At 70.5% G+C, this 55,638-nt stretch carries 58 protein-coding genes (2 of these 58 running past the window's edge); 34 read left to right on the top strand and 24 right to left on the bottom strand.

All coding sequences use genetic code 11. The annotated features are described in order from the left end of the window. A protein-coding gene (locus D0T12_RS04305) for an alpha/beta hydrolase (RefSeq protein ID WP_199487269.1) crosses the window boundary here: on the bottom strand, positions 1 to 1,436 show its 5' portion. It extends 157 nt beyond the left edge of the window; the window shows 1,436 of its 1,593 coding nt (coding positions 1-1,436); the start codon lies at positions 1,434 to 1,436; the stop codon falls past the left edge of the window. A 106-nt stretch (positions 1,437 to 1,542) separates the two neighbouring features. Beyond that, complete coding sequence (locus D0T12_RS04300) at positions 1,543 to 2,919, bottom strand: FAD-binding oxidoreductase (protein WP_147339369.1); 1,377 nt, start codon at positions 2,917 to 2,919, stop codon at positions 1,543 to 1,545. Between the two features lie 352 nt (positions 2,920 to 3,271). Between D0T12_RS04300 and D0T12_RS04295 the strand changes: the two genes are divergently transcribed. Both D0T12_RS04295 and D0T12_RS04290 read left to right on the top strand, forming a co-directional pair. Beyond that, a complete protein-coding gene (locus tag D0T12_RS04295; RefSeq protein WP_233525836.1) occupies positions 3,272 to 3,616 on the top strand; it encodes a PadR family transcriptional regulator in 345 nt (114 codons plus the stop codon). Beyond that, positions 3,613 to 4,476: a hypothetical protein gene (locus D0T12_RS04290; protein WP_117397897.1), complete on the top strand. Its 864-nt coding sequence runs from the start codon at positions 3,613 to 3,615 to the stop codon at positions 4,474 to 4,476. The genes D0T12_RS04295 and D0T12_RS04290 overlap by 4 nt, the downstream gene beginning before the upstream one ends. 22 nt (positions 4,477 to 4,498) lie before the next feature. On the opposite strand, the gene D0T12_RS04285 is transcribed toward D0T12_RS04290, so the two are convergent. Then, entirely contained in the window at positions 4,499 to 5,140 is a 642-nt protein-coding gene (locus D0T12_RS04285; RefSeq protein ID WP_117397896.1) for a winged helix-turn-helix transcriptional regulator, read from the bottom strand. 131 nt (positions 5,141 to 5,271) lie between these two features. Here D0T12_RS04285 and D0T12_RS04280 point away from each other — a divergent pair, with 131 nt between their 5' ends. The 16 genes from D0T12_RS04280 to hypE all read left to right on the top strand — a co-directional run bounded on the left by D0T12_RS04280 (position 5,272) and on the right by hypE (position 20,009). Continuing rightward, positions 5,272 to 6,075 (top strand): SDR family NAD(P)-dependent oxidoreductase, encoded by an 804-nt coding sequence (locus D0T12_RS04280; protein WP_117397895.1) that lies wholly within the window; start codon positions 5,272 to 5,274, stop codon positions 6,073 to 6,075. 44 nt (positions 6,076 to 6,119) lie between these two features. Next, on the top strand, positions 6,120 to 6,470 hold the full coding sequence (locus tag D0T12_RS04275; RefSeq protein WP_117397894.1) for a VOC family protein: 351 nt from the start codon (positions 6,120 to 6,122) through the stop codon (positions 6,468 to 6,470). Then, positions 6,463 to 7,719, top strand: coding sequence for an MFS transporter (locus D0T12_RS04270; protein WP_117397893.1), 1,257 nt, complete (start codon positions 6,463 to 6,465; stop codon positions 7,717 to 7,719). The genes D0T12_RS04275 and D0T12_RS04270 overlap by 8 nt, the downstream gene beginning before the upstream one ends. An 85-nt stretch (positions 7,720 to 7,804) precedes the next feature. Continuing rightward, positions 7,805 to 10,702, top strand: coding sequence for a hypothetical protein (locus tag D0T12_RS04265; protein WP_117397892.1), 2,898 nt, complete (start codon positions 7,805 to 7,807; stop codon positions 10,700 to 10,702). A gap of 81 nt (positions 10,703 to 10,783) precedes the next feature. After that, entirely contained in the window at positions 10,784 to 12,136 is a 1,353-nt protein-coding gene (locus D0T12_RS04260; RefSeq protein WP_117397891.1) for a hypothetical protein, read from the top strand. After that, complete coding sequence (locus D0T12_RS04255) at positions 12,133 to 12,690, top strand: hydrogenase maturation protease (RefSeq protein WP_117397890.1); 558 nt, start codon at positions 12,133 to 12,135, stop codon at positions 12,688 to 12,690. Before D0T12_RS04260 ends, D0T12_RS04255 begins: the two co-directional genes overlap by 4 nt. After that, the gene (locus D0T12_RS04250; RefSeq protein WP_117397889.1) at positions 12,683 to 13,087 is read left to right on the top strand and encodes a hydrogenase maturation nickel metallochaperone HypA/HybF; all 405 of its coding nucleotides are present in this window, start codon (positions 12,683 to 12,685) and stop codon (positions 13,085 to 13,087) included. Before D0T12_RS04255 ends, D0T12_RS04250 begins: the two co-directional genes overlap by 8 nt. A gap of 3 nt (positions 13,088 to 13,090) precedes the next feature. Continuing rightward, positions 13,091 to 14,128 carry an NADH-quinone oxidoreductase subunit B family protein gene (locus tag D0T12_RS04245; RefSeq protein WP_117397888.1) on the top strand — a complete coding sequence of 346 codons (1,038 nt, stop codon included), beginning with the start codon at positions 13,091 to 13,093 and terminating at the stop codon, positions 14,126 to 14,128. Between the two features lie 27 nt (positions 14,129 to 14,155). Continuing rightward, positions 14,156 to 15,949 (top strand): nickel-dependent hydrogenase large subunit, encoded by a 1,794-nt coding sequence (locus D0T12_RS04240; protein ID WP_117397887.1) that lies wholly within the window; start codon positions 14,156 to 14,158, stop codon positions 15,947 to 15,949. After that, positions 15,942 to 16,529 (top strand): NifU family protein, encoded by a 588-nt coding sequence (locus D0T12_RS04235; RefSeq protein ID WP_117397886.1) that lies wholly within the window; start codon positions 15,942 to 15,944, stop codon positions 16,527 to 16,529. The genes D0T12_RS04240 and D0T12_RS04235 overlap by 8 nt, the downstream gene beginning before the upstream one ends. Then, positions 16,526 to 17,125 carry a DUF5947 family protein gene (locus D0T12_RS04230; protein ID WP_117397885.1) on the top strand — a complete coding sequence of 200 codons (600 nt, stop codon included), beginning with the start codon at positions 16,526 to 16,528 and terminating at the stop codon, positions 17,123 to 17,125. The genes D0T12_RS04235 and D0T12_RS04230 overlap by 4 nt, the downstream gene beginning before the upstream one ends. Positions 17,126 to 17,127: 2 nt before the next feature. Further along, complete coding sequence (locus D0T12_RS04225) at positions 17,128 to 17,337, top strand: hypothetical protein (RefSeq protein ID WP_117397884.1); 210 nt, start codon at positions 17,128 to 17,130, stop codon at positions 17,335 to 17,337. Between the two features lie 36 nt (positions 17,338 to 17,373). Then, positions 17,374 to 17,484 (top strand): DUF6893 family small protein, encoded by a 111-nt coding sequence (locus D0T12_RS37320; protein WP_407642032.1) that lies wholly within the window; start codon positions 17,374 to 17,376, stop codon positions 17,482 to 17,484. A 21-nt stretch (positions 17,485 to 17,505) separates the two neighbouring features. Then, on the top strand, positions 17,506 to 17,778 hold the full coding sequence (locus D0T12_RS04220; protein WP_117397883.1) for a HypC/HybG/HupF family hydrogenase formation chaperone: 273 nt from the start codon (positions 17,506 to 17,508) through the stop codon (positions 17,776 to 17,778). Between the two features lie 33 nt (positions 17,779 to 17,811). Then, complete coding sequence (hypD, locus tag D0T12_RS04215; protein ID WP_117397882.1) at positions 17,812 to 18,939, top strand: hydrogenase formation protein HypD; 1,128 nt, start codon at positions 17,812 to 17,814, stop codon at positions 18,937 to 18,939. Beyond that, positions 18,936 to 20,009 carry a hydrogenase expression/formation protein HypE gene (gene hypE / locus D0T12_RS04210; RefSeq protein WP_117397881.1) on the top strand — a complete coding sequence of 358 codons (1,074 nt, stop codon included), beginning with the start codon at positions 18,936 to 18,938 and terminating at the stop codon, positions 20,007 to 20,009. The genes hypD and hypE overlap by 4 nt, the downstream gene beginning before the upstream one ends. Here hypE and hypF read toward each other — a convergent pair. From hypF to D0T12_RS04155, 11 genes are all read right to left on the bottom strand, one after another. Further along, positions 19,992 to 22,271: a carbamoyltransferase HypF gene (gene hypF, locus D0T12_RS04205; protein ID WP_117397880.1), complete on the bottom strand. Its 2,280-nt coding sequence runs from the start codon at positions 22,269 to 22,271 to the stop codon at positions 19,992 to 19,994. The genes hypE and hypF overlap by 18 nt on opposite strands. A gap of 6 nt (positions 22,272 to 22,277) precedes the next feature. Continuing rightward, complete coding sequence (locus D0T12_RS04200) at positions 22,278 to 22,925, bottom strand: D-sedoheptulose-7-phosphate isomerase (RefSeq protein ID WP_117397879.1); 648 nt, start codon at positions 22,923 to 22,925, stop codon at positions 22,278 to 22,280. Continuing rightward, on the bottom strand, positions 22,922 to 23,680 hold the full coding sequence (locus tag D0T12_RS04195; RefSeq protein WP_158581403.1) for an SIS domain-containing protein: 759 nt from the start codon (positions 23,678 to 23,680) through the stop codon (positions 22,922 to 22,924). The genes D0T12_RS04200 and D0T12_RS04195 overlap by 4 nt, the downstream gene beginning before the upstream one ends. A gap of 10 nt (positions 23,681 to 23,690) precedes the next feature. Beyond that, positions 23,691 to 24,065 carry a helix-turn-helix transcriptional regulator gene (locus D0T12_RS04190; RefSeq protein WP_117397878.1) on the bottom strand — a complete coding sequence of 125 codons (375 nt, stop codon included), beginning with the start codon at positions 24,063 to 24,065 and terminating at the stop codon, positions 23,691 to 23,693. Positions 24,066 to 24,331: 266 nt separating this feature from the next. Continuing rightward, positions 24,332 to 25,165 (bottom strand): universal stress protein, encoded by an 834-nt coding sequence (locus D0T12_RS04185; RefSeq protein ID WP_117397877.1) that lies wholly within the window; start codon positions 25,163 to 25,165, stop codon positions 24,332 to 24,334. A gap of 96 nt (positions 25,166 to 25,261) precedes the next feature. Further along, positions 25,262 to 25,858: a DUF4389 domain-containing protein gene (locus D0T12_RS04180; RefSeq protein WP_325050734.1), complete on the bottom strand. Its 597-nt coding sequence runs from the start codon at positions 25,856 to 25,858 to the stop codon at positions 25,262 to 25,264. An 85-nt stretch (positions 25,859 to 25,943) separates the two neighbouring features. Next, complete coding sequence (locus D0T12_RS04175) at positions 25,944 to 26,246, bottom strand: nitroreductase family protein (protein WP_117397876.1); 303 nt, start codon at positions 26,244 to 26,246, stop codon at positions 25,944 to 25,946. Positions 26,247 to 26,405: 159 nt separating this feature from the next. Next, a complete protein-coding gene (locus D0T12_RS04170) occupies positions 26,406 to 27,128 on the bottom strand; it encodes a class I SAM-dependent methyltransferase (RefSeq protein WP_158581402.1) in 723 nt (240 codons plus the stop codon). A gap of 4 nt (positions 27,129 to 27,132) precedes the next feature. After that, positions 27,133 to 28,119 carry an ABC transporter substrate-binding protein gene (locus tag D0T12_RS04165; protein WP_117397874.1) on the bottom strand — a complete coding sequence of 329 codons (987 nt, stop codon included), beginning with the start codon at positions 28,117 to 28,119 and terminating at the stop codon, positions 27,133 to 27,135. Beyond that, on the bottom strand, positions 28,116 to 28,928 hold the full coding sequence (locus D0T12_RS04160; protein WP_117397873.1) for an ABC transporter ATP-binding protein: 813 nt from the start codon (positions 28,926 to 28,928) through the stop codon (positions 28,116 to 28,118). Before D0T12_RS04160 ends, D0T12_RS04165 begins: the two co-directional genes overlap by 4 nt. Before the next feature lies 1 nt (position 28,929). Beyond that, a complete protein-coding gene (locus D0T12_RS04155) occupies positions 28,930 to 30,036 on the bottom strand; it encodes a FecCD family ABC transporter permease (protein WP_117397872.1) in 1,107 nt (368 codons plus the stop codon). Between the two features lie 126 nt (positions 30,037 to 30,162). Between D0T12_RS04155 and D0T12_RS35780 the strand changes: the two genes are divergently transcribed. Further along, the gene (locus tag D0T12_RS35780; RefSeq protein WP_199487268.1) at positions 30,163 to 30,912 is read left to right on the top strand and encodes a DUF2087 domain-containing protein; all 750 of its coding nucleotides are present in this window, start codon (positions 30,163 to 30,165) and stop codon (positions 30,910 to 30,912) included. Between the two features lie 15 nt (positions 30,913 to 30,927). Here the strand turns inward: D0T12_RS35780 and D0T12_RS04145 are convergent, their stop codons facing one another. Further along, positions 30,928 to 31,353, bottom strand: coding sequence for a winged helix-turn-helix transcriptional regulator (locus tag D0T12_RS04145; protein WP_117397871.1), 426 nt, complete (start codon positions 31,351 to 31,353; stop codon positions 30,928 to 30,930). Positions 31,354 to 31,429: 76 nt separating this feature from the next. Here D0T12_RS04145 and D0T12_RS04140 point away from each other — a divergent pair, with 76 nt between their 5' ends. Then, on the top strand, positions 31,430 to 32,290 hold the full coding sequence (locus tag D0T12_RS04140; protein ID WP_117397870.1) for an SDR family NAD(P)-dependent oxidoreductase: 861 nt from the start codon (positions 31,430 to 31,432) through the stop codon (positions 32,288 to 32,290). On the opposite strand, the gene D0T12_RS04135 is transcribed toward D0T12_RS04140, so the two are convergent. Next, positions 32,274 to 34,193 carry an FtsX-like permease family protein gene (locus tag D0T12_RS04135; protein WP_117397869.1) on the bottom strand — a complete coding sequence of 640 codons (1,920 nt, stop codon included), beginning with the start codon at positions 34,191 to 34,193 and terminating at the stop codon, positions 32,274 to 32,276. The two genes, D0T12_RS04140 and D0T12_RS04135, sit on opposite strands and share 17 nt — an antisense overlap. A 3-nt stretch (positions 34,194 to 34,196) precedes the next feature. Beyond that, on the bottom strand, positions 34,197 to 34,967 hold the full coding sequence (locus D0T12_RS04130; protein ID WP_117398046.1) for an ABC transporter ATP-binding protein: 771 nt from the start codon (positions 34,965 to 34,967) through the stop codon (positions 34,197 to 34,199). Between the two features lie 287 nt (positions 34,968 to 35,254). On the opposite strand from D0T12_RS04130, the gene D0T12_RS04125 reads away from it, so the two are divergent. The 9 genes from D0T12_RS04125 to D0T12_RS04090 all read left to right on the top strand — a co-directional run bounded on the left by D0T12_RS04125 (position 35,255) and on the right by D0T12_RS04090 (position 44,313). After that, positions 35,255 to 36,577, top strand: coding sequence for a sensor histidine kinase (locus D0T12_RS04125; protein ID WP_233525834.1), 1,323 nt, complete (start codon positions 35,255 to 35,257; stop codon positions 36,575 to 36,577). Continuing rightward, the gene (locus tag D0T12_RS04120; RefSeq protein WP_117397868.1) at positions 36,553 to 37,248 is read left to right on the top strand and encodes a response regulator; all 696 of its coding nucleotides are present in this window, start codon (positions 36,553 to 36,555) and stop codon (positions 37,246 to 37,248) included. The genes D0T12_RS04125 and D0T12_RS04120 overlap by 25 nt, the downstream gene beginning before the upstream one ends. Positions 37,249 to 37,416: 168 nt before the next feature. Then, a complete protein-coding gene (locus tag D0T12_RS04115; RefSeq protein WP_158581401.1) occupies positions 37,417 to 37,761 on the top strand; it encodes a YciI family protein in 345 nt (114 codons plus the stop codon). 178 nt (positions 37,762 to 37,939) lie between these two features. Beyond that, complete coding sequence (locus D0T12_RS04110) at positions 37,940 to 38,335, top strand: MmcQ/YjbR family DNA-binding protein (protein ID WP_117397866.1); 396 nt, start codon at positions 37,940 to 37,942, stop codon at positions 38,333 to 38,335. 82 nt (positions 38,336 to 38,417) lie between these two features. After that, a complete protein-coding gene (locus tag D0T12_RS04105; protein ID WP_117397865.1) occupies positions 38,418 to 38,762 on the top strand; it encodes a TfoX/Sxy family protein in 345 nt (114 codons plus the stop codon). 187 nt (positions 38,763 to 38,949) lie between these two features. Next, complete coding sequence (locus D0T12_RS35235) at positions 38,950 to 39,111, top strand: hypothetical protein (protein ID WP_158581400.1); 162 nt, start codon at positions 38,950 to 38,952, stop codon at positions 39,109 to 39,111. A gap of 274 nt (positions 39,112 to 39,385) precedes the next feature. After that, a complete protein-coding gene (locus D0T12_RS04100) occupies positions 39,386 to 40,327 on the top strand; it encodes a GlxA family transcriptional regulator (protein ID WP_199487267.1) in 942 nt (313 codons plus the stop codon). Positions 40,328 to 40,345: 18 nt separating this feature from the next. Further along, positions 40,346 to 43,048: a helix-turn-helix transcriptional regulator gene (locus D0T12_RS04095; RefSeq protein WP_117397864.1), complete on the top strand. Its 2,703-nt coding sequence runs from the start codon at positions 40,346 to 40,348 to the stop codon at positions 43,046 to 43,048. Between the two features lie 89 nt (positions 43,049 to 43,137). Then, a complete protein-coding gene (locus tag D0T12_RS04090; protein ID WP_117397863.1) occupies positions 43,138 to 44,313 on the top strand; it encodes an amidohydrolase family protein in 1,176 nt (391 codons plus the stop codon). Between the two features lie 181 nt (positions 44,314 to 44,494). Here D0T12_RS04090 and D0T12_RS04085 read toward each other — a convergent pair whose 3' ends face one another. Together D0T12_RS04085 and D0T12_RS04080 are read right to left on the bottom strand one after the other, a co-directional pair. Beyond that, positions 44,495 to 45,445 (bottom strand): LLM class flavin-dependent oxidoreductase, encoded by a 951-nt coding sequence (locus D0T12_RS04085; RefSeq protein ID WP_117397862.1) that lies wholly within the window; start codon positions 45,443 to 45,445, stop codon positions 44,495 to 44,497. Positions 45,446 to 45,691: 246 nt separating this feature from the next. Continuing rightward, complete coding sequence (locus D0T12_RS04080) at positions 45,692 to 46,606, bottom strand: LysR family transcriptional regulator (RefSeq protein ID WP_117397861.1); 915 nt, start codon at positions 46,604 to 46,606, stop codon at positions 45,692 to 45,694. Positions 46,607 to 46,690: 84 nt separating this feature from the next. On the opposite strand from D0T12_RS04080, the gene sfnG reads away from it, so the two are divergent. From sfnG to D0T12_RS04055, 5 genes are all read left to right on the top strand, one after another. Continuing rightward, positions 46,691 to 47,812 carry a dimethylsulfone monooxygenase SfnG gene (gene sfnG / locus D0T12_RS04075; RefSeq protein WP_117397860.1) on the top strand — a complete coding sequence of 374 codons (1,122 nt, stop codon included), beginning with the start codon at positions 46,691 to 46,693 and terminating at the stop codon, positions 47,810 to 47,812. A 110-nt stretch (positions 47,813 to 47,922) separates the two neighbouring features. Next, positions 47,923 to 49,143 (top strand): acyl-CoA dehydrogenase family protein, encoded by a 1,221-nt coding sequence (locus D0T12_RS04070; protein WP_117397859.1) that lies wholly within the window; start codon positions 47,923 to 47,925, stop codon positions 49,141 to 49,143. A gap of 69 nt (positions 49,144 to 49,212) precedes the next feature. Further along, positions 49,213 to 49,719, top strand: coding sequence for a flavin reductase family protein (locus D0T12_RS04065; protein WP_117398043.1), 507 nt, complete (start codon positions 49,213 to 49,215; stop codon positions 49,717 to 49,719). A gap of 7 nt (positions 49,720 to 49,726) precedes the next feature. Further along, a complete protein-coding gene (locus D0T12_RS04060) occupies positions 49,727 to 50,920 on the top strand; it encodes an SfnB family sulfur acquisition oxidoreductase (RefSeq protein WP_117397858.1) in 1,194 nt (397 codons plus the stop codon). 23 nt (positions 50,921 to 50,943) lie between these two features. Then, positions 50,944 to 52,101 carry an LLM class flavin-dependent oxidoreductase gene (locus tag D0T12_RS04055; RefSeq protein ID WP_117397857.1) on the top strand — a complete coding sequence of 386 codons (1,158 nt, stop codon included), beginning with the start codon at positions 50,944 to 50,946 and terminating at the stop codon, positions 52,099 to 52,101. Between the two features lie 46 nt (positions 52,102 to 52,147). Here the strand turns inward: D0T12_RS04055 and D0T12_RS04050 are convergent, their stop codons facing one another. The 5 genes in view from D0T12_RS04050 to D0T12_RS04030 are tightly spaced (at most 9 nt apart) and all read right to left on the bottom strand, a layout consistent with a single transcriptional unit that may run on beyond the window. Further along, a complete protein-coding gene (locus D0T12_RS04050) occupies positions 52,148 to 52,621 on the bottom strand; it encodes a flavin reductase family protein (protein ID WP_117397856.1) in 474 nt (157 codons plus the stop codon). A 9-nt stretch (positions 52,622 to 52,630) separates the two neighbouring features. After that, positions 52,631 to 53,839, bottom strand: a complete 1,209-nt coding sequence (locus D0T12_RS04045; RefSeq protein ID WP_117397855.1) for an LLM class flavin-dependent oxidoreductase — start codon at positions 53,837 to 53,839, stop codon at positions 52,631 to 52,633. Positions 53,840 to 53,846: 7 nt separating this feature from the next. Next, on the bottom strand, positions 53,847 to 54,836 hold the full coding sequence (locus D0T12_RS04040; RefSeq protein WP_117397854.1) for an ABC transporter substrate-binding protein: 990 nt from the start codon (positions 54,834 to 54,836) through the stop codon (positions 53,847 to 53,849). Continuing rightward, positions 54,833 to 55,612: an ABC transporter ATP-binding protein gene (locus D0T12_RS04035; RefSeq protein ID WP_117397853.1), complete on the bottom strand. Its 780-nt coding sequence runs from the start codon at positions 55,610 to 55,612 to the stop codon at positions 54,833 to 54,835. Before D0T12_RS04035 ends, D0T12_RS04040 begins: the two co-directional genes overlap by 4 nt. Then, positions 55,585 to 55,638, bottom strand: partial view of an ABC transporter permease gene (locus D0T12_RS04030; protein ID WP_117397852.1) — the 3' portion only. Its footprint extends 783 nt past the window's final position; 54 of the gene's 837 nt are visible here — the last part of the coding sequence; its start codon lies off the right edge, out of view; the stop codon is at positions 55,585 to 55,587. Before D0T12_RS04030 ends, D0T12_RS04035 begins: the two co-directional genes overlap by 28 nt.

The raw sequence follows: 55,638 nt of genomic DNA, 5'->3' as shown, positions 1-55,638 counted from the left end.
AGGCGCGAGCCCTTGAGTGCGCGGTGCAGCGCGACGGCGCCCGGATAGGGGACGTTGTTGTCCCGCCTGGCCTGCAAGACGAGAACCGGGACCTTGTTGTCGATCGCGACGCCCGGCTCGCGCGGCGGGGTCTTCCAGAACGGGCACGGGAAAATGGCGTTGGCCACCGGCGCGAACACCGGTTGCGTGTGCCGGGCGCGCTGGATGTTCCGCCAATACTGCTCGGGATCGGACGGCCAGCCCCCGGCGGGCCAGCCGCCGTCCCCGCACAGGTACGCGTTTCCGCTGTTGAAGAGGTTGTCCAGTGCCGGGTTCGGCTCGCTGAACAGGTCGAGCCAATTCTTCAGTTCTGGATTGGCCTCGACCTGCCGCCCCTCGGACGCGTCAACGAAATCGCGCACTGACTTCGCGAGAAGCTCGTTGTCCTCCTCGTTGCCGACGAACTGGCGCAGCAGGAGGCCGAGGACGCTCGCGTCCACGGAATGGCCGCTGAGCCGGATCGGGCCCCGGTCCACGCGGGCGGTCAGCCGCTCCACGCTCTCCCTGACCTGGCGGGGTGTGATGCCGAGGCGGTACTCGGCGGCGCGCCGGGACGTCCAGGCGGCCCATTCGTCCAGGCCGCGCTCCTGCGCCGGGCCCGCGGCCTGGAAGTTCTCGTACTGCGTCTTGGCCGGGTCGGTGACGCTGTCGATCACGACGCGGTCGACGCGGTCCGGGAACATCTGCGTGTAGACCGCGCCGAGGTCCCCGCCATAGGAGATGCCGTAGTAGGACAGCTTGCGTTCACCGAGGACGGCGCGGATCAGGTCCATGTCGCGGGCGAGGTTCCGGCTGGACGCGTACGGCAGCAGCGCCGCGTTGTTCTCGTGCTTGAAGCACCGCCGCGCGGTCTCCTGCGCGCCCCGGACGGACGCCTCGAACGCTTCGCGTCGCGAGTGGGTCGGCCGTGGCCGCGGGGACGTGCCGCAGTAGATCGGGGTGCTGCGCCCGACGAAGCGCGGATCGAAGCCGATCAGGTCGTAGCGGTCGGCCACGTCCTTCATCGCGGGCCGCAGCGCGGCCGTGTACTCCAGGCCGGGCCCGCCGGGCCCACCCGGGTTGGACAGCAGGATGCCGCGCCGGTGCGCCCGGTCCTTCGCCTTGATCCGCGAGACGGCGATCTTGATCGTGGTGCCGTTCGGGGCGGCGTGGTCGAGCGGGACGGTCAACTCCGCACACTGCGCGCCCGCCTCCCTCAGGTCGGCGGCGTCCTCAGGGCAGGTGTCCCAGGCGACGGGCTGGTCGACGAAGCGCGTGAGGGCACCGGACGCCGGGGCCCGGGACGGTCCGGGAGCCGGGGCCGCCGCGGCGGTGGTCGTCCAGGCGACGACCCCGGCGAGGCCGAGCGCGCCGACCGCCATGACGGCGCGCGGGACCGCGAAACGATGAATGATCATGCATGCGATCTCATCGCGCGGCACCCGGGCGCGTCATTACGGCAGGCTCGTCACAGGACGGTAGTGACAGCCCTACCCCGTGCCCGTCCAGGGGAATTCGACGGGATCAGGCGCCGATCGCCTGGGGGAAGTCGAAGAAGCGGTCGGGGTCGTAGTGCTTCTTGATGGCTACCAGTCGGGCGTAGTTCTCGGCGTAGTAGGCGCTCCGCCAGTCCGTCATGGCCGGGTCGACGAAGTTCTGGTAGGTCTCCCCGTTGGAGCTGGGGTCCAGCACCCGGAACATGTCGTCCTCCCAGGCCTGCGCGGCGGTCCGGTCGGCCTTCTTGGGCGTGCCGGTCTCCAGCCTGGTCGCCGCGACGAGTGCGTACTGGGTGTCGCGGTGGACGTACGCGGTCTCGGTGCGGGAGACCGTGTTGACCTTCCCGCCGAACGCCAGCGCGCTGAGCACGCGGGTGTGCCCCGCCCGTCGGTCGGCGTCGAACGCCTCCAGCACCGTGTCGACGGTGGAGGCGGACTGTGGGGCGTCGTACATGCGCGCTCGGGCCAGGAAGAACGCGTCCCGGGGAAGGACGCCTTTGCCGGAGCCCGACCGGTGGCACTGCGGCACGGTGTGGTCGGCGCAGCCGTACCACTCCATCATCGCGTCCCGGTAGGGCATCTGCTTCTCGCGCCGTGTCGCCGGTGGCGCGCCGACGGCGGCCACCAGCTCGTTCAGCTGGGCGGCGGCCCCGGCCGCGTCGCCCGACCAGACGCCGGAGAGGCTCACCATCGGCGCCGAGCCGGGGGCGGCGTCCACGAGCAGGACGTCCAGTTGCGAGCCCAGGTTTCGGGGGGCCGCGGCGATCCAGTGCTGCCACGCCGACAGCGCCCGCGCGGCATGCTCCCAGGTCCAGGTCAGGTCGAAGTTGACCAGGGTCGATACCACGACGGGACGCACCTGGAAGCGGGTCACGATTCCGAAGTTCCCGCCTCCTCCACCGCGCAGCGCCCACAGCAGCTCGGCGTTGTGGTCCGGCTTCGCCACGACGATCTCCCCGTCGGCGAGGACGACCTCGGCGGCCAGGATATGGTCGCAGCCCATGCCCTCCTTGCGGGTGAGGAACCCGTGGCCGCCGCCCTGAAGGAATCCCGCCACACCGACGGTCGGGGAAAGCCCGCCGGGGAAGCCGAGACCGTGCGGCGCCAGCCCATGGGTGACGTCGACGAGATGGTCGCCCGCTCCCAGGACGGCGTTCCGCCCCTGGAGCCGCACCCCCTTGATCCGGGAGACGTCCACGATCAGGCCGCGGGAGGTCGAGTATCCGGCGGTGCTGTGCCCGCCGCTGCGCGCGGTCGCGACGATGCCGTGGTCGCGTGCGAATCGCAGGCACGCGCTCACGTCCCGGGCGGACGTGCAGTAGGCGACCGCCTGCGGGGATATGACGTCATACTGCGCGTAGTGCGCCTGCTTCGCCCTCGCGTAGGCGGGATCTCCGGGCAGCACGACGGGCCCGTCGACGGCACGGCGCAGACGATTCCATGGAACGCTCCAGCTATCGGCTAAGGCAACGGCCCCGGCACCGTCGAGGGCGGCCAACGCCCCCGTTCCGGCACCGGCGAGCAGAAAAGCGCGACGACTGACTCGCAACGGTCCCCCTCCTAAAGTGAGTCGGATTTTCGATCATAGGAGGACGGAGATCGTTTCTGCTCGCCGCGCCGGAAAGTACCGCGAATGGCCTGGTGAAGCGCGGCGCCGATTTCTCTTCCAGGTTCGATGAAGCCGTACATGGACAGGTCCTTGCCATGCCCACGGACCACGCTTCCAATACTTCGGCCGACGATGTATCGTCCCGCGTATGGTCAAGCGAACCAGTGTGATGAGCGAGCCCACGTACTTCGTGCTGGCCGCGCTCCTGGACGGGCCGGTGCACGGCTACGGGATCATCAAGAGGGCGGAGGCGCAGTCGGACGGACGGGTCCGCCTGGCCGTCGGCACCCTCTACGGCGCACTCGACCGGCTGGCCCGCGACGGACTGGTCGTCGTGGACGGTGAAGAGACCGTCCAGGGGCGTCCGCGTCGCTACTACCGGCTGACCGAGGACGGGCGCTCGGCCGTCACACGGGAGGCCCGGCGGTTGCAGCAGGCCGCCCAGGTCGTCATGGGCCGTACCTCCCCTCTGACGGGAGACGCCCGAGCATGAGCGGAGCATTCACCGAACGCTGGTACCGGCTGTTCCTGCGGGCGTTCCCACCGGATCACCGCGCCGAGTACGGCGCCGAGATCCTCGGCACGTTGCTGAACGACACCCCACGCCGCCATCCCTGGCCACGGGAGACAGCCGGACTCCTCACCGCGGGCTTGACCGCGAGGGCCCGCGCGACCGCCGGGCCGTGGTGGGCGGACGGCGTACAACTCGGCCTGTCCATGCTGGCGCTCGCCAATCTGGCGTACGGCATCGCCGACCACGCCTCTCCCGGCTGGCTGGCCATCTCGGCACTGCTCGCCGTGGCGTTGCTGCGCGGCTGGACACTGGCGGTCCTGCCGCTCGCCCTGGCCGTGGCGTTCTCCACCGGCCGGGCCATGCTCGTGGGCCCGGAGGCGACGGCCTGGTCGTCGCAGTTCCTGGGACCGGCGTACCACAACTGGGTTTCGCTGGCCCCCTACGGCGTACTGGCGATCGGGGCCATCGCGCTCGCGGCGGGCCGTCCCCGGGATCTGCGTGTGCGGCCACTGTGGTGGCTGGTGATTCCCGCGGCCGCCCTGGCGCTCGTCCACCTGTTCGGGATCCGCGAGTACGGCGAGACATGGCAACTGGTCAGGGCGGGCACCGAGAGCATCCTCCTGCTCGCCGGAGTACTGGCCACCGCGGTCGCGCGCACCCCACGCTGGGCACTGGCCGCGGCCATCTACGTTCTGCCAGGCGCGATCACCCCGCTCACCGACCCGCCGTCGAGCACACAGATCTTCGGCTACTGGTTGATCCTCACCGGGCTCCTGCTCGCCATGGCTGCGACGGCATGGCGTCCCCAGCCCGTCCCCACGGCACGCCATCCGCAATAGCCGAAGCACGACACGACAGGCATCACCGTCCGGAACCCGCGTACAGCAGGCGGCGGATGGCCGACAGGTCTCCCACGACGGTGATGCTGCCGTCGTCACACTTCTTTTCGAGCGCGGACGGGTCGGCCAGCAGGGTGCTGAGAGTCTTGGGCTCCGCGCGGAGTGAGGCGTCCGCCGTCGTCGTCTCCCCGGCCTGCACCTGAAGCCGCCCGTCCGCCAGTCGCACCGTCCAGACCCGTCCTCCGAGTTCCAGCCTGCACACCGTGGGCGGTGCGGTGGGGTCGGGCCGGGCGGCGTCCTCCAGGTAGATCAGCACGGAGCTGGCGCTGAGCGCGGCCGGTTCGGGCGGCTGGGGCGCGTCGATCCCCCAGGTGCCCAGGGCCCGCACGATCGGTTCCAGCTTCCGGCCCCATTCGGTCAGCTCGTAGACCTTCGGGCCTTCCGCGTCCGCCGGTCCATGGCGGATCACTCCCCGGTTCTCCAGTTCCCGGAGCCGGTCGGCGAGCACGTTCGAGCTGACGTTGGGCAGGGCCTGCCGCAACTCCGAGAACCGTTGGGGCGTCAGGAGCAGCTCGCGGACGATCAGCAGCGCCCAACGCTCCCCGACGACGTCGAGGGCCCGCGCGATCCCGCATGAGTCCCAGTAGCTGCGACTGGTCGGCATGGTTCACACTCCTCCTCCCGTACGATCCTAAACTATCATCGAGTCTAGTTGTTTTTAACAACCAACTCTGGTTACTCTTTGTCGACCGCGGTCGCGCCGATCGGGCCGGCCGCGAGCGGACGGGAGGAAGCATGTTGCTGCTCAAGGACAAGAACGCCGTGATCTATGGGGGTGGAGGCGCCATCGGCGGCGCCGTCGCCAGGGTCTTCGCCCGGGAAGGCGCGCGGGTCTTCGTCGCCGGACGGACGCGGGCGAAGCTCGACGCCGTGGCGCGTGACATCGACCTGGAAGGCGGGACCGTCGAGACCGCGCGGGTCGACGTCCTCGATCAGGAGGCGGTCGAGAAGCACGCCGCCGCGGTCGCCGCGTCGGCCGGCGGCATCGACATCGCTCTCAACGCGGTCAGCGTCATGCACGACCAGGGGACATCGCTGGCGGACCTGACACTGGACGAGTTCATGCGACCGATCGACGGCTTCCTGCGGGCGCTGTTCAACACCAGCAAGGCCGTGGCACCGCACATGGGACGCGAGCGTCCCGGCGTCATATTGACCCTGTCAGAGCCGGGCTCCAAGTTGGCCGTCGGCGGCATTTTGGGGCATGCGGTGAGCGCGGCCGGTAAGGAGGCGTTCTCCCGGATCCTGGCCGCGGAGTTGGCCCCCGCCGGTATCCGGGTGATCGGCATACGCCCGCATGCCGTCGCCGATGCGCCCGCGGCGGGTTCCTACACCAAGGACCTTTTCCGGCCGACCGCGGAAGCGGCCGGGCAGTCGGTGCAGGAATTCCTGGAAGGCGGGCTCGCGCAGGGAACGCTGCTGAAGCGGCTGCCCTCGCTTTCCGAGATCGCGGAGACCGCGGCATTCCTGGCTTCGGATCGGGCGGGCGTCGTGACCGGGACGACCGTCAATCTCTCCGGCGGCGCACTTGTCGACTGAGTTCCGAGCCTGCGGACGCTGACAATCAACCGAGGAGATTCGATATGACGACTCTGAAGCCCGCGAGCATGTTGCTCGGCACGACCCGTCCGGCGGAGCTGAGGGCCTGGTACATCAAGGCGCTGGCACCCGAGTTCACCGGTGAGGGCCCGATCGACCTGGGCGGCTTCCTGCTGGTCATCGACGGGCGCGAGGACGTCTCGGCGAAGAACGACCAACCCGGTCGCACGATCATCAACTTCGACGTCGACGACTTCGACGCCGAACAGGCCCGGCTGACCACGGCCGGCGTGGAATGGATCTCGGTCGAGGAGCGGGAGAAGGGCAAGTTCGGCACGTTCGCCGATCCCGACGGAAATTACCTGCAGATCATCGAATGGAGGAAAGATGGCTGAGTCCAGACGCCACCGGCAGACGGCGCCGAGTCCGGCCAGGTCCAATCTGGCTCTGGCCACGCTGTTCTTGGGAATGTTCGTGCTGGGCAGCGGCGAACTGCTCGTGGTCGGCGTGCTGGACCGGATCGCCGCCGACTTCCACGTCACCATCGCCGCGACCGGCACCCTGGTGACCGTGTACGCGCTGGGCCTCGCCATCGGTGGCCCGATTCTGACCGCGCTGACCATCAGGATGGAGAAGAAGACCGTCCTCGGCGGCGCGGTCGCCTTGTTCGTCGTGTGCAACCTGGTCGCGGCGCTGACCCATTCCTACGCCCTGTTCCTCGTGCTGCGCTTCCTCATCGGCGCGTTGCAGGGCCTGTTCATCGCCGGTGCGTTCATGGCGGCCGTGGTGGTCGTCCCGGCGGAGCGCATCGGCAAGGCGATCGGGATCGTCATCTCCGGTGTCGCGATGGCGGGGGCGCTCGGGGTGCCGCTGGGGACGCTGGTCGGCCAGACCCTCGGCTGGCGCGGATCGTTCATGGCGATCGTGGCGGGCGCCGTGGTGGTGCTGGTCGGGACGGTGGCGCTGATCCCGACCGTGCCGCCCGCCGGTGCCGGCGCCGCCCACCAGGCCAGGTACGCGTTCGCCCCTCGGGTGCTCGCCGTGCTGTTCCTCAACTTCATCGTGTTCTCGGCGATCTTCGCGACGTTGACCTACCTCGTGCCGTTCCTGCGGGACGTCACCGGCGTCACGGGCGCGATGCTGAGCGTGTTCCTGCTGGCCTACGGCGCGGCCACGGCCGTGGGCTCGTTCGGCGGCGGCAGGTTCGCCGACCGGAACGCCGGACGCGCCCTGATCGTCGGCTCCGTCGGCATCGCGGTCAGTCTGCTGGTGCTCTACCTCGTCGGATCGATCGCGTGGCTCGTCGCGATCGTGCTGCTCGCCTTCGGCCTCTGCTTCTACAGCATCGTGCCCTCCCTTCAGGTCCGGGTGATCGCCCTGGCGGGGCCCGGGGGCCAGCTCGCGCAGTCGTTGCCGGTCTCCGCGGCCAACATCGGTATCGCCTTCGGGGCGTTCGCCGGTGGTGTCGCGATCGACAAGTACGGCGCGACCGCCCCGGTGATCACCGGGCTGGTCATCGCCGTGGTCACGATCCCGGTCGCCTGGGCGACCGGCTTCCTGAAGCCGCCGGTGGACGCCGCGCCCGCCGGTGAGGCGACCCCGGCGCAACCGGCGTCCGCGACCTCGCCGCAGGCAACACCATGATCAAGTGCGGCTCCCCACATCGCGGAACCGATCACGCGGGCGGATCGTCGCAGGGTTTCATGGTCGTTCAAGGACGAAGGACGCGATGACTCACTTTCCTCGACTGCCCGCACCGGCCGATCTCGTCGCCGCCGGACCCACCGGCGCCAAGAAGATGTTGACCAGGGCCGCGGAGCCGTTGCCCGCCGCCGAGTTGGCACTGTTCTTCGAGCAGGCCTGCCGGGAACTGGTGCGGGCGGGCGAGAGCGAGCTCGCGTACTGGGCGTTCGGGCAGGCGCGGAAGGTCGAGAAGAACCATCCCGCGCTGCTCGACCTCGACCGGGTGCAGGACGTCTTCCTCGAACTGGTGCCCGCGGGCGGCGTCGGACCGGCCGCGTTGCGCGACTACGCCAAGCTGCTCGCCGCGGAGCTGCCGGGCGAGGAGGCCCACGCCCGGTTCCGCGCGGTGATCTGCGCGGGATTCGACGCCGGGCTCGTCCCGTACGCCCGGATCTTTCCGGACCTGCGGACGCTGGCCCGTGGCGCGAAGATCAAGAAGCGGGACGAGGAGGCGTTCCTCGCCGAGCGGCTGCTGCGCGCCGGGCTCGTGCCCATCGCGTCCCACCAGGTCTGGGCGGCCGCCCGGGAGCCGCTCGCGGCGGTGGCCGGACGGGACGACGACCTGATGAAGCTGCTGATCGCCGCAGAGCCCGACCGTGCCAGGCACGAGGAGGAGAGCGGCGAGGAGGTCGCCGAGAAGATCCGGCAGATGTGGCTGGAGTGCCTGGCCGAGAGCGGAGCGGGCGCGCACCTGCCGGCGGCGTGGTTCGGCACCACGGGGCGAGGGTGCGCGGCCGCCGTTCTGCTGCGACTCGTCGACCAGGCCGGGGATCGCCTGTTCCCGGGGGCCGAGGTGGTGGTCGGCGAGGAGACGGATCCGGCGGTTCCGCCTCCCGACCACCGGCACATCATTCCCCAGAGTGAGTTCAACTCTGACGCGCCCCGCTGGTGGGCGTCGGACTTCGACATCGGGCGGCTGGCCGCGGACGTGGCGTCCGGACCGGAAGGACGCGAGCGTTTCGCCAGTTTGCTGGACGCGTTCGTCCGCGACCTCGGGTACTTCGGCAACGTCGACTACGCGGCCACGGTGAAAGCGCTGTGGGACCTGCCGGAGATTCGGGAGGTGTTGCTCGAAACCGTTGATGCCTGGGCGGCTGACGCGGGCCGCCGTGACCTTCCCTTCCTGCACAACGCCTTGCGCCAGTTGGTGCGGATCACCGGGCCCGGCGGTCTTCTTGAGCTGGAGCCGAACGTCCTTGAATCCGCTGAGCCTGCCGATCCCGTGGACGCGCTGCTGGCGGCCCTGCGCGGAGGGATTCCCGCCGAACTGGGCGTGCCCGGAAATGGTGTGCCGCACAAGTCTCCGAAAGCCGGCCGGACGATCATCCAGCACCTCGGGTATCTCACCATCACGGAACGTTCCTGGCACGCCTACGCGTCCGTCAGCGGCGACGACAGCTTGATGGTGAAGCTTCCCCAGCTCCCCGACGGGCTGCTGCCCTGGTATGACGGCACGACCGGCCTCCTGTCACGGATCAAGGACGGCCGCTGGCAGACGTTCCGCGTCGAGGGGCAGACGGGCGAGACCGTCGCGCTGACCTTGGACCCCGAGGCCGCCACCGCACGACCCCAGGCACCGGGAGCCGCCGAGGTGACGTTCCCGGGCGCCGCCGGGCCGAACGAGGTCCGGTTGAACCGGGGCGAGATCACCGTCATCGCGCCCGACGGGACCCGCACGGCCCGGTTGCCCTACTCGCCGGTGATGAGCGGGAAGGGTGGACTCGTGCCGCCGCCCGGGTGGTGGGCGCGGCGAGACCCGGCGGACCCGGACGGCTCGGCCGCGCTGCGGCTTCTCGACCGGGAGGGCGCGGCGCGGCTGCTGGAGGCGACGCTGACCGGACCGGGCGCGGCGACCGACGCGCTGGCGGCCGTGCTGCCCGAGGTGACCGGTCCGGCTCTCCGGGACGGTGTCCTCGAAGCGGCCCGTATGGCGGTCGAGTGCCTCCTCCTCGGCATCGAGTTGCGTGCCCGGATCGGCCGTCCACAGCCTTCGGGGCTTCCTGGGCTGGTCTCGGCGGCTCCCGATCTTCCCTTCGCGCCCACCATGGCGAAGACGAGGTGGCTCGTGCGCCAGCGGCTTCTGGCCCGCGCGTTGGAATCGGCGGCGACCGATGAGCCCACGACCGAACGGCCCTACCTCGTCCGGACGGTCTCCCTGCCACCCGGTGGGCATGTGGGCGCCGGGATGGAAACCCTGGCGGGCTACGCGCTCCCGGCCGTCCTGCCGTGGACGTCTGACGCGCAGCGCGAAGAGATCCTCGATGTTCTGCGCCTGTGGGCCAACGCTCCGATGGGTGATGGCACGGCCGCCTTCCGAGTACTGCGTTTCACCCCGGCTGGTGGCGACGGGCAGTCCGACGCCGAACGCCAGATGGTCGACAGGGAACTGGAACAGCAGGCTCCCGGACAGCTCTGGCGCACCCCGAACGGGGCCCTGCGGATCTCGGGTTACCAGCGGCACGATCGGACCGCGACGGCCGTGGAGTACGCGCCCGGCGGAACCTTCCACCCGATCGAACTGCCCGGCTGGCAGACGACCAAGGCCTCCGTTCCCTGCTGGGGCACCGCCGACCGCGTCGTCCGGCTCCTGCGGTTGCTGGCCGAGCGCGGCCCGGCACCGATCGACGCCGCCGCCACCGTGCGCGACCTGGCGGAACGTACGGGTCTGGGGTCGGCGGACGCCGTCGCGGTCTGCAAGTTCCCCGCTGATGTCCTGGGCGACGATGTCCCCACGACCGGCGCCGCGATTTCTTACCCGATGCGGGACGCGCTGCGGGAACGCCTGCTGCCCGGCGACCCCGCCGACCTCTGGACCACCGGCCTCGCCGTGGAAGCGGCGGCCGACTGGTGGCGCGACCACGGGGAGGCTCCCCCACTGTCGTGACGCCCGCGCGGTGTGGGTGCCGAAATCACCTACTGGACGTCCTCACTTACCGGGCCCGACCTTCGTTGCTATACCGGAGAAGTGCTTTCCCTGGAGTATGCCCGCGAAGTCGCCGACGCGATTCTTTATGAGGGGTATCTCCTTTATCCCTATCGCCGTTCGTCGGGCAAGAACCGCGTGCGCTGGCAGTTCGGGGTGGTCGTCCCGCCGGCGTGGGCGGAGGCGCAGGGACTGACCGACACGGGGGTGGCCGGGTCGATCGAGGCCCCGTGGCAGCAGACCGAATGCCTGCTTCGGGCAATTCCGGACGAGACAGTCCACTGCCAGGTCCGGTTTCTCCAGCTTCAGCGTAAAACCGTGGAAGAACGGCTGGCCGATGGCTCCTACCGCCCGGTCGACACGTTGTCTTCGGGCACACGGCTGGAGTTCGCCTTCGACGAGGCCCTGCCGCAACAGTTCGACCTGCGGTTCTCGTTGCGGGACGTCCTGGACGATGCCCGCGAGTTCGACGTCCAGGCCCCGGGCGGCCTGGACACCGGGCAGGTGACGGACGACGAGGGCCGCCCCCTCGGCCGTGTCCGGCGCCGGCGACACCCGGTGACGGCCACGGTGACGGTGTCGGCGTCCCGGGTCGGCGGCGACGACGAGCCGCGCGACGTCTACCGGCTGCGCGTCCGCGTGTCGAACACGGGCGCGATGACACCCCCGGAGGCGGCCCGCGACGAGGCGCTGGCGGAATCGCTGATCGCCTGCCATGTGCTGCTGAGCGTGGACGCGGGCTCGTTCGCGTCCGCCCTGGATCCGCCGGAATGGGCCGGGGCGGCTGTCGAGGAGTGCGCCAACGTCCACACGTTCCCCGTGCTGGCGGGCCCGCCAGGGGACGATCACGTGGTCCTCTCCTCCCCGATCCTGCTGTACGACCACCCCCGGGTCGCGCCGGAGAGCCCCGGTGACCTGCACGACGCGACGGAGATCGACGAGATCCTCTCCTTGCGCACGCTGACGCTGACCGACGCGGAGAAGCGCGAGGCCCGCGCCACCGATCCGCGGGCCGCCGAGATCCTGGACCGGACGGAGTCGATGCCGCCGGAGGTCTTCGCGCGCCTGCACGGCGCCGTCCGGTCGCTGCGGCCCGCGGCGGGCGCCGACCCGGAGCCGCCGGGGAACGGCGTCGTCGTGGTCGCGGGCGTGCCCGTCCGGCGGGGAAGCCGGGTGCGGCTGCGCCCGCGCAAGCAGGGCGTCGATCCGCAGGACAGGTTCCTCGACGGCAGAACCGCGCAGGTCGAGGCGGTGCTCAGCGACGTGGACGACGCCACGCACCTCGCGGTCACGGTGGAGGACGACCCCGCCGCCGACCTCAACCGGTGGTACGGACGCTTCCGCTACTTCTCCCCTGCCGAGGTGGAGCCCCTGCCCGCGGAGGCGGAGCGATGAGCGGGGCGGACCGGCGGGTCCTGGTGGCGGGCATCGGGAACGTGTTCCTCGGCGACGACGGATTCGGCGTGGAGGTCGTCCGGCGGATGGACGGCTCCGTGCTCCCCGCGAACGTCGAGGTCGCCGACTACGGCGTCCGCGGCGTCCACCTGGCGTACGAGGTCCTGGACGGCCGGCACGACGTCCTGATCATGGTGGACGCCGTGCCCGTCGAAGGCCCGCCCGGCACCCTCGCCGTCATCGAGGTGGACGCGGCGACGGTCGACGGCACGGAGACCGGCGCGGACCCCGAGGATCCGCTCGGCCCACCGGCGGTCGACGGGCACGGAATGCACCCCGTGGCCGTACTGCGGCTGCTCCGCCGGCTCGGCGGCGACCTGCCCCGCGTGTTCGTGGTGGGCTGCCGTCCCGCCGTCGTCGACGAGCGCATGGAGCTTTCGGAGCCCGTGCGCGCCGCCGTGGACGAGGCCGTCCGCATGGTGACCGAACTGGCGTGCGACGAGGCCGCACACGACAAGACCGCGAGCACGGATTCGGAGCGGACGCATGCATGAACTGGGAATGTGCGAGGCCATCGTCGAAGCCGCCGTGCGGCGGGCGGGAGACCGGAAGGTACGCGCCATGCGGGTCCGCGTCGGCGGGCACCCGGTCGACCCCGAGGTGATCGAGCAGGGCGTGCGGATGGCCGCGCTCGGCACCGTGGCCGAGGGCGCGGGCGTCGACCTCGTGCTGGAGCCGCTTCGGGTCCACTGCCGCCGCTGCCGCGCGGAGACACCGGTGAACAGCGCCGTGGCCCTGGCCGCGTGCCCGGCGTGCGGCGCCGTGGACGTGACGAGCGCGGGCCACGAAAACGTCGTCCTGGAGTCGATCACCGTGGACGCTCCCGCCGGAGAGGCCGCCGACGGCGTCGCCGACCGGAACGTCCAGCACACCCCGGACAGGAGGAGGTAGGGCATGACGAGCGCGGAGGGAATCGACGAAATCCACATCCTGTGGATATCCGAGGGGATGAGCTGCGACGGCGACACCGTGTCGATCACGGCCTCCAGCCAGCCGGCCATCGAGGACGTGGTGAACGGCCTGATCCCCGGCCTGCCGAAGGTGCACCTGTACAACAAGGTGCTCTCGCCGACGCTGGGCGGCGAAGAGTTCCTGGCCCCGTTCCGGGCGGCGGTGAAGGGCGAACTGGAGCCGTTCATCTTCGTCCTGGAGGGCTCGGTGCCCAACGAGAAGATCAACGGGGACGGCTACTGGTCGTCGTTCGGCAACGACCAGGACACCGGCGAACCGCTGACGCTGAACTGGTGGATCGACCGGCTGGCGCCGAAGGCGTGGGCGGTCGTCACCGCGGGCACCTGCGCCGCCTACGGCGGGATCCACGCGATGGCGGGCAACCCGACCGGGTGCATGGGCCTCGCCGACTACCTCGGCTGGGACTTCAGGTCCGCGGGCGGGCTGCCGATCGTCAACGTGCCCGGATGCCCCGTCCAGCCCGAGAACTTCATGGAGACGCTGACCTGGGTGCTGTACCACGCCGCGGGTGACGCTCCCCCGCCGCCGCTGGACGACAAGCTCCGCCCCCAATGGATGTTCGGCAAGACCGTCCACGAGGGCTGCGACCGCGCCGCCTACTACGAGCAGGCCGACTTCTCCAAGGACTACAACTCGCCGAAGTGCCAGGTGAAGATCGGCTGCTGGGGGCCGGTGGTGAACTGCAACGTCCCCAAGCGCGGCTGGATGGGCGGCATCGGCGGCTGCCCGAACGTGGGCGGCATCTGCATCGGCTGCACCATGCCGGGCTTCCCGGACAAGTTCATGCCGTTCATGGACGCGCCGCCCGGCGGCAGCCTCTCGACCACGCTCATCAAGCCGTACGGAACCTTCATCCGCCGGATGCGCGGCATCACCAACGTCACGGCGAACAAGGAGCCGAAGTGGCATCACAACCGTGAGCTTCTGACCAGCGGCTACGACCCGCGCTGGCGGCCATAGCACGGATCGCAGGAGAGGACCGCACGGATGACAACGACCGAAAGGGCGCCCGCCGGGAGCGAACCGGGGCAACTCGTCGAGATGTCGTGGGACCCCATCACGCGCATCATCGGCAACCTGGGCATCTACACGAAGATCGACTTCGCGAACCGGCGGGTGGCCGAGTGCCACAGCACATCGTCGCTGTTCCGCGGCTACTCGGTGTTCATGAAGGGCAAGGACCCGCGGGACGCCGGGTTCATCACCAGCCGCATCTGCGGGATCTGCGGCGACAACCACACCACGTGCTCGGTGTACGCGCAGAACATGGCGTACGGCATCAAGAACCCACCGCTGGCCGAGTGGATCCTCAACCTCGGCGAGGCCGCCGAGTACATGTTCGACCACACGATCTTCCAGGACAACCTCGTCTTCGTCGACTTCTGCGAGGCGATGGTCAAGGACACCAACCCGTCCGTGCTGCGGCGGGCCAGGGACACCGAGGCGCCGAACGCGGCGGTGCACGGCTTCCGGACCATCGCGGAGATCATGGAGGCGTTCAACCCGTTCGAGGGCGCGGTCTACAAGGAGGCGCTCCAGGTCAGCCGCACCACACGGGAGATGTTCTGCCTGATGGAGGGCAGGCACGTGCACCCGTCGACGGTGTATCCGGGCGGTGTCGGCACGATGCCGACCCCGACGGTCTTCACCGACTACCTCTCCCGGCTGATGGACGTCATCGACTTCGTCAAGAAGGCCGTCGCGATGAACGACGACGTCTTCGACTTCTTCTACGAGGCGCTGCCCGGGTACGAGGAGGTCGGGCGCCGCCGCGTCATGCTCGGCTGCTGGGGAGCGTTCCAGGACCCGGCCGTCGTCGACTACAGGTACGAGACGATGAACCAGTGGGGCAAGGCGATGTTCGTCACCCCCGGGGTCGTCGTGGACGGCGAACTCCTCACCACCGACCTCGTCGACATCAATCTCGGCATCCGCATTCTGCTGGGCAGTTCCTTCTATGACGACTGGGTGAATGAAGAACCCTTCGTCACGCATGACCCGCTCGGGAATCCGGTGGACATGCGCCACCCGTGGAACCAGACCACGCTGCCGGTTCCGCAGAAGCGCGACTTCGACGACAAGTACAGCTGGGTGATGAGCCCGCGCTGGCTGCGTCCCGGGACCGACGAGCATCTAGCCCTGGACACGGGCGGCGGGCCGTTCGCGCGGCTCTACACAACCGCGCTGGCAAACCTGGTCGACACCCCGTACGTGAAATCGACCGGCTCCAGCGTGCAGATCTCACTGCCGAAGGGCCGGGACCTGCCGGAGACGACGCTGGAATGGCGTATCCCGCAGTGGTCCAACGCCCTCGAACGGAACCGGGCGCGCTCCTACTTCGTCGCCTACGCGGCGGCGATGGCGTTGCACTTCGTCGAGCAGGCGCTCGGCCTCGTCCGCGCGGGCGACACCAAGGTGTTCGAGGACTTCGAGGTGCCCGACGAGGCGATCGGGTGCGGGTTCCACGAGGCGGTCCGGGGCGTCCTGTCGCACCACCTCGTGATCCGGGACGGGAAGATCGCCAACTACCACCCGTATCCGCCGACGCCGTGGAACGGGAGCCCGCGCGACAGCTTCGGCACGCCCGGCCCGTACGAGGACGCCGTCCAGGACATGCCGATCTTCGAGGAGAACGGGCCGGACGACTTCCGGGGCGTCGACATCATGCGCGCCGTCCGCAGCTTCGACCCGTGCCTGCCCTGCGGCGTGCACATGTACCTCGGCGGAGGGCGGACGCTCCAGAAGCTGCATTCGCCGATGTTCGGATCGACGCATGGCTGATTCCGCCTCGGGTCCCGGCGCGCGCCGCCTCGACGGGGCGGCGATCGCCGGGCGGCTGGACCGCCTCGACGAGACACTCGGCACGCTGGAACAGACGCCCGGCGCGACCGCGAAGACGGCGCTGGACGCGGTGACCCTCCTCACCGAGGTGTACGGGGAGGCGCTGGCGCGGGTGATGGACCGCGTGTCGGGTGACGACCGCATCGTCGAGACGTTCCTTGACGACGAGCTCGTCGGTCATCTCCTCGTCCTGCACGGCGTCCACCCCGAACCCGTCGAACGGCGCGTCGCCCGCGCCCTGGACGCGCTCCGGCCGCGGCTCGGCCGCAAGGGCGCGGACGCGGAACTCGTCGAGGTCCGGGAGCGGACGGCCGAGGTCCGGTTGAGGGGCGGGGCGGGAGGCGGGTGCGGGTGCGGCGCCGAACCCGTCGAGGACGTGGTGCGGGAGGCCGTGCTGGCCGTGGCCCCCGAACTGGACGGCGTCCGCGTCACCGTCCCGGACGCTCCCGCGGCGGCGAAGGCGTTCGTGCCCGTCGAGGCGCTGCTGCGCCCTCCGGTGCCCGTGGACGGCGGCCCATGACGACCGGAGCGTTCAGCCGCGTGATCATGAGATCGTCCGCCCGGACGCGGGAGGACGGCGACAGGTGCGGCCTGTGCGACCTGCCCGTCGCGGACGGCCATGCCCACGTCCTCGACGAGCGCACCGGCGAACCCGAGTGCGCCTGCCGCGCCTGCGCCCTGCTCTTCGAGAAGGACGGGGCGGGATTCGGCCACTACCGGCTCGTGCCGGCCCGCAGGATCCGGCTGACCGGCGTCGCGTCCGCTGATCTGGGCGTTCCCGTGCGGCTCGCGTTCTTCACGCTCGGGCCGGACGGCGTCGTCACCGCCCGGTACCCCGGTCCGATGGGCGCCGCCACCTGGACGGTGGACCCGTCCGCCTGGAAGACCGTCACCGCCCGGAACCCGGATCTGGCCTCGATGCGACCCGCGGTCGAGGCCCTGCTCATCAGCTCGGTCGGCGAGACGGACGAGCAGTGGATCGTCCCGATCGACGACTGCTACCGGCTCGTCGCCGTCATCAAGGAAGCGTGGTCGGGACTGTCCGGAGGAGACCGCGTGTGGAAGGACGTGGAGGCGTTCTTCACCCGGCTGCGCGAGTCACGAGAGGAAAGGTAGCCATGGCGGAAATCCGTACCGGTAAGCCCGACGTCGCGCCCGACACACCTTCGCACACCAAGGGCGTGCGGCAGGGCAACGAGAAAAGCGCCTACGCCAACGAGGTCGGGCACCACGAGGACGGCACCGCCGACTCGCGGCGGTCGACCGGCATCCGGCCCAAGAAGCGGGACCCGATCCTGCCGGTCATGCCGAACCTGCCACCCGGCTGACCCGGGCCGATCCCGCGTCCTGAGAGGAGAGACGACATGCGGAAAATGCGAATCGTGGTGGCCTGTGTGGTCACCGCCGGACTGGTGACCCTGATCTACAGGGAGATCCCGGCGATGCGCCGCTACCTCAAGATCGAGCGAATGTGAGCGGGAAGGGCGGCACGGCGGATGTGTCTCGGCATTCCCGGTGAGATCGTCGAACTCTCGGCCGACCGTGACGACCTCGCCATGGTCGAGGTCGCCGGGGTCCGGCGGGCGGTCAACACCGGCCTGCTCGGGCCGGGCGAGGTGCGTCCCGGCGACTGGGTGCTCGTCCATGTCGGCTTCGCCATGTCGAAGATCGACGAGGCGGAGGCCGCGGCGACGCTCGAACTGCTGCGGGGGCTCGGCAGCGCCTACACCGACGAACTGGAGGCGCTGGCGAGCTCCGACATCACCTGAGTCCCGAAATCGACCGAGAGGCGGCTGACCGGCATGCGGTTCGTCGACGAATACCGCGACGCGGACCAGGCCAGGGCACTGGCCGCGCAGATCACCGCGCTGTGCGAGCCCGGCCGGCGGTACCAGTTCATGGAGGTCTGCGGCGGTCACACGCACACCATCTACAAGCACGGCCTGGAGGACCACCTGCCGGAGGCCGTCACGCTCGTGCACGGGCCCGGCTGCCCGGTGTGCGTGATCCCCATGGGCCGGGTGGACGACGCGATCGCCATCGCCCGCCACCCGGACGTCATCATGACCTCGTTCGGGGACATGATGCGCGTGCCCGGCGGCGCCGGTTCGTTCTTCGACGCCAAGGCCGAGGGCGCGGACATCCGCATGGTGTACTCGCCCCTGGACGCGCTGAAGATCGCCCGGCGGAATCCGGACCGCAGGGTCGTGTTCATGGCGATCGGGTTCGAGACGACGGCGCCGTCCACGGCGATGACCGTCCTGCGGGCGGCCGCCGAGGGGATCGAGAACTTCTCCGTCTTCTGCAACCACGTGACGATCCTGCCCGCCATCAAGGCGATCCTGGACTCGCCGGATCTGCGGCTCGACGGCTTCCTCGGCCCCGGGCACGTCTCGACCGTCATCGGCTGCCGCCCGTACGAGTTCATCCCCGGTCGTTACGGCAAGCCGCTGGTCTGCGCGGGGTTCGAGCCGCTGGACATCCTGCAGTCGGTGCACATGCTGCTGCGGCAGCTCGCCGACGGCCGCGCCGAGGTGGAGAACCAGTACACCCGCGTCGTCCCGTGGGACGGGAACCAACGGGCGCTGGAGGCCATCGGGGAGGTCATGGAACTGCGCCCGTACTTCGAGTGGCGCGGGCTGGGCTTCATCTCGCAGTCGGCGTTGCGGGTGCGGGACGCCTATGCCGTCCACGACGCCGAGCGCGTGTTCGACGTTCCGGGCGTAAGGGTCGCCGACCCGAAGGCATGCCAGTGCGGCGAGGTTTTGAAGGGCGTCATCAAACCCTGGGAATGCAAGGTCTTCGGGACCGCCTGCACGCCGGAGACCCCGATCGGCACCTGCATGGTCTCCTCCGAGGGGGCGTGCGCGGCCTACTACAACTACGGACGCTTCACCCGTGACCGCGTCAAGGAGGCGACGCGCGCATGACCACCGAACAGAGCGTCCTGGAACGCATCGAGCGGGCACGGCTCCGCAAGGCCAGGGTCAAGGAGGAACGCGTCACCCTCGCGCACGGCGCGGGAGGAAAGGCCACCCAGACCCTCGTCGAGGACGTCTTCGTGGACGCGTTCCGCAACCCGCACCTGGAGGCCATGACCGACGGTGCCACCCTCACCCTGAACGGCACGCGGACGGTCTTCACGACGGACACGTTCGTGGTGTCGCCGCTGTTCTTCCCGGGTGGGGACATCGGGGACCTGGCGGTGAACGGCACGGTCAACGATCTGGCCGTCTGCGGCGCCCGGCCGATGTACCTGTCGGCCGGGTTCGTCCTGGAGGAGGGCTTCCCGGTCGCCGACCTGCGGCGGATCGCCGCCTCGATGTCCGCCGCCGCGGCGGCGGCCGGAGTCGCCGTGGTCACCGGTGACACCAAGGTCGTCGAGCGCGGTAAGGCGGACGGCTGCTACGTCAACACCGCCGGGATCGGCGTCCTGGAGCGGGACGTGACGCTGGGCGCCGCCGCCGTCCGGGCCGGTGACGCCGTGCTGGTCTCCGGGCCGATCGGAGAGCACGGTGTCACGATCATGCTCGCGCGTGGCGAACTCGACATCGAGGCCGACCTCGCCTCAGACACGGCGCCGCTCCACGAACCCGTCGCGGCGCTCCTGGACGCCGTCCCCGGCGGAGTGCGGGTGCTGCGGGACGCGACGCGCGGCGGGGTGGCGACGGTCCTCAACGAGATCGCCCAGGCGGTCCGGCTCGGCGTCGTGCTGGACGAGGCGGCGATCCCGGTGGCACCCGTGGTCAACGGGGCCTGCGAGTTGCTCGGCATCGACCCGCTGTACGTGGCCTGCGAGGGACGGTTCGTCGCCGTGGTGGACGGCGAGCACGCGGACGCGGCGCTCGCCGCGCTGCGCGGGCACCCGTTGGGACAGGGTGCCGCGATCGTCGGGCATGTCGCGGACGAGCCGGCGGGGACCGTCCTGCTGAAGACGTCCTTCGGCGGCACGCGCATCGTGGACATGCTGGTGGGCGATCCGCTACCGCGAATCTGCTGACCGGTCACGGGCGGCCGCGACGACCGCCTGGCCGAGGGAGATCCCGCCGTCGTTGCACGGCACCCGAGAATGGACGAGGACCTGGAAGCCCTCCCCTTCCAAGCCGTCGACGACCCGCCGCAACAGGGTCAGGTTCTGGAACACGCCGCCGGACAGGGCGACCGTGCCGAGGCCGGTGCGTTCCCGGAGAACTCGTGCGGCCGTGACGACGGCCCGCGACAGCCCGTTGTGGAACCGGGCGGCGATCCGGTCGACGGGGACATCGGCGAGCAGATCGTCGACGACGCCGCGCACGAGATCGCCGCTCCGAAGGATCAGCGGGTCGTCGTCCGTCACCGTCATCGGATACGCGCCGTGTTCGTCGGGCGCGACTCGCTGTTCCAGTTCGATGGCGGCCTGCCCCTCGTAGCGGGCCACCTCCCGGACGCCGAGAATCGCCGAGACCGCGTCGAAGAGACGTCCGGCGCTGGACGTGAGCGGAGCGTTGACGCCTTTCCGGGCCAGGGCGACGACCGTGTGCCAACGCGTCCGATGCCGCCGCGCCAAATCCAGTTCGGGCAGGTCGTCTCCGTAGGCGGCGAGGAGATGCGCCGCCGCCATCCGCCACGGTTCACGGACGGCCATTTCGCCACCCGGCATCGGCACCGGCTCCAGATGGCCCGCCCGCCGGAAGTCCGCCAGGTCGGCGATGAGCAATTCGCCGCCCCACAAGGTGGCGTCGGTTCCGAAACCGAGCCCGTCGAAGGCGACGCCGATGACCGGACCGCTCGCTCCGTTGTCGGCGAGGCAGGACGCGATGTGGGCATGGTGATGCTGAACGGCTACGGCGTCCACATCTGTCAGTTCGAGCGCGTACTTCGTCGACAGGTACTCCGGATGCAGGTCGTGGGCGACGAGTCTGGGCGTCACGTCGAAGAGGCGACGGAAGTGGGCGATGCCCTCGGTGAACGACCGCAGCGTCTCGTAGTTCTTCAGATCGCCGATGTGATGGGACACGAACGCCCTGTTCCCCTTGGCCACGCAGAAGGTGTTCTTCAGCTCGGCCCCGCACGCCAGGACCGGGCGAGGGAACGGCTGGGCGGTGGTCACGGGAGCGGGAACGTACCCGCGTGAACGCCGGACGAGCAGTTCCCTTCCACGAAAAACGCGCACCACCGAGTCGTCGGTACGCACTTGTATGGGCCGATCGTGCGTCAGGAAACCGTCCGCGATCCGCGAGAGCCGCTTCAGCGCGTCGTCGTCACGGCAGACGATCGGCTCGTCCGACACATTGCCGCTCGTCAGGACGAACGGGCGGCCGAGATGGCGGGCGAGCAGGTGATGCAGGGGCGTGTAGGGCAGCATCACCCCGAGCTCCCGGCTCCCCGGCGCCACCGTGTCCGCGACCTGGGCACCCGAAAGGCGCGGCGCCAGCAGGATCGGACGGTGCGTTCCCGCCAGCACCCGTTCGCCGACCGGTTCCAGCCGGACCAGTTTTCGCGCCCACTCCAGATCGGGGGCCATCAGGGCGAACGGCTTGTCCTCCCGGTGCTTGCGGTCGCGCAACGCGCGGACGGCCCGCTCGTCATCGGCCAGGACGGCGAGATGGTAACCGCCGAGCCCTTTGACAGCGAGAATGCGGCCGTCCAGGAGCCATTCGGCCGCCGTCCGCAGGGGCTCTCCCTCAGCCGGAACGCCGTCCGGCCCGGTGAGCCGCAGCGACGGCCCGCATTCGGGGCAGCACACCGGTTGCGCGTGGAACCTGCGGTCATCGGCATCGGCGTACTCCCGCGCGCACGCCTCGCACATGTCGAACGCGGCCATGGTCGTGTTGTGCCGGTCGTACGGGACGTCGGCGACGATGCTGAACCGCGGCCCGCAACCGGTGCAGTTCGTGAACGGGTAGCCCGAGCGGCGCCCCGCCGGGGCGAGGGTCTCGGCGAGGCATTCCTCGCAGGTCGCCGTGTCCGGGGAGATCAGCGCGGACCGCGCAGCGGCGGGCGGGCTCGGCACGATCCGGAAGCCGCGTTCGGCCGTCGGCTCCGCCGGTTCCGCCCGCACCCGCTCCACCACGGCCAGCGCCGGCGCCCGCCGTTCGAGATCGGCGAGAAAGCCGTCCAGCTTCGCGCGGTCGCCTTCGATCTCCGCGAAAACGCCCTCAGCGTCATTTCCGACGTGGCCCGAGACGCCGTACTCCTTGGCCAATCCGGAGACGAAGGGGCGAAACCCGACACCCTGAACGATTCCCTCGATACGAAGGCGAAGCCGCGTGACCGTGGCCATCGCGTTTCACGACTGCCCGTGCAGCGCCTGCTGGGTGAGTTCCCAGAGGACGTGGTAGAGCGTCGTCTGCGCCTCCTGGATCCGGTGCACGGACGACGACGGCACGACGAAGAGATGGTCGATCGTTCCAGCCTGGGCCATTCTTCCGCCGTCGTAACCCGCGAAGCCGACCGTCAGCATGCCCCTGCTGCGCGCCTCCGCGAAGGCGCGCAGCAGATTCTCCGAGCCGCCACTGGTCGACAGACCCACGGCGATGTCTCCGGTTCCCGCGAGCGCGGCGAGTTGGCGCGCGAAGACCACGTCGAAGCTCACGTCATTGGACAGGGCGGTCACCGTGGCCACGTCATGCGGAAGGGAGAACGCGGGCAACGGCCGGGCGGGTGAAGGCGGATTGACGTGGAGTTCCTCGATCTCCCGCGCGTCCGTGGCGCTGCCGCCATTGCCGAAACTGAACAGCCGACCGCCGTCCCGGAAGCGCTCGGCCATCTGTCGCGCGCATTCGGTGAGCCGTGCGCCGTGCAGGTCGGCGAGGGACTCCCGCAGCGCGACGATTTCGGCGGCCTTCTCCTCCGTGGAGGCCCGCACGTCCGCGAGCACGCCGGAGGGCGCGCCCTGTTCCGGCGACAGGAACGGATACAACGATTCCGGGTTCATCCTGTCGGCTCCTCCACAACGGCGATGGCCTCCTTGGCATGGACCAGAACCGTGTCCCCCGGCCCGGCGTCGACCAACGCCAGGCTGATCTCCTCCGGGCCGTTCTCCGTATCGACGATCGCGAGGCCGTCATCCAGGACCTCACGCACCCGAACCCGAACCGCCGTGTCGGAACAGGTGATGCAAACGTCCTCATGACACGGCGCCGCGAATTCCTCACCGATGAACACATGAACCAGTTCCCACAGGATGTGGTAGGCGGTGACGTGCAGTTCTTTCACCACGCACGGATCGTCGGACCGGGCGATCAGGGCATGGTCGACGGCCTTGTCCCCGGCGATGTCGCCGCCGTCCCCGCCGAGCAGGGCGACCGTCAGCACCCCGAGTTCACGAGCGACCCGCAAAGCCTCCAGGACGTTCGCGCACCGGCCGTCCCGCGAGAACCCCAGGGCGATGTCCCGGGGTGAGGCGAGCGACCGCAACCGGTCGGCGAAGCCGCCCTCCGTCAGCGAAAGCGCGGGCAGGGCCCGCTTGCCGACAATGGCCGGGTGCAGGAACTCCACCGCGACATGCTGGGCGTCCGAGGCCGCGCCGCCGTCACCGAACGTGATGATCTTGCCGCCGCGGCGGAAGCGCTCCGCCACGTCCCGGCAGGCGGCGGCGATGAGGTCCGCGTCCTCGCCGAGGGCTCGACCTGGGTCGACGCGCCGCCGGAAGGCGGTCCGTACGGCGTCCGCCGCCGTTTCCTGTGCCATGGTCAACTCCTCAGGGCCGAGCGAACGCGACGGCCGATTCCCGCGTGCCCCTCGCCTGGGAGGTCTTCTTCCACAAGGACAGGAAAGCGTCGAGTACGCCGCCGAATTCGGCGAGTTCTTCCATCCGCTTCTTCAGGTAGGCCGAACCCGCGGGAGTGAGTTCGTACAGCCGCCGGGCCGGTCCCGCGTCCGACGGAACCCACCTGGACGTCAGGAGCAGCTCGCGTTCGAGGCCGCGCAGGACGCGGTAGGCGTGGCCGGGCTCGACGTCCGCCAGGCCCATTCCCGCCAGCCGTTCGATCAGGTCGTAGCCGTGCCCCGGCCGTTCATGGATCAGGACCAGGAGGAAAGGCCGGAGCCGGCCGCGGATCTCACCGCCGCACACGACCGCTCCTCTCCCCTGCCCGAACCGTCCGCACCGGTCCCTCGATATATGTCGCTCGGCGGCACCGCTAACCGGCCGATCTCGAACCGGCACCAAGACTTCAAGATCTTTTGAAGAACGTCAGCAGATGCGTGGGAGCTGTTCGCGGACGTCGCCGCGCGCCGAAGGCGCACAGGGCGGCTCAGTCCAAGAGCGAGACCACCCGGATTTCCATCGAGAAGTGGCCGGCAACGGTCGAGGATGCCCTCCTCGACTTTGCAGGGGGATCACTCGTTGGTGGGGACGATCGCGACGGGGCATTTGGCGTGGTGCAGGACCGCGTGGTTGACCCGTCCCAGCGCCATGCCGAACGGACCGCGCCTGCGCCGGGCGCCGACGACCACCAGCCCGGCGTTCTCCGACGCGTCCACCAGCGCCCGGGACGGCGTGCGGTCGGACACCAACTGGTCGACCGGGACGTCCGGGTACCGCTCCCGCAGCCCGGCCACGGCCTCCGACAACTCCATGTCCTCGACCACCCGCCGGCGGGGGGAGCCGAACTCGCCGCCCACCGCGTGCAGCGCCAAGATCCTGGCGCCCCTGGACGCGGCCTCGGCGAAGGCCCACTCGACGAACGGCCTCTCCTCGCTCCGCCCCTCGATCCCGACCACGACCTCCGCGGGCGCGTCGGACGGATAAGGGGCCGAACGAGAAACCACCATCACAGGGCAGAACGCATGCGACGCCGTGTACAGGCCGACGGAACCGAACAGGAGTCCTTCGAAGCCGCCCAGCCCGCGTGATCCGACGGCCACGAGCATTCCGTGTTTGCTTTCGTCCACCAGCGCACCGCCCGGATCCTTGGTCACCAGCCGGGTCTCGATGTCGAGGTCGGGGTGCTGTTTCAGCGCGTACTGCCGGGCCTCGGCCAGCATGTCCTCACGCTCGGCGACCAACCGGCTCAGCGCGTCGTCCGGGATCGTCCCGTCCCGCACCAGTGCCCGGGACCCGTGCACCAGGTGCAGCGGAAGGCCGTGCCGGACGGCGTAGTCGGCGGCCCAGTCCAAAGCCCGCCAGGCGTGTGCAGATCCGTCGATTCCTACGATGATTGGAGCCGCCATGGGACGTTCCTCCTGAAACCCGTCTCGAACTCTCTACCTCGACGCTAGGCCGCGGCTCGGTGCCCGTGGCCGGGCCGAAGGTCCCGAGGCGGCGTCCTAACGTCCCGGCGCGCTCTCCTCAGGTCCCCGCCCGGTCACCGCGGCGGCGGGCTCGGCGGCGCCCATGTCCAGCCGGAACGGCGGATAGCGGTCGGTGAGCAGGAGCGCGTAGCCGGCCACTCGCAGCACCCACCGGTGTATCCCCATGAGAAGGTCGAAAACGCCGCGCAGGTAGCGCGTCGTGAACAGCAGCGCGACGGCGGCGACGAGCACCAGCACACCGACCAGACCGGGCGCGTTGTAGGCCCTGTCGCCTCCGAGACCGCCGACGAACAGCGCGATCACCATGTAGTGCGGGATCGCGAGGAGCCACCATTTCAGCAGCGCCAGCCGCCTCGACAATTCCTCGGGATAGTCGACGCTCAGGCGGGCCGGGTAGTCGGGGACGTCCTTGAGCGTGAACGGCGGATACCGGTCGGTGCCGAGCGCGCCGTAGCCGTAGAACGCCACCCGCCACGCCCAGCGCGGCACCCCGACGTTGAACTCGAAGATCGACCTCGGATAGCGCCCGGTGAACAGGATCGCGAAGAAGGCGACCACGGTGAGCACCGCGACCGCGATCCCCAGGAAGAACTGCACCACGTAGTGCGGAATCAGCAGCAGCTACTTCACCAGCCACAGCCATCGTGACAGCGGCTCGTCCAGCCGTCCGTCCACCCGGACGGGCATCTCTCGACGTTCATCTCGTCCTCCCAGGAAGTTCGTTCTTCGCCGCTGAGGACGTCCGCGACCGGCCGCCGTCGACTGGGCGGGGGGTGTGCCGTGTGGCCGAGGCGGTCATCTCCCGCCCGGCCGGGTCGGCCATCGACAGCAGCCGGGCCCGGTCGGCCCACAATTCCAGCCCGTCGGGACGGTCGACGAACCGCCACGGCTGGGTGTTGTGGACGGACGGCGCCAGAACCGCCGCGCGCACGACGAACCGCACCGCCAGATCCGGTCCTTCGCGTTCGGGTGGCCGGGCCTGGACGTCCCGACCTTCCACCACGGATCGTGTAGCGCCGATCATGAGGACCTCCAGCCGCGAGTGCCCGACACCTTCAGGCTGCCGAGCCCCGGGCCCGGCGGCATCGGGCCGGAAGTCCCTCCCGCCGGTACCTTCGACCGGAATCAGGTGCGACGAAGTCCCCTGACCCGCCGGGGGTCAGGGAGCGCCGGGGTTCTGGGCGGTGATCAGGTGTTGCAGGGTGCGGTGGTGGTCCGTCGCGACGCCGTGGACGCCGTCGAGTTCGAAGAGTTCGGTCAGGGGCGTGCTCTCGACGTCCGTGAAGCCGGCGGCGAGAATCCTCTCCCGCCAGGCGGCGATGTCGTCCGCTTCGGCGAGCGCCAGCGCGCGGCGGGCCTCGGCGTCGTAGGCGTGGGCCCGGGGGTCGGTGTCGGAGTGTCGCATTCCGCCGGCGTGCCAGGGGGCGTCCACGACGGCCAGTCGGCCGCCCGGACGGAGCAGGCGGCGCCAGTCGCGCAGCGCGGTGTCGACGTCGGGCAGCGTCCAGAGGAGGTAGCGGCTGACGAGCGCGTCGAACGGGCCGCCTCGCACCTCGGGCCTGACCGCGTCGCCCTGGACGAACGTGATGTCGAGCCCGCGGCGCCGCGCGTTGTCGCGGGCGTAGTCCAGCATGGCGGGTGCGATGTCGATGCCCCTCACCCGGCGGCCGAGGGCCGCGATGGTCAACGCGGCGTGGCCCGTGCCGGTGCCCACGTCGAGCACGGTCTCGGCGTCGTCGGGCAGGGCGTCCCGCCAGACGCGGGTCCAGGCGGCGTCGTAGTCGGGGTGCGCGAGCCGTTGCTCCTGGAACCGCTGGTAGGCGGGGGCGTGCTGGTTCCAGTACCAGGTGATGCGGTCCTGGACGGGTGAGTCCTGAGGCACGGCGTCACTTGCCCTTGAAGTAGGTCGCCAGGCGCTCCAGGCCGTCCAGGACCAGGGGCGAGGGCGGTTCGGTGAAGTTGAACAGCTGCACGTGGATCGCGTCGTTCCGGACCGCGCGCAGATCCTTGGCGCCGGGGATGTCCAGCAGCGCCTGCTTGATCTCCTGCCGGGTGCCGTCGGTGTGCAGCAGGATGACGGTGTCGGGGTCGCGTGCCAGCAGTTCCTCCATGGAGACCTCGAAGACGCGCTTGTCGGTAGCGGCGAACACGTTCTGGGCGCCGAGCGTCTTGAGCTGCGGTGTGGCCATGCTCTGACCGCCGTAGGCCCCGACGGTGCCCTCACCCCGGTAGGGCCACAGCACGGCGACCTTGCGGCCCTTCTGGTCGGGGAGACCGGCCTGGACGGTCTGGATCCGCTTCTGGAGGTCCTTGACGGCCTGCTCGGCCTTGGCCCGCCGGTCGAAGACCCTGCCGTACAGCCGCATCTGCTGGTAGATCGTCTCGTAGCCGGGGTTCTTGATCCCGTCGGGGCAGAAGCTGGGCTCGTTGAGCACCGGAATGCCGACGGCCGACAGGGACTCGCGCGAGACGCCGTCGGGCAGGCCGAGCACCAGGTCCGGTTCCTTCGAGATGATCGACTCGGTGGAGATCTTCAGGTGCCCGTCGGAGCCGAGCCGGTCGGTGAGGGAGGGAACCTTCTCGACCGCGGCGAGGGTCTCCTTGGAGTAGTACTCCGGCGGGAACTTCCCGGCCCGCGAAGACAACCGGTCCAGCACGCCGAGGGCGGACAGGTACTGCAACGGAGCACTGTTGACGATCATCACGCTGGACGGCGCCTTGTCCAGGGTGACGTCCACCCCGCAGTTCTTGACGGTGAGGGGATAGTTCGCCGACGCCTTCCCGTTGTCGCCGTCCCCGGAGCCGGACGAGCCGCAGGCGGTGAGCGTGACGGCCAGCAGACCGGCCGTGAGCCGGGCGAGGCATCTCTTCATCGAGCGGACTTCTCCTTAGCGTGGCCGGGTTCAGCCGGTGGTACGGACTCGTCGTCGAGCGGATGGAAGAGGAACTGGATGCCGCGAGAAGTGTCGAGACGTTCGACGCCGACGCCGTAGACGCCCTGAAGAAGCTCGGCGGTCAGCACATCGGCGCACGGCCCGTGCGCGACGACGTCGCCGTCCTGAAGGACCAGCACGTCATCGCAGTAACGAGCGGCCAGGTTGAGATCGTGGAGCACGATGACGGTCGTGATGCCGAGCCCGCGGATCATGGCGAGCAGCTCGTGCTGGAACCGGATGTCGAGGTGGTTGGTCGGCTCGTCGAGCACGAGATGCGTGGGCTCCTGCGCCAGCGCCCGAGCGATCATCACGCGCTGCTTCTCGCCACCGGACAAACCGACGAACACCCGGTCCGCGAGATGCCGGGCGCCGACCCTGCGCAGCACGGACGCGGCGATCCGGTGATCCTCGGCGCCGTTGCGGGAGAACGTCGTCTGGTGCGGCGCCCGGCCGAGCAGGACCATGTCGGCCACCGTCATCGGGAGATCGCCCAGCGACTCCTGGAGCACGACGGCGACCTGCTGCGCCAGCGCGCGATGCGTGAAGGAGCCGAGCGGCCTTCCGTCCAGGAAGACCTGGCCGCTGCGCGGGGTCACGATCCCGGTGAGCATCCGCACCACCGTGGTCTTGCCGCTGCCGTTGGGCCCGAGCAGCCCGAGTATCCGGCCGGACTCGGCGCGCACATCGACGTCCCGCACCACGGTCGTCGCGCCGTAGGCATAGGTGAGTCCGCGTCCTTCGATCATGTCACTCGCTTCCGGCGTGCAGGCGGCGGACCAGGATGAGCAGGAACGGCGCGCCGACCATCGCGGTGATGATGCCGATCGGCAGCTCCTGCGGACTCAGGAGCATGCGGGCGGCCAGGTCGGCCCACAGCAGGAAGATGGCGCCGATCAGCGCGGCGACGGGAACGGCCCGGCGGTGTGTGGCCCCCACGATGCGCCGGGCCAGATGCGGGATCACCAGCCCGACGAAACCGATGCTGCCGGACGACGCCACCAGCACCCCGACCGCCAGGGAGACGAGCACCAGCAGCACCAGCCGGAACCGCGCCGGCGAGACGCCCAGGGTGTGCGCGGTCTCGTCACCGATCGCCAGCGCGTCCAGCCGCCGTCCCCACAACGTGAGCAGCGTGACCACCAGCGCGACGGCGACCAGGACCACGACCAGCGGCGCCGACCAGTGCGCCAGCGCCAACGTCCCCAGCAGCCAGAACAGCACCGACCGGGAACCTTCGGCCGAGTCGGACGCGAAGATCAAGAAGCTGGTGAGGGCGTAGAGCGCGTACCCGACCGCCACCCCCGTCATCAGCAACCGCGTCGAGGTGATCCGTCCCGCCGTCCGCGCGATCACGAAGACCAGCAGCGACGCGCCCAGCGCCCCGAGAAAGGCGGCGATCTGCAACGCGTGCTCGCCCCACCCCGCCCCGAACCCGAACAGGATCGCGGCCGCGGCCCCCGTCGACCCACCGGAGTTGACCCCCAGCAGGTACGGATCGGCGAGCATGTTGCGCACCATCGCCTGCAACGCCATCCCGGTCACGGCGAGCCCGGCCCCCACCGCCGCGCCCAGCAGCACCCGCGGCAACCGCACCCGCCACACGATCGCGTCATGCGACGACTTCCAGGTCTTCTCGGCCGGGCTGCCGATCAGGTGGTGCCCCACGATGTCCAGGACGGTCAGCGGCGACACCGAGACCGCCCCCATCCCGACCGCCGCGACGACCGTCCCGCAGAACACCGCGACCAACCCGAGCAGGAGCAACACGTACCGCCGCCGCCGGGAGGACGCCCCCAGATCGTCGTCGTCGGTCTCCGGCCCCACGCCCGACCGCACCACCGACAACGCCTTCATGCATCCCCTCAGCTATTGCAACTGATAAGCAACAACTAAGGGTACGCAGTAATTCTCGTCAAGGTCCCCCACCCTGTGACGAACAGCTCACCCAGCCCGCAACCCCTACAAGTCAACGCCCCAGCGGTGGACTCGCTCGCGGCCTGTCGCCCGATGCTCGACGCGCGGCGGGCCGGTCTCGTCCGCGACTTCGGCCCGGACATCATCCGGGTGGACGTCAACGGTCGAATCACCAACGTCATCGATTGGGAAGCGGCCAAGACCGTCTCGTCGAGGGAGACGGGTGGCGAGAGCAGAGATGAACAGGGATACGGATTCATGGTGTTAGAGACAACGGCGTTCCATCAGAGCCGCGCGGCCGCCCAGCTCACCGCGCTCACCTCGCCGGCTCGGCTGAGCCTGCTCACCGCCGTCGCCACCCATGAGCGGAACGGAGGAGACCGCTCTCTGACGGCCATCGCGACCGCCCTCGGGCTCACCGTGAAGGCCCTGCTGAAGGAGGCCGTCCGGTTGCAGGAGGCAGGCCTGCTGACCATGCGGGGACAGGTCCTTTCCACGAACCTCACCGCCCTCCGTGGAACGGCGGACGTGCTGGTCCAAGACCTTCCGATGACACGGCTCCTTCGGAGCGAGCCGGAGCTGGAGCGGTTCTTCAAGCAAGGACGGCTGGTCGACCTTCCGGACAAGCCGGACGTCCTCGAACGGATTGGACGTCTCCTCGTCCAACTCCTGCCCACCGACCGTGTTCTGACCGAGGCCGAGGTCGATCGGCGGTTGGCGGAGGTCCATGACGATCACGCCGCCCTCCGCAGGCTCCTGGTGGGTCTGCGCCTGGTGACACGGGACGCCGGCAGTGACTACCGCCGCAGCGCCTGACCACGGTCGGTGCGGTCAACCCGGGTTCGCCCGGTCATGGGTGTCGTGGTCTGCTCGGGCGGCGGCGATTTCGGGGCCGTGTCGGACGGCCCAGTCGGCGAGGGTGGAGAGCGGTTCGAGGAGGGTGCGGCCCAGGGGGGTCAGGTCGTATTCGACCGTTGGCGGGACGGTCGGATGGACGGTTCGGCTGGCCAGGCCGTCCCGTTCGAGGCCGCGCAACGTGCGGGTCAGCATGCGCTGGCTGATTCCCTCGATCGATCGGTGCAGTTCGTTGAAGCGGTAGGAGCGCCTGCCCAGCAAGACCAGGATCAGCACGCTCCAGCGGTCGCCGGCGCGGCGCAGAACGTCCCCCACCGGGCAGGCCAGTTGTTCGTCCAGCGGCACCGGGATCGGAAGCGGCGCGCTGATCACCGAGGGCACATCGGTGTGCGTATCAGACATCGAACTGCCTTCTTTCGGGCGGACGGGTGGTTACCGATGATTGTCGTCGAGCCACCGATGATCGAGGAGCGAGCGCATGTCCGGCCGTACGAGCAAGACAGTGGTGATCAGTGGTGGAACCGACGGAATGGGCCGGGCGACGGCGCTCGCGCGCCTCGCTCGGGGCGACACCGTGATCGTCATTGGAAGCAGCGGGGAGAAGGGCCGGGCGCTGGTCGAGGAGGCGGCCCGGGCGGGTGCCGGTGAGCGGTTCCGGTTTCTGCACGCGGATTTGAGCACCGTGGGCGAGGTCCGTCGCGTCGCGAAGGAAATCGTGGCGGGTCATCCGGTGGTGGACGCGCTCATCCTTTGCGCGAACCGGCCGAGTCCGAAACGGCGGGAGACTTCCGATGGGCTGGAGTTCACCTTCGCGCTGTATTACCTGAGCCGGTACTTGTTGGGCGAACTGCTGCGTCCGGTGATGGACGCGGCCCCCGCGCCGCTGATCGTGAACGTGTCCGGGGTCGGTAACACGGTGGGTTCGGTGCGGTGGGACGATCTGCAACTGCGACGCAAGTACAGCATGATCAAGGCGCAGCTCCAGGCCAACCGGGCCAACGACCTGCTCGGCGTCTCCTTCGCCGACCGGGCGGCGGGAAAGGCCCGCTATGTGCTTTACCACCCCGGTTTCACCCGCAGCGGAGATCTGTCCCCGCTGAACCCGGTGATGCGCGGAACGATCAGGCTGCTGGCGCGGGTCAAGGCGCGGCCGGTGGAGACCGCGATCCGGCCCATCGTCGAATGGATCGACGAACCGCCGTCCGCCCCGCTCACCGCCGTCGACCGCGGGAAGCCGGTTGACCTGTCGCTGCCGACGCTGGACAAGCATGACGCCGAACGCCTCGCCAAGCTCACCGAGGAGCTTCTGCGCTCGCCGGGGGTCACTCGCGGGCGGTGACGAGGGCCGTGGCGGACGGCTTGGTCATGGCCAGGGTGGTCAGGGCGCCGGCGCCTGCGGTGACGGCGAGGGAGGCCACGATCAGCAGGGCGAGGAGGGTCCAGGGGACGGCGAGAATGCCTCCCTGCTGGAACCCCGCCAGCGCCGCCGCGGCGACCAGCGAGCCGAGGAACAGGCCGATGACGGTGACCGCGGTGGACTCGATGGTGGCCATCCGGACGACCTGGCCACGGCTCAGCCCGGTGGCGCGGGCGACCGCGAACTCCGTACGGCGCTCGGCGGCGGCGATCACCACCGCGTTGATCACCGCGATCGCGGCGTACAGGCCGGACATGCCCATCAGGACGGCCATGATCCCCATCGTGCCGCGCTGTTCGTCCTCCACCCGGGCGTCGGCCCATTGGGCGGTGGTGCGGACGTCGCCGATTCCGGCGGCGCGGATCCGGTCGGCGACCGCCCGCGCTGAGGTGCCGGGCGCGACCTGCACCATGGTCTCGGTCGGCGCCTCCGCGAGGATCGCGGCGGGGACGAGGTCACGCGGCACCAGGAAGTTCGCGCTGCGGTTCTCCAGAACTTCCGGGAGGCGCGCCACGGTACGCAGCTTGACTTTCTCGTCGCCGATCCGGGCCGTGACCGAGCCGCGAAGGATGCCCTCGCCGGCCAGCCCCGGGCCGATCACGATGGTGCGTCCGCGCAGGTCGTCCAGGGTGCCGGACGTCGGAGTGAGGCGGTGGGCGCGACGGTAGGCGGTGCCGTCGACCGCGATGATCCCCGAATGGTGCGTCTGCCGGTAGGTCCGCTGTTCCTCGCGGTACCGGGCGGTCACCGCCATCTCGACCTGGCTCTGCGGGGAGGCGAGCGCGACCCCGGGGATATGCGGGATTCGGGCCGCGGCGGCGCCGTCCGAGGTGACCACCAGTTCGGCGACGGTGATCCGCTCCAGATCGGCGCCGGTGGCGCGGGCCAGCGAGTTCAACGTGCCGGTGAGGCCGACGAGCAGGCCGACCAGCACGATGACGGGCGCGGCGGTGGAGGCGCTGCGCCGGACCGCGTCACGCAGGTTGGCCTGCGCCAGCTCGCCGAGCACGCCGGTTCGCAGGACCGTGCCGAGGAGCCTGCCGACCAGCGGGACGGCCAGCGGGCTCAGCGCGCTGAGGGCGACCGAGCCGACGATGGAGATGCCCATCCCGACCATCAGGGTGAGCAGCAGATCCGTTCCGTTTCCGGCCGCGATGAGGAGGAGGGTCAGCGCGAGCGAGGACAGGCCCGTCAGCCAGCGTCCGGCGGTCATCACGCGGGCCGCGCGGGGCGTGTTGCGCAAGGCGTCCAGCGGGCGCACCCTGGCCGACCGGTAGGACGCCGCCAGCACCCCGCACACCGCGACCGTGATCCCCACGCCCGGCGACAGCACCAGCACCGAGTTGGACCAGCCCGGGGAGAAACCGTCCGGGAGCAGCCCGATCCCGATCAGCAGCCGCGCCTGGACCCACGCGGCCGGAACACCCAGCACCATGCCGAGGACGCTGCCGATCAGCCCCAGCAGGAACGCCTCGCCCAGCAGCAATCCGATCAGTTGGGGACGGCTCCCGCCGAGCATCCGCAACAGGGCCAGTTCGCGGCGGCGCTGCTCCACGGCGAAGGCGAACGTCGAGCCCACGATGAACATGGCCAGGAACATCGCCAGCGGTGTGGCCATGCCCAGCAGCGTCGCGGCCCCGGCGTATCCCTCCCTGATCTGCTCGGCGTCCCGGGCGGAGGTACCCGGCGGGATCTCCGGCTCTCCCGTCGACACCAGGACGAGCACCGCCGACTGGACGAGTGCCACGCCGAGTGTGACCGTCAGCAGCGCCCCGGCGAACAGTTGCCACCGGTCGCGGACGGTGCTGGCGGAGATGCGCAACACGGGTCAGCCCTCCAATCGGGTGAGCCGTTCGGCCACACCGGCGGCGGTGGGACGTATCAGACGGTCGACGATCCGTCCGTCGGACAGGAACACCACCGCATCGGCGTTCGCCGCCGCGACCGGGTCGTGGGTGACCATCACGACGGTCTGCCCCGACTCGTCCACCATGCGGCGCAGCAGCCGAAGGACCATGCGGGCCGAGTGGGTGTCCAGGGCCCCGGTGGGTTCGTCGGCGAACAGCACGGAGGGACGCGTCACCATCCCGCGGGCGATCGCCACTCGCTGCTGCTGCCCGCCCGACAGCTCCCGAGGCCGGTGCCGCGCCCGGTCGGCCAGTCCGACGGCGGCCAGTGCCGCTCGCACGTCCGCGCGTGACGGCCGGGCGCCCGCCAGCTTCAGCGGAAGCGCGACGTTCTGTTCGGCAGTCAGCGAGCCGATGAGGTTGAAGTTCTGGAAGATGAAGCCCATGGTGCGGCGCCGCAGGCTGGTCAGTGTGGCGTCGGTGGCGCGGGTGATGTCCTGCCCGGCCAGTACGACGCGGCCGGAACTCGCCCGGTCCAGGCCCGCGGCGCAGTGCAGCAGGGTGGACTTACCGGACCCCGAGGGGCCCATCACAGCGGTCCAGGTACCGGCGGGGAATGTCACGGTGACGTCCGCCAGAGCTTGGACGCGGGCCTCACCCGTCCCGTAGTGCCTGCTCACCTGGTGCAGTTGCACCGACGTGACCGGGGCGCCCGCGGACGCCTGCGGCCCGGCGGCGGCGGGACGGCTCATCACACGTCCCCGGGCTTCAGGCTGCACGCCCGGACGATCATGCCGCCGGAGCCTGCCGGCGCCATGTTCGGTCGCTCGTCCCGGACGTGGGCGACGGGTCGCATCGCCGCGCGACACCGGCCCGGCGTGCGGCCCCCGGGCCGGCCGTCGCCGCGTGCGGAAGGTCGTCGTCTCATACTCCGCATCCCATCGCCGTGGCACCCCCGGCCGCATTCCGGCAGCCCACCAATTCGGTGGTATGCCCAGCACTACCTCGTCCCGTAAAAGGGGTCGGGTAGCGTGCGACCGTGCCCAACGACCCGCCCCTCACGCTGCCGGCCGCGATGAGGCGACGCGGGTTCCTGCTGACCGCCTGGCCGTGGCGCGTCTTCGGCTATCTGCTGTCGACCCCGCCGGTCACGCTCGTGGCGGCCGTGCCCCTGGCACTGCTGGGCCTGCCACTGCTCCTGGCCGTCTTTTCCGACATATCCCCTGGTGAGCGGGCCGTCATGGCCGTTCTCGGCGTCCTCCTGATCGCCGGGCTCGGACCGCTGGCGGCCGTCCCCCTGGCCACGCTCGAACGGCGGCGGCTGCGCCTGGTGGATCCCCGTCCGACCCGGTCGGGCCATCGACGGCCGCCGGAAGCCGGCGCCATCTCCTGGTTGCGCACCCGCTACTCCGAACCGGTCACCTGCCGCGAACTCGGCTACTTCCTGCTGCTGGTCACCGCCGTCCCCGTCCTCTACGGGGCGCTGGCGACCGCGCTGCTCTTCCAGTTCGCCGCCCTCGCCGCCCCGCTGGTGCTGAGGAACGACGACGTCCCGGTCGTGCTGGGCCCCGCGACGATCGACTCCCCCGCGGCGGCGCTGCCATACGTGATCGTCGCGCTGGCGCTGCTGCCCGCCGTCCCGTACCTGCTGGCACTGGTCGCCGGCGGGCAGGCCGCCCTCGCTCGGGCGCTGCTCCAGCGCGGCCCCGGCGAACGGTTCCAAGCCGAACTGGTCGAGGTCGCGCACTCGCGGGCCCGGCTGGTCGACGCGTTCGACGCCGAACGCCGCCGCATCGAACGCGACCTCCACGACGGCGCCCAGCAACGGCTGCTCTCGCTCACCATGAAGCTCGGCCTCGCCCGCATGGACCTCCCACCCGGACCGGCGGCCGACAGCGTCGCCGACGCCCACCAGGAGGCCAAACAGCTCATGACCGAGCTGCGGGAACTGGTGCACGGTATCCATCCCCGCGTGCTCACCGACCGGGGCCTGGTGGCCGCGCTCGGCGAGCTGGCCGACCGGTCGCCGCTGGCGGTCACCGTCCAGGCCGACGTCCCCGGACGGCAACCCCGCCACGTCGAGAGCACCGCCTACTTCGCCGCCGCCGAAGCCCTCACCAACGCCGCCAAGCACAGCGGCGCCGACAAGGCCGACATGACAACCCGCTGGGACGACGGCGTCCTCATCCTGGAGATCACCGACAACGGCGTCGGCGGCGCCGACCCCGACCGCGGCACCGGGCTCACCGGCCTCGCCGACCGGGTGGCGGTGATCGACGGCAGACTGCTGGTGTCGAGCCCCGCCGGTGGCCCGACGACCATACGTGTGGAGCTTCCGTGCAGCCTGAACGAACCCGCGTAGTCCTCGCCGAGGACGGCGTCCTCCTGCGGGAAGGACTGGCCGGTCTCCTGGCCAGGTTCGGCTTCGACGTCGTCGCCACCGTCGACGACGCCCCGTCCCTGCTCACCGCAGTCGCCGAGCACCACCCCGACCTGGTGATCACCGACATCCGGATGCCGCCGGACTTCTCCGACGAGGGCCTGCGCGCGGCCGTGGACCTGCGCCGCGCCGACCCGGACCTGGCGGTGGTCGCGCTCAGCCAGTACGTCGAACTCAGCTACGCCGCCGACCTCCTGGACTCCAGCACCGGACGCCGCGTCGGCTACCTCCTCAAGGACCGGGTCGCCGACGTCGCCGACTTCGTCGCCGCGCTGCGCCAGGTCCTCGACGGCGGCACGGTGGTGGACCCGCAGGTCATCCGCCAACTCATCACCCGCCGCCGAGACCCCCTCGTAACGCTCACCCCACGCGAGCACGAGGTTCTCGCACTCATCGCCGAGGGCCACTCCAACACCGCCATAGCCCGCCGCCTGGTCGTCACGGACGCCACCGTGGGCAAGCACGTCCGCGGCATCTTCTCCAAACTCGACCTCCCCCAGGCCGAAGACACCCACCGCAGAGTCCTCGCCGTCCTGACCTACCTACGCGGCCACCCCACCACCTCGAACCGGCCCACCCCCGAACCCGGTTGAAAGCTGTAGGGATTCTCCGGCCATGTCGATCCGCTGGGCCGCCGCTCGACCTATGAGCGGAAGGTCACCGAGGCACGGCCCGCTCCGCCCTGCCGCACCAGCTCCACGAGGAGCGCGGCGGAGTGACGAGACCTCCCCAACACCCAAGTCGAAATACAGGAGATCACCGTGAAGTTCTCGTTGCTCTACCAGTACGACCCCTCCAAGACCGGCCCGACCGAGGGTGAGATCGCGGACTGGCTCGCCTTCGACAAGGACATGCGCGACGCCGGTGTATTCGTCTACGCGGTCGGCTACCACGCGCCCGAGCCGTCCCTGTCCCGGACGGTGACGATCCGGGACGGCTCCACCAACGTGACCCCCGGCGTGACCGACCACCCCGGCGACGTCCCCGCCGGCCTGTGCGTCATCGACGTCCCCGACATCGAGGCCGCCACGGAATGGGCCGCACGCGTCCCGACCGCCCGCTACGGCAGTGTTGAGATCCGCACCAACGTCGAGTACGAGGGCTGACCGACGGGTGCGACCGTCCGCCGCGGCCAGAACGATTTCGGCCGCGGCGGCCGTCCATGGTCCTCGGACCGTATCGTCCAGCCGGAACCACCCGGCGTGGACTGCCTCAGCCCCGGTCGCGGGCCCCTGGGGCGATAGCCTGCAGATGTGCAGAAACCGGCCTCCGGGAGCGAACAGGATGGCTGACGCCAACGACGTCTACCGGTTGGCGTCCGCGCTACCTCACGTGGTCGAGATCGACAGCGACGGCTTCGACTTCCGGGTCGGCGGCAAGGGATTCGTCTGGTCCTATCCCGAGCGCAGACCGGGTAAGCCGCGCGTCATCCGGACCGACATCGCCGTCCTGTACGTCGGCGACGAAGCGGAGAAACAGGCCCTCCTCCTCGGCGAACCGGAACGCTTCTTCACCACACCCGCCTACGACGGGCTGCCACTGGTCATGCTGTGGCTGAACAAGGTGGACAACGCCCGACTGGAAGAACTCATCACCGACGCCTGGCACATGCGCGCGCCGGCGGAGTTCGTCGGCGACCTCGACGCCAAGATCGCCCCACCCGGCACAGATCCAGGATGAGCGGCGCCGCCCCAGGCCCGAAACCCCGACCGAAGATGAACGCCTCACGTGCGGATGGTCGGATCGTGGAGATAATCCCGGCATGGCTTACGATCCGGAACTGGCCGACCGAATCCGCGAACTGGTCGCCGGTGAGGAAGGGGTCACCGAACAGCGCATGTTCGGTGGGCTGGCCTTCCTCGTCGACGGCAACATGGCGGTCACAGCCAGCGGGCAGGGCGGCCTCATGGTGCGCGTGGACCCCAAAGAGACCGACGCGCTGACCGACGGCGCGCGGGTGCGGCCGATGGTGATGCGTGGACGCGCGATGCGGGGGTGGCTACGGGTCGACATCGCAGCCGAGGAATCCCCTCACGAACTCCAGCAGTGGGTGGCCCGTGGTGTCTCGTACGCGAGGTCCTTGCCCGCCAAGGCGCGCAACCGGTAGAGCTCGGAGTTGGCGGGCTTGCCAATCTTCGTGGGTTTTGCGCCATTGAAGGCGTGAATCGGCGGCTGGCGCGGCGGATGGCGGGAAAGTGGCGAACATTGGCAGTGGGTCCTCTCACCGGGGCGGTGGAAGCGAGGTCAGGATGCGAGCGCCGGAAGTCTTCGGCACTCGACATGTTGGAGGAATGGTGAAGCGTTTTCTTGTGACCGTGGTGGTGACGGGAATCGTCGTGGTCGGCGCCGCCTCGGTGGCCGCGAGCGCGTCCGCCGGCGAGGTGGGCGACGGCGACGGCGTCCAGGTCACTTCGGATGAGACCGGCAGCGTGAGGATCACCAACCGGGAGTGGTGACCGTACCGAGGGCCGCCCGGCGGATGGGACGGGCGGCCCTCGGTCGTCCGTGTGCCCTCGTCGGGGGACGAGGTGCGTGAGCCGTCGGTTCGGGTCGCGGACCGGCGACATTACGGATCCGGGCCGGGACCGTCCGCCTCTAGTCTGCGGAAGACGAGGCCGCGAAGTTCTTCATGCTGGTTTCCGAACGGGGGTTTTCATGTCGCTCTGTCGGCGTGTGCGGGACGCCGGTCCTCACCAGGCCTGCGACGACGTTCAGAAGGTCGTCGCTTTTGTGTCGGAAGGGTTCAGCACCGTCGGCCTGGGACTTTGCGGGGCGGTCTTCGCCGACTGGTCCGAACTCGGGATGCCGCGGTTCGAATTCCTCGTCGCGGCGGAGAGGCCGGGGCCGGTGTCCAGTGATCTGGGGCTGCTCCAGCAGGTCGAGCACGGGCCGGACCTCATGCGGGAAGCCGACCTGGTCCTGGTGTTCCCCGTCGGCGACGGCCCGCCCGGCCCGGAGGTGATCGAGGCGATCAAGGACGCCCATGGGCGCGGAGCCACCGTCGCCTCCTTCTGTTCCGGCGCGTTCCTGCTCGCCGAGACGGGGCTGCTCGACGGGAAGCGGGCGACGACGCACCGGCGGCTGGCGGGCGAACTCGCCCGGCGTTTTCCCCGTGTCCACGTGGAACCGGACGCCCTCTACATCGACGAGGGGTGCGTGGTCACCGGGGTCGGGGGCGCCGAGAGCCTCAACATGATGCTGCACCTGGTGGGTCGTGAGCATGGGACCCCGGTCGCCAACGCGATCGCGCAGGAGATCGTCGCGGTGCCGAACCGGTCCGGTGAGCGGCCCCGGTACCTGTCGTTTCCCACCACCACCCGGTCCGAGGACGAGCGCATTTCCGCCGTCCTCGAATGGGCCGGTGACCACCTGCACCAGTCGCATTCGATCCACGACCTCGCCGCACGCGCGCTCATGAGCACCCGCACGTTCAACCGGCGTTTCAAGGCCGCGACCGGCACCACACCGCATGCGTGGCTCCGGGTCCAGCGGGTGCGGAAGGCCGAGGAGCTTCTGGAGACCACGAACCTGGGCGTCGAGGAGATCGCCCGGCAGGTCGGCTACCGGACGGCCGCCGTCCTGCGCGAGAACTTCATCAAGGCCCGCGGGGTCCCGCCCCAGGCTTACCGGCGGGCGCTCGGACATCGGTTGACGCTCTCGCGGACGACCTGACCGACTTACGATCAGGGCATGTTCGCGGGGCGAGAGCAGGAGCTTGCCGGGGTGGCGGGGCTTCTCGCGTCCGCGCGGGCGAGCCGGGGCGGCGGTGTCGTCCTGGTCGGCGAGCCCGGGATCGGGAAGTCGGCGCTGCTCAGGCAGGCCGCGCGTCTGGCGACCGATATGCGCGTGCTGCAAGCCACGGGCGCCGAGACCGAGGCGCCGCTCGCCTATGCCGTCCTGCACCAGTTGCTGTACCCGGTTCTGAATCGGGTCGATCTGCTGCCCGCGCCGCAGGCGGACGCGCTCGGTGTCGCGCTCGGTTCGCGGAGCGGGGCCGCGCCGGACCGGTTCCTGGTGTCGGCGGGGACGCTGACCCTGCTGTCGGACCTGGCGGACGAACGTCCGGTGGCATGTCTCGTCGACGACCTGCAATGGGCGGACGGCCCGTCCCGTGACGTGCTCGCGTTCGTGGCCCGCCGCCTCGGCGCCGAGCCCGTCGCGCTGATCGCCGCCGCGCGGACCGCCGCCGACGGTCCGCGCGTGCTGTCCCTCGCGCCGCTGGGCGCTGACGAGTCGGCGGCCGTCCTGGACGCGTCCTTTCCCGGCCTGATCTCCCCGGAAGTGCGGGATCGGCTGGTGGAGGCGGCGGGCGGCAACCCGCTCGCCCTGGAGGAGATACCCCGGGGGCTCACGTGGCGAGAGCTCGCCGGGCTCGACCCCCTTCTCGACCCGCTCCCGTTGTCGACGGCCCTCGAAGGGCTGTTCAGTACGCGGGTTCGGCGGCTCGATCCCGACGTTCGGGTTCTGGTCGTCCTGTGCGCGGCGGACGGTTCCGGTCACCTGCCGACCCTCGCGCGGGCCGCCGAGCGGCTGGACGTCTCCCTCGATCCCCTGGACTCGGGCGTTCTGGACGACCTGGTCCGCATCGACCGGTCCGGTGCCGTCGCCTTCCGCCATCCGCTGGTGCGCTCGGCCGCCTACCACGGCGCTCCGCATTCGACCCGTCAGGCCGTCCACGCGGCGCTCGCACGCGCCGGCACCGAGCCCACCCGCCGGGTGTGGCACCTGGCACGGGCCGTGCCGGGCCCTGACGAGGAGGTCGCCCGCGAGCTGGAGCTGGTCGCCGAGCGCACGCTGCGTCGTTCGGGCGACCGGACGGCGGTCACCGTCCTCCATCAGGCCGCCCGGCTCAGCCCGGACGCGTCCGACCGGGCCCGAAGGCTGATCGCCGCCGCCGAAGCCGCCTGGCGCAGCGGCGACGCGCCCCGCACGCGCACGCTCCTGGACGAGGCCCGCCCCCTCGCCGAGGCCGGTGATCCGCGCATCGACCACCTCCACGGCCTGACCGAACTGCGCGACGGGGACGCGGCCGAAGCCGTCCGCATCCTGGTCTCCGCGGCGTCCCGCGCCGTCGACGGGGCCGTCCACCGCCCGGTGCAGGTGCTGCTGGACGCCGGTGAAGCCGCGTTCCACACCGCCGACGCCGCCGCGGCCAAGGAGGTCGACCGGCTTCTGGGACGGCTTCCGCACGCGGGAACGCCCCTGGAGCAGGCATTGGTCAGGTTGATGCTGGGCATCGCTCCCCTCGCGCGAGGCGAGCATCCCGACGGCCTGGACGACGATCTGGCCGTGATCGAAGGGAGCGGTGACCCGCACCTGCTCGTCCGGGCCGGCGGCGTCGCCCTGACCCGCGGCGACCTCGGGGCCTCCCGGCGGCTGCGCGCCGCCGGCGTGGCCGGAGCCCGCCGGCTCGGTGCCGCGGGGACGCTCGCCTGGGCCCTGTGGTTCCAGGCCAACGACGAGATCCTGAACGGCCGGTACGCCGCCGCGGAGGCGATCGCCGACGAGGGTCACCGGCTGTCCCTGGAGACCGGACAGTCCAACATCGCCTGGCAGCATCAGGCGACCATGGCCACACTGTGCGGCCTGCGCGGGCGCGCGGACGAGGCCGTGGCGAAGGCACGGGAGGTCATCGCGTTCGCCGACGCCCGCGGCCTGGCCACCGCCGGTCTCTCCGCGCGGCACGCCCTTACCCTGCTCGCGCTCTCCGAGGGGCGCGGCGAGGACGCGCTGGAGCAACTGGAGGTCATGCGCGATCTCATGTCGTCCGGGCACCACGCGGTCTCCATCACCGTGATCCCCAACTATGTCGAGGCGGCGACACGCGTCGACCTGCGCGACCGCGGCGCCGAGGCCTTCGCCCGGCATCTGACCTGGGCGGAGGAGGCCCCGGCGACAACGGAGGTGCGCGCCCTCGCCGCCCGTTGCCGCGCCCTGCTGTCCGATGGCGACGAGGCCGATCGATGGTTCCGGACCGCGCTCGACCATCACCACGCGTCCGGGATGCCGCTCGACCACGCCCGCACCGCGCTGCTGTACGGGGAGTTCCTACGCCGCCGGAAACGCCGCACCGACGCGCGAGGCCCGCTTCGCCTCGCGCTGGCCACCTTCGAGCGGCTCGGCGCCACGATATGGGCCCGGCGTGCCCGCTCCGAACTGCGCGCCACCGGGGTGACGACGGGAGTGCCCGACCCCAGCGGCATCGACCTCCTCACGCCCCAGGAGATCCAGGTCGCCCGCGTCGTCGGCGAAGGTCTCACCAGCCGCCAGGCCGCGGCCCAACTGTTCCTCAGCCCGCGCACCGTCGACTACCATCTGCGCAAGATCTACCAGAAACTCGGAATCGCCTCCCGCGCCGAACTCGCGCGCCTCGACCTTTCCGACCGGGACTGATCGAAAGAAAATCGCCAAAGAACGCATGATCCCGGCCATTGTTGGGACGCCCCACAGTGCGCCAGATCCGTCCGACTAGCGTCGCAAGGATGAGCAGACTTGCCATTGGCGTGACGAGGGTGTTCGACGGCGAACGATTGCTTGACGGACCCGCATGGATACTCGTGGAGAACGGACGGATCGTCGGAATCCAGCCAGGCACGGAGGCACCGGATGACTGGACGACGCAACATTATGACGGAACGGCGCTTCCCGGCCTGATCGACGCACATGTGCACCTGTGCGCGAACGGCGGCCTCGGTGCCCTGGAGAACCTCGGAAATCTATCCCCGGAAGAACTGAACGACACCATAGAAACGTCGCTGCGCCTGCATCTGGCCACGGGCGTGACCACCGTCCGGGACCTCGGCGACTACCAGGACGCGGTGCTGGAGTGGCGGACGCACGACAAACCCGGACTGCCGACGGTCGTGGCCTCCGGAACGCCGATCACCAGCGTGGGCGGGCACTGCGCGACACTGGGCGGCGAGGCAGGCGACGAGGCGGACATACGGGCGATGGTCCGGCGACGCGCGGATCACGGCGCGGACGTCGTGAAGATCATGGCCAGCGGAGGTGTGCTCACCCCCGGCACCGACACCTTGAGCCCGCAGTTCACCGACGCGGAGCTGCGCGCGGCGGTCGACGAGGCGCACCGGCTCGGACTGCCGATCACCGCGCACGCGCACGCCCTCGACGCCGTACGCCAGGCCTCGGCCGCGGGCGTCGACGGCATCGAGCACTGCACCTGTCTCACACGGGACGGCGTCCACGCCGACGACGCCCTGCTCACCGAGCTGGCCGAGTCGGGAACCACGGTCTGCCCGACGCTCGGCAGCGACCCCGCCGTCGTCGTCCCACCCGAGATCATCGCCATGGCCGCCCGCGCCGGCATCACCGAGGCCGTCCTGCACGAGACCGCCATGCGGCTCCACAAGGGCGGAGTCCGGCTGGTGGCGGGCTCGGACGGCGGCATCGGCCCGGCCAAACCCCACGGACTGCTGCCGTACACCCTGGACGAGTACGTGCGCGCGGGACTGACGCCAACGGACGCCCTACGGTCCGCCACATCGATCGCCGCGGAGGCATGCGGCCTCCCAGACCGCAAAGGCCGCATCGGCCCCGGCCACGACGCCGACCTGCTGATCGTCGACGGCGACCCGACCACCGACATCACCACACTGCACAAGCCCCACGCGACCTACGTGGCCGGGCAACTCCGGTAGCCCGGCCACATAGCCGGGTGTCGCAGGGGAACTCGGCAGTCTATGGACCCGTCGCCCGCGCGCTCGGCGCGCTCCGGCACAGGCGAAGGTACCGCCGCCGTCGCACACATCCCTCGCCCACGGCTGGTGCGGCAGGCGCCGCGCCGACGGCGGCGAGCCAACCGATGGGCGGCCCGCCCGTTCAGCTCTTGGCGACCTCGTTCGCGACGCGGCGAAGCTGCTCGTCGAGCCGTTCGGGCGGGAACAGCCACAGGCCGAGAGAGTCGGCACCGGCCGCGCGCAGGTCCTCCAGCCCGCGCCGAACCCGGTCGGGGGTTCCGGCGACGGCGAACTCGTCGATCCACTCGTCCTCGACGACGAGCGGTTCACCCTCGCCGAGACCGGCGATCCGCTTCCTGATCTCAGAACCGTGTTCCGACTGGCCGACCAGCGCGGTGTGGGACTCGGCCCGCAGGAAGAAACCGACCGCGTCCCGTACGGCGTCGCGAGCCGTGGCGTCATCGTCCGCCACCGCCGCCAGAACGAAGGCGGTGATCGGCGCCGTCCCCACCTGCCGCTTGGCCCAGGAAACATACGCGGGACCCGCCAGAACCGACAGCAGAACCCCGTCGGCCAGCGCACCGGCGGCACGCAGAGCGCGCTCGTTGACCGCGCCGATCCACAGCTCCGGCGGTTGTTCCGGCGCGAACTCCAGCCGGATGTCGTCGAACTCATGGGCGGCGGTCGTACGGGACACGGCCGCGCCGCGCAGCAGCTCACGCAGCACCTCGAAGGTCTCGGTGACGGCCGTCAACGGGCGCTCGGGCATCAGGCCCATCTGCCGGAGCCAGTGGCTGTTGCCCAGACCGATCGCGGCACGGCTACGCCCCGGATACATGCGGGCGAGGCCCGCCAGTTCCATGGCGAGGATCGCCGGGTGCCTCGTCATCACGCTGGCGAGACCCAGCCCGGCGGGCACCGTCCGGGTCGCGGCGAGCAGTTGGGTGAGCCCCGAAAGGCCGCCGGTGAAGAAGCAGTCCTCGGAAAACCACAACTCACCGAACCCCAGGTCCTCCGCCAAAGCGGCGGCGTTCGTCAACTGTTCCGGCGGAGTCAGGCTGCCGAAGACCACTCCCAGACGGTCCGAATCCATCGTGTCTCCTCTTCACATCGAACCGGACGCACCTCGCGAACCGGTTCCGGTACGGAAAGCCGAAAACGATCCAGCGTTCTTCGAATCGTTCCGACGATCCGTATAACACTCGGCAGCGCGACATCTTCCAGGACACCGACAAGTGGCATCACAACAACGTTTTCCGGCCACGATGGCACCGTTTTCGCGCCACAACCGCCCAACCAAATCGAATGATTCGAGGTCGGGCTCGACCGATGATGTGGGTCAGCTTCCCGTGTTGTGGGGGAGGTGGGTGGCTTGGGTTTTTAGGAGGTGGAGGAGGTGGGTCACCTGGGCGGGTGGGTTGTGGGTGCGGGAGTGTTGGGCGACCAGGAGGACGTCTGGGCCCTTGGTGGCCAGGGGGCGGTGGGTGATGATGCCGCGTTGTTCGAGGGGGTCTCCGGAGATGCTGTAGTCGGGGAGGAGGGTGACGCCCAGGCCCTCGGCGACCATGACCTTGCCCATTTCGGCGCCGTCCACCGAGTAGGCGATGGACGGTTCGCGGCCGTTCAGGAGGCGGTGGACGTAGCGGTGCATGAGGTAGCCGGCGCGCATCGCGACGAACGGTTCGGCGAGGATGCGGTCGAGGGGGACCTCGGGTAGGCGGGCGAGGGGGCTGTCGGTGCGGCAGCAGACGGCGGCGCGGCCCCGGAGGAGTTCGACCGTGGCCAGGTCCGGGGGTGGATCGTCGCCGTCGATGATGTTGATCAGGCCGAGGTCGAGGCCGCCGCCGCGGAGGGACTCCTGGATGTCGGCCTGGCGGGCGGTGATCAGCTCGACCTGGGTCTCCGGCCGCGCCGCGCGGAAGCGGCTCACCACGGGCAGGACGAGCGGGACGGTCGCGGCGTGTACGGTGCCGACGCGGACGCTGCGTCTGGATCGGAGCGTGTCGTCGGCCGCGGCGCGCAGGCGGTGCACGGCGTCCAGGACCTCGATGATGCCGGGTAGGAGCTCGCGTCCGCCGGAGCTGAGGCGGGCGCCCGAGCGGTGCCGTTCCAGCAGCGTGACGCCGAGCTCGCGCTCCAGGTTGCCGATGGTCTGACTGAGCGCCGGTTGTGACATGTGCAGGGCCTCGCTGGCGCGGCGCATCGACCCCAGGCGGGTGACGGCCGCGACGCATTCCAACTGCTCGATACGCATGGTTCCCCGTGAGAGGTTCGGCCTATCACCCCGTCAGGAAGACCACATTGACCTGGGACGGGCGGACGTTCAACAATTCTAACTATGTCTGTAGGAAATATCGAGAACCCGGTGAGGTTCGCCTACTGGGTGCCCAACGTCAGCGGCGGGCTGGTGGTCAGCAAGATCGAGCAGCGCACCGATTGGGGCTATGACTACAACCGTGAGCTGGCCGTCCTCGCCGAGAACAACGGGTTCGACTACGCGCTCAGCCAGGTGCGTTACATCGCCTCCTACGGGGCCGCCTACCAGCATGAATCCACCGGATTCAGCCTGGCGCTGCTGCTGGCCACGCAGCGGCTGAAGGTGATCGCCGCGATCCATCCGGGCCTGTGGCATCCCGGTGTGCTGGCGAAGTTCGTCGCGACCGCTGACCAGCTTTCGGGCGGACGTGCCGCGGTCAACGTCGTCAGCGGGTGGTTCAAGGACGAGTTCACCAAGCTCGGCGAGCCGTGGCTGGAGCACGACGAGCGGTACCGGCGCAGCGAGGAGTTCATCCGCGTGCTGCGGGAGATCTGGACGTCCGAGCACGCGGAGTTCGGCGGCGACTTCTACCGGTTGCACGACTTCGACCTGCGGCCCAAGCCGGTCGATGTGCCGGGACGTCCGCACCCGGAGATCTTCCAGGGCGGCAACTCCACCGCCGCGCGGCGGATGGCGGGACGTGTATCCGATTGGTACTTCAGCAACGGCAGGGACTTCGATGGTGTCGTCGAGCAGATCCGTGATGTTCGCACCGAGGCCGCCTTGTACGGGCGGAGTGTTCAATTCGGGCTCAACGCCTTCCTGATCGCCCGTGACTCCGAGGCCGAGGCGCGCGAGGTGCTGCGCGAGATCGTCGGCAAGGCCGACCGGGAGGCCGTCGAGGGCTTCGGGTCCGCGGTCAGGCAGGCCGGGCAGGCCGCCCCCGACGGCAAGGGCATGTGGCAGGACTCGGAGTTCGCCGACCTCGTCCAGTACAACGACGGCTTCCGCACCGGGTTGATCGGGACGCCCGAGCAGATCGCCGAACGGATCGTCGCCTACAAGCGGCTCGGCGTGGACCTGTTCCTGCTCGGCTTCCTGCACTACCTGGAGGAGGTCGAGTACTTCGGGAAACGGGTGCTGCCCCTCGTCCGGGAGTTGGAGGCCGAGGATCGCGGCGCCCCGGTGCGGACGGGTTCCTGAGCCCGCATGCTCCTCGTCCGCCGCCGATACATCGACCTGCTCAGGTCATGCAGCGCGCTGTGTAGCCCGCGCCCCGCCCGTCCACCACCGTTTCAGAGGAGAGCATCGGCATGTCAGTCCAGACTCAGGAGAACGAGACCCGGCGTCCCGACAGTGACGAGCGGTTCGCCGACGCGCTGCGGCGCGCCGACACGGTCGCCGCGGAACTGCGCGCCACCGCCGCCCAGCGGGATCGTGCCAACAAGACCCCGCGAGCGGAGGTCGAGCTGCTGCGCCGCCACGACCTTCTTCAGGTGCAGGAACCCGTCGAGTACGGCGGGGACGGCCTGAACTACGCGCAGGCCGCCCAGATCACCCGCCGCATCGCACGCGGCGACACCTCCATCGCCCATCTCATCGGCTACCACTTCGCGCAGACCCGGATCGCGCCCCTGTTCGGCACGCCCGAGCAGGCCGAGGAGCTGTCCCGCCGGAACGCCGAGCGGAAGCTGTTCTGGGGCGGTGTGCAGAACCCGCGCGGCGGCTCCGACCTCATCCTGACCGAGGACGGTGACGGGTTCCGGCTGAACGGGCGCCGCTCGTTCGCCTCCGGCGCGAGCCTCGGCGACCATCTGTCGGTCACCGCCTCTTATGAGGGAGAGCTGGTCTTCCTCGCCCTGCCCGCCGGACGTGAGGGGTTCCGCACCCTCGGCGACTGGGACAACATCGGGCAGCGGCTCACCGACTCCGGCGGCGTCGTGTTCGACGACGCGCGGGTGGAGCGGTCTGAGGTCCTCGGCTCGGGGCCCCTTACGGGACGGACCATCACCCCGTACCAGACCCTCGTCACGCCGCACTGGCAACTGGCGTTCGTGAACTTCTACGTCGGGACGGCCGAGGGCGCCCTCGACGAGGCGCTCGACTGGACCCGCCTGCACGGGGCCCCGTGGGAGACGTCCGGCGTGGACCGTGCCACCGACGACCCCTACGTCCTCCAGGCCGTCGGCGAGATCCGCAGCGAACTGCGCGCCGCGGCCCTGCTCGCCGACCGTGCGGGCGACGCCCTGCAGAAGGGCCTGGACACCGGACCCGACCTCACCGAGGAGCAGCGCGCCGAGGCGGCCGTCGCCGTCTACGAGGCGAAGTACCTGTCCACCAAGGTCGCGCTGGCGGCGGCCTCCCGGCTGTTCGAGATCCAGGGAGCCCGCGCCACCACCACCGCCTACGGCTTCGACCGGCACTGGCGCAACCTCCGCACCCACACCGTCCACGACCCCGTCGCCTACAAGGCACGCGAGGTCGGCGACTGGACGCTGAACCGGCGCGCGCCCGAGTTCTCGCTCTACCGCTGACCTCCCCCGGCGGTCCGGCCACCGCTCGCCCGGTGGCCGGGCCACCCTCCCGTCGAAGGAGTGATCGACATGACCGCAGTCGGTGTCGAACTGCGCCGGGTCTACGGTGCGTACCCCACCGGGGTGACGGTGGTCGCGGGACTGGTCGGCGGACGGCCGGCCGGCATCGCCGCCAGCTCGTTCGTCCCGGTGTCCTTGGATCCGCCGCTGGTGTCGGTGTGCGTCGCGCACACCTCGACGACCTGGCCGCTGCTGCGCGGGCTGCCCCGGATCGGGATCAGCGTGCTGGCCGCCCACCAGGGGCGGGTGGGGCGGCGGCTCGGTTCCCGCGAGGGGGACCGGTTCGCCGGTGTCGACTGGCGCTCCACCCCGGACGGATGCGTGCTCATCGAGGGCGCGGCCGCCTGGTACGTCTGCTCGATCGAGCATCAGTTCCGTTCCGGCGACCACGACATCGTCGTCCTCCGCGTCCACGACCTCGACGCGTGCACCGGCGTCCCGCCGCTGGTCTTCCACGGCGGCACGTTCCGCGACCTGGCCGACGCCGCCCACCCCGCCCACCGACCGACCGGATAGGACGACCATGGACGCCGTAGTGATCGGCAGTGACGAGGAGGCGCTGGAGACGGCCGCCGCGCTGGGGGCGGAGTTCGCCGAGCGCGCGGCCGAGCGCGACGCGAACCGCGTCCTCCCGGAGGCCGAACTGGAACGGCTGTCGGCGAGCGGGCTGCTGGGCATCACCGTTCCGGCCGGGTACGGCGGCGCGGACGTGCGGGCCGACACGCTGGCCGAGGTGTTCCGCTTGCTGGCCGCGGGCGATCCCAACATCGCGCAGATCCCGCAGAGCCATGTCGTGTATCTCCGCGTCCTGGCCCAGCAGGGGACGCCGGAACAGCAGAAGTTCTTCTTCGGCGAGGCGCTGGCGGGCAAACGGTTCGGGAACGCGCAGTCCGAGCGGGGAACCAAGCACGTCCAGGAGTACACGACGCGTCTCCTCCCGGACGGGTCGGACGGGTACGTGCTGCGCGGCACCAAGTACTACAGCACCGGGGCGCTCTTCGCGCACTGGGTTCCCGTCCTGGCGCAGCTTGAGACGGACGGCGAGGACCGCCTGCACGTGGCCTATGTCCCACGGGACGCCGACGGCCTGGAGGTCGTGGACGACTGGAACGGAATGGGCCAGCGCACGACCGCGAGTGGCACCGTCCACCTGCGGGACGTGCGCGTCCCCGCCGAGAACGTGGTGCCGCACCATCTGACCTTCACCGGCCCGCAGGTGCACGGGTCCACGGCGCAGTTGCTGCACGCGGCGATCGACGTGGGCATCGCGTCGGGCGCGTTGCGGGAGGCGGTGGAGTTCGTCAACGCCAGGAGCCGTCCCTGGTTCGAGAGCGGCGCCGACACGCCCGGCGGCGATCCGTTGCTCGTCCAGCGGTTCGGAGAGCTGGCGATCACCGAACGCGCCGCCCGCGCCGTGCTCGCCGAGGCCGGACGCGCGGTCGAGCACGCCGGGCACGACCTCACCGAGGAGAACGCGGTGCGGGCCTCCCTCGCGGTCGCCACCGCCAAGACCCTCGCGGACCGTGCCGCGGTCGAGGTCACCAACGCGCTTTTCGAGGTCTCCGGCACCCGCTCCGCCGCGGACGACCTCAACCTCCACCGGCACTGGCGCAACGCCCGCACGCACACCCTGCACGACCCCGTCCGGTGGAAGGTCCAGCACATCGGCCGGTACGTCCTCAACGGCACGCCGCCGCCCCGCCACGGCGTCATCTGAGAACAGCGAAGAGGGAGACTCCCGTGACCTTGACCTTCCACTGGTTCCTGCCCACCTACGGCGACAGCCGTTACATCGTCGGCGGCGGGCACGGCCTGGCGGCGGGCGCCGCGAGCGGCGACCGGCCGGCGACCCTCGGCTATCTCGGCCAGGTGGCACGCGCGGCCGAGGAGGTCGGCTTCGTGGGCGCGCTGACCCCCACCGGGGCGTGGTGCGAGGACGCCTGGCTCACCACCGCGCCGCTGGTGACGACGTCGGAGCGGCTGAAGTTCCTGGTGGCGTTCCGTCCCGGGCTGCTCAGCCCGACGCTGGCCGCGCAGATGGCCGCCACCTACCAATGGCACTCGGGCGGACGGCTGCTGCTGAACGTGGTGACCGGCGGCGAGGCGCACGAGCAGCGCGCCTACGGCGACTTCCTCGACAAGCCCGCACGGTACGCGCGCACGGACGAGTTCCTGCACGTCGTCCGCTCACTGTGGAAGGGCGACTCCGTCGACTTCGACGGGACGCACGTGCAGGTCGAGGGCGCCCGGCTCGGACGCGTTCCCGATCCCGTCCCGCCGATCTACTTCGGCGGCTCCTCCCCCGAGGCCGGGCGGGTCGCGGCGCGGCACGCCGACGTCTACCTCACCTGGGGCGAACCGCCCACCGCCGTCGCCGGGAAGATCGCCTGGATCCGGGGGCTCGCCGCCGAGCAAGAACGCCGGATCCGGTTCGGCATCCGCCTGCACGTCATCTCCCGCGACACCGCCGACGAGGCGTGGGCGCAGGCCGGACGGCTGCTGTCCGGGATCTCGGACGAGGCGATCGAGCAGGTCCAGGCCAACCTGCGCCGCAGCGAGTCCGAGGGCCAGCGCCGGATGCTCGACCTGCACGGCGGCTCCGCCAAGGGCCTGCGCGAGCTGGAGGTCGCGCCCAACCTGTGGGCGGGCGTGGGCCTGGTCCGCGGCGGCGCCGGCACGGCCCTGGTCGGCAGCCACGAGGAGATCGCCGACCGCATCACCGAATACGCCGAACTCGGACTGGACGAGTTCGTCCTGTCCGGCTACCCGCACCTGGAAGAGGCGTACTGGTTCGGCGAGGGCGTCCTGCCGATCCTGCGCGACCGGGGGCTCTGGACGCATCCCGCCGGAGCCTCCACCGGCGCCGCTCCGGCCTCCGTCCCGTTCGCCGCCTCCTGAACCGCGTAGGACGTCCCTCCCCCGCGGGAGAGGGACGTCCTACTGGTCAGCGCAGTTGGTGGAAGCGGCTGGCGTGGAAGACGAGTGGAGGGGTTCCGTAGGCGGCGTCCAGGTCGTGGACGCGCAGCACCACGATGTCGTGGTCGCCGGAGCGGAACTGCTGCTCGACGGTGCAGTCGTACCAGGCGGCTGCGTCCTCGATGAGGACGCAGCCGTTCGCCGTGGAACGCCACGGGACGCCGGCGAAACGGTCGCCGCCGCGGGCGCCGAGCCGCCGTCCCGTCTCCTCCTGGTGGGCGCCGAGCACGCTGATCCCGATGTGCGGGAGGTCGCGCAGCAGCGGCCAGGTCGTGGAGGTGTGCGCCATGCAGACCGACACCAGCGGCGGATCCAGCGACACCGGGACGAACGAGCTGGCGGCCAGGCCGACCGGTCGTCCGCCGATGAGGCCCGCCACCGCCGCCACCCCGGTGGGGTAGGCGCCGTAGACGCGGCGCAGGTCGAGTTCCGCCATGGTCATGTCGACACCTCACTCATGTGTGACCACCTGGAAGCGGTGGTGCGCGGCCCGCGACGCCCAGTTCGGGCGCCGGCGCGCGGCGGCGGTGGCCTCCCGCCGGCGCAGCTCGGGCAGGACGCCCTCGCCGAACCAGTACGCCTCTTCGATGTGCGGGTAGCCGGAGAGGATGAACTCCTCGACGCCCAGAGCGGCGTACTCCTCGATCAGGTCGGCGACCTCGCTGTGGCTGCCGACCAGCGCGGTGCCCGCGCCGCCACGGACCAGACCGACGCCCGCCCACAGGTTGGGGTGGATCTCCAGCTCGCGAGGATCCGTTCCGCCGCCGGCGCGGTACCGCTCGTGCAGGGAGCGCATCCGCCGCTGGCCGACGGATTCGCTCGCGGCCATGGCCCGCTGCGCCTGGGCGACGGAGTCGGGGTCGACGCTGTCCAGCAGCCGTCCGGCCTCGCTCCATGCCTGCTCGGACGTGTCGCGGGTGACGACGTGCAGCCGGATGCCGAAGCGGACGGTGCGTCCCTGCGCGCGGGCAAGTTCGCGGATGCGGTCGAGCTTGGCGGCGACCTGACCGGGAGGCTCACCCCAGGTGAGGTAGACGTCGCTGTGGCGGGCCGCGACGGGTGCCGCCGCGTCGGACGAGCCGCCGAAGTAGATCTCCGGGACGGGTTCGGGAGGCGTCCGGACGGTCGCGCCCTCCACCTGGTAGTGCGCGCCGGTGAAGTCGAACGGTTCGGCTCCCCAGGCGCCCCGCACGACGGAGAGGAACTCGTCGGTGCGCGCGTACCGCTCGTCGTGGCCGAGATGGTCGCCGAAGCGGCGCTGCTCGGCGGCCTCACCGCCGGTGACCACGTTGAGCGCGAGCCGTCCACCGGAGATCCGCTGGTAGGTGGCGGCCATCTGGGCGGCGAGCGTGGGAGAGATCAGGCCGGGCCGGAACGCGACCAGGAACTTCAGGCCGCTGGTCTCGCGGATGAGCGCCGCGGTGACCAGCCAGGCGTCCTCGCACCAGGTGCCGGTGGGGGTGAGGACGGCCTCGAAGCCGAGGTGCTCGGCGGTGCGGGCGACCTGGGCGAGGTAGTCGATGTCGGGGGCGCGGAACTGGTCGGCCGTTCCCGCCGTCCCGTCGGGCACCCCGACGCCCTTGGGGACGCTGTGTCCGCCGCCGACCACGGTACGCCCGTCGCCGGTGGTGGGCAGGAACCAGTGGAATCGCAGGCTCATCGCATCGTCACTTTCTCTGCTGGGCGACCACGGCGAGGCCGTTGAACCGCCGGTCGAAGAAGTCGGCGATCGTCACCTTGGCGGGGATCACCTTGACGTCGTAGAAGGAGTCGGCGATCCGCTGCTCGGAGGCGATCACCGCGTCGTCGATCGGGATGATGGCGGACAGGCGGCGCTGGACGGCGCGTTCGGCGACCGGGCCGGGCAGCCGGGTCTGCTTCGCCCAGATGGCGGCCCACCGCGCGGAGTTGGCGTTGGACCACTGCACCGCCCGCTGGTAACGGGACAGGAAGTCCTTGAGCGCGGCGGCCCGGCGCTCGTTCTTGAGGGTCGTCCTGGACGTGACCTGGAATCCGTAGCCGTTGGTGTAACCGGTGCCGTCGACCAGGACGCGGGCGCCGTTGTTCAGTTCCGCCTGAGCGGTGTACGGCTCCCAGGTCGCCCAGGCGTCGACGCGGCCACCGGTGAGAGCGGTGAGGGCGTCGGACGGCTGGAGGTACTGCGGTTCGATGTCGTCGAACGACAGTCCGTTCTTGGTGAGCACCGACAGCAGGTGGTAGTGCGCAGAACTGCCCTTGGCGACGGCGACCTTCTTGCCCTTGAGCTCGGCCGGGGCGCGCAGCGTGGAACCCTTGGGCACCACGATGCCCTGCCCCGTCACGCGGGACTCGGTGGCGCCCACGATGACGATCCGGGCCTTGGCGGCGGCCGCGAACACCGGCGGCGTGTTGCCGACCGACCCGAAGTCGACCGATCCGGCGTTGACGCCTTCGAGGATCGGGGGCCCGGACGTGAACAGCGACCACTTGATCTTGTAGGTGAGGCCGTCCAACTGTCCGGCCGCGGTGAGCATCTGCTGGATGCTGGCGCCCTTCTGGTCGCCGACCCGCAGCACGACCTCCCCGCCCTCGGACCCGTCGTCGCCGGACGAGCAGGCGCTGACCCCCACCGTGAGCAGCGCGGTCAGCAGAATCGCGGCGCCATGGCGTCTGGTCATGTCGTTCCTTCGAGGGTCACGCCCAGCCGGGCGAGCAGGACGGAGCGGAGTTCGATGAGTTCCCGGTCCTCACGGGCGCGGGGTCGCGGCAGCCCGACCGTGGACTGGTGCGCGATCCGGCCGCCGTCCAAGACCAGGACGCGGTCGGCGAGCAGCAGCGCCTCGTCCACGTCGTGCGTGACCAGCAGCACCCCGGGACGGTGCCGGGCCCACAGATCGAGCACGAGCCGGTGCACGTTGATGCGGGTCAACGCGTCGAGAGCGCTGAACGGTTCGTCGAGCAGCAACAGGTCGGGGTTGCGGACGAGAGCGCGGGCGAGGGAGACACGCTGGGCCTCCCCGCCGGAGAGGGTGAGCGGCCACCGGTCGCGGCGCTCGGTCAACTCGACCTCCGCCAGCGCCCGTTCGGCGGCGGCGACCGGATCAGAGCCCCGCAGGCCGAGCGTCACGTTGTCCAGCACCCGTTTCCACGGCACGAGGCGCGGTTCCTGGAAGGCCACCGACACCGTGCCGTCGACGTGCAGGTCACCGGTGCTGTCGCGATCCAGCCCGGCGAGCAGGCGCAGCAGCGTCGACTTGCCCGAGCCGCTGCGGCCGAGCAGCGCGACGAACTCACCGCGCTCGATGTCCAGGTCGACGCCGTCGAGGACGGTACGAGCCCCGAACTTCTTGGTCAGGCCCCGTGTCCGGACGACCGAGGCGGCGTCCTCGGAACCGGCGGCCCCGGTCGCCTCCGCGACGGTGCCGGTCACGTCGCCACCAGTCCGCGTCGCCATGACAGCGCCCTCCTTTCGAGCAGCCG

The organism is Actinomadura spongiicola (assembly GCF_003432485.1).
Classification (GTDB): domain Bacteria; phylum Actinomycetota; class Actinomycetes; order Streptosporangiales; family Streptosporangiaceae; genus Spirillospora; species Spirillospora spongiicola.
The sequence above is the reverse complement of the archived record's forward strand: the minus strand, read 5'-3'. Positions and strand labels throughout refer to the sequence as shown.

Excerpts from the sequence above, each read along its gene's own strand:
- D0T12_RS04090 (WP_117397863.1), top strand. The coding sequence starts at position 43,138 with ATGAGCAGACTTGCCATTGGCGTGACGAGGGTGTTCGACGGCGAACGA.
- D0T12_RS04240 (WP_117397887.1), top strand. The coding sequence starts at position 14,156 with ATGACAACGACCGAAAGGGCGCCCGCCGGGAGCGAACCGGGGCAACTC.
- D0T12_RS04285 (WP_117397896.1), bottom strand. The coding sequence starts at position 5,140 with ATGCCGACCAGTCGCAGCTACTGGGACTCATGCGGGATCGCGCGGGCC.
- D0T12_RS04110 (WP_117397866.1), top strand. The coding sequence starts at position 37,940 with ATGGCTGACGCCAACGACGTCTACCGGTTGGCGTCCGCGCTACCTCAC.
- D0T12_RS04220 (WP_117397883.1), top strand. The coding sequence starts at position 17,506 with ATGTGTCTCGGCATTCCCGGTGAGATCGTCGAACTCTCGGCCGACCGT.
- D0T12_RS04245 (WP_117397888.1), top strand. The coding sequence starts at position 13,091 with ATGACGAGCGCGGAGGGAATCGACGAAATCCACATCCTGTGGATATCC.
- D0T12_RS04160 (WP_117397873.1), bottom strand. The coding sequence starts at position 28,928 with ATGATCGAAGGACGCGGACTCACCTATGCCTACGGCGCGACGACCGTG.
- hypE (WP_117397881.1), top strand. The coding sequence starts at position 18,936 with ATGACCACCGAACAGAGCGTCCTGGAACGCATCGAGCGGGCACGGCTC.
- D0T12_RS04105 (WP_117397865.1), top strand. The coding sequence starts at position 38,418 with ATGGCTTACGATCCGGAACTGGCCGACCGAATCCGCGAACTGGTCGCC.
- D0T12_RS04060 (WP_117397858.1), top strand. The coding sequence starts at position 49,727 with ATGGACGCCGTAGTGATCGGCAGTGACGAGGAGGCGCTGGAGACGGCC.
- sfnG (WP_117397860.1), top strand. The coding sequence starts at position 46,691 with ATGTCTGTAGGAAATATCGAGAACCCGGTGAGGTTCGCCTACTGGGTG.
- D0T12_RS04035 (WP_117397853.1), bottom strand. The coding sequence starts at position 55,612 with ATGGCGACGCGGACTGGTGGCGACGTGACCGGCACCGTCGCGGAGGCG.
- hypF (WP_117397880.1), bottom strand. The coding sequence starts at position 22,271 with ATGGCCACGGTCACGCGGCTTCGCCTTCGTATCGAGGGAATCGTTCAG.
- D0T12_RS04095 (WP_117397864.1), top strand. The coding sequence starts at position 40,346 with ATGTTCGCGGGGCGAGAGCAGGAGCTTGCCGGGGTGGCGGGGCTTCTC.
- D0T12_RS04080 (WP_117397861.1), bottom strand. The coding sequence starts at position 46,606 with ATGCGTATCGAGCAGTTGGAATGCGTCGCGGCCGTCACCCGCCTGGGG.
- D0T12_RS04270 (WP_117397893.1), top strand. The coding sequence starts at position 6,463 with ATGGCTGAGTCCAGACGCCACCGGCAGACGGCGCCGAGTCCGGCCAGG.
- D0T12_RS04155 (WP_117397872.1), bottom strand. The coding sequence starts at position 30,036 with ATGAAGGCGTTGTCGGTGGTGCGGTCGGGCGTGGGGCCGGAGACCGAC.
- D0T12_RS04040 (WP_117397854.1), bottom strand. The coding sequence starts at position 54,836 with ATGACCAGACGCCATGGCGCCGCGATTCTGCTGACCGCGCTGCTCACG.
- D0T12_RS04045 (WP_117397855.1), bottom strand. The coding sequence starts at position 53,839 with ATGAGCCTGCGATTCCACTGGTTCCTGCCCACCACCGGCGACGGGCGT.
- hypD (WP_117397882.1), top strand. The coding sequence starts at position 17,812 with ATGCGGTTCGTCGACGAATACCGCGACGCGGACCAGGCCAGGGCACTG.
- D0T12_RS04290 (WP_117397897.1), top strand. The coding sequence starts at position 3,613 with ATGAGCGGAGCATTCACCGAACGCTGGTACCGGCTGTTCCTGCGGGCG.
- D0T12_RS04250 (WP_117397889.1), top strand. The coding sequence starts at position 12,683 with ATGCATGAACTGGGAATGTGCGAGGCCATCGTCGAAGCCGCCGTGCGG.
- D0T12_RS04145 (WP_117397871.1), bottom strand. The coding sequence starts at position 31,353 with ATGTCTGATACGCACACCGATGTGCCCTCGGTGATCAGCGCGCCGCTT.
- D0T12_RS04295 (WP_233525836.1), top strand. The coding sequence starts at position 3,272 with ATGGTCAAGCGAACCAGTGTGATGAGCGAGCCCACGTACTTCGTGCTG.
- D0T12_RS04185 (WP_117397877.1), bottom strand. The coding sequence starts at position 25,165 with ATGGCGGCTCCAATCATCGTAGGAATCGACGGATCTGCACACGCCTGG.
- D0T12_RS04200 (WP_117397879.1), bottom strand. The coding sequence starts at position 22,925 with ATGAACCCGGAATCGTTGTATCCGTTCCTGTCGCCGGAACAGGGCGCG.
- D0T12_RS04235 (WP_117397886.1), top strand. The coding sequence starts at position 15,942 with ATGGCTGATTCCGCCTCGGGTCCCGGCGCGCGCCGCCTCGACGGGGCG.
- D0T12_RS04165 (WP_117397874.1), bottom strand. The coding sequence starts at position 28,119 with ATGAAGAGATGCCTCGCCCGGCTCACGGCCGGTCTGCTGGCCGTCACG.
- D0T12_RS04275 (WP_117397894.1), top strand. The coding sequence starts at position 6,120 with ATGACGACTCTGAAGCCCGCGAGCATGTTGCTCGGCACGACCCGTCCG.
- D0T12_RS04255 (WP_117397890.1), top strand. The coding sequence starts at position 12,133 with ATGAGCGGGGCGGACCGGCGGGTCCTGGTGGCGGGCATCGGGAACGTG.
- D0T12_RS04085 (WP_117397862.1), bottom strand. The coding sequence starts at position 45,445 with ATGGATTCGGACCGTCTGGGAGTGGTCTTCGGCAGCCTGACTCCGCCG.
- D0T12_RS04280 (WP_117397895.1), top strand. The coding sequence starts at position 5,272 with ATGTTGCTGCTCAAGGACAAGAACGCCGTGATCTATGGGGGTGGAGGC.
- D0T12_RS04050 (WP_117397856.1), bottom strand. The coding sequence starts at position 52,621 with ATGACCATGGCGGAACTCGACCTGCGCCGCGTCTACGGCGCCTACCCC.
- D0T12_RS04225 (WP_117397884.1), top strand. The coding sequence starts at position 17,128 with ATGGCGGAAATCCGTACCGGTAAGCCCGACGTCGCGCCCGACACACCT.
- D0T12_RS04265 (WP_117397892.1), top strand. The coding sequence starts at position 7,805 with ATGACTCACTTTCCTCGACTGCCCGCACCGGCCGATCTCGTCGCCGCC.
- D0T12_RS37320 (WP_407642032.1), top strand. The coding sequence starts at position 17,374 with ATGCGGAAAATGCGAATCGTGGTGGCCTGTGTGGTCACCGCCGGACTG.
- D0T12_RS04070 (WP_117397859.1), top strand. The coding sequence starts at position 47,923 with ATGTCAGTCCAGACTCAGGAGAACGAGACCCGGCGTCCCGACAGTGAC.
- D0T12_RS04195 (WP_158581403.1), bottom strand. The coding sequence starts at position 23,680 with ATGGCACAGGAAACGGCGGCGGACGCCGTACGGACCGCCTTCCGGCGG.
- D0T12_RS04065 (WP_117398043.1), top strand. The coding sequence starts at position 49,213 with ATGACCGCAGTCGGTGTCGAACTGCGCCGGGTCTACGGTGCGTACCCC.
- D0T12_RS04140 (WP_117397870.1), top strand. The coding sequence starts at position 31,430 with ATGTCCGGCCGTACGAGCAAGACAGTGGTGATCAGTGGTGGAACCGAC.
- D0T12_RS04130 (WP_117398046.1), bottom strand. The coding sequence starts at position 34,967 with ATGAGCCGTCCCGCCGCCGCCGGGCCGCAGGCGTCCGCGGGCGCCCCG.
- D0T12_RS04230 (WP_117397885.1), top strand. The coding sequence starts at position 16,526 with ATGACGACCGGAGCGTTCAGCCGCGTGATCATGAGATCGTCCGCCCGG.